Origin of the sequence: Arcobacter vandammei, assembly GCF_016106035.1 — a bacterium.
In the GTDB taxonomy this organism is placed as follows: Bacteria; Campylobacterota; Campylobacteria; order Campylobacterales; family Arcobacteraceae; genus Aliarcobacter; species Aliarcobacter vandammei.
Genome location: NZ_JADKPZ010000012.1, coordinates 1 through 57,671, shown reverse-complemented (window position 1 = coordinate 57,671; position 57,671 = coordinate 1). Strand labels below are relative to the sequence as shown.

The 57,671-nt window shown below is 28.0% G+C and carries 53 protein-coding genes (1 of these 53 running past the window's edge); 34 read left to right on the top strand and 19 right to left on the bottom strand.

All coding sequences use genetic code 11. The features are described 5' to 3' along the window. The 14 genes from hpf to IQC44_RS07830 all read left to right on the top strand — a co-directional run. Window positions 1-20 carry the end of a ribosome hibernation-promoting factor, HPF/YfiA family gene (hpf, locus tag IQC44_RS07895; protein WP_198305800.1) on the top strand. The gene continues 523 nt to the left of window position 1, outside the view, so the window shows 20 of its 543 coding nt (coding positions 524-543); the start codon falls outside the window, past its left edge; its stop codon occupies window positions 18-20. Window positions 21-97: 77 nt separating this feature from the next. Beyond that, on the top strand, window positions 98-1,561 hold the full coding sequence (der, locus tag IQC44_RS07890) for a ribosome biogenesis GTPase Der (protein ID WP_198305799.1): 1,464 nt from the start codon (window positions 98-100) through the stop codon (window positions 1,559-1,561). A gap of 9 nt (window positions 1,562-1,570) precedes the next feature. Further along, window positions 1,571-3,118 (top strand): SulP family inorganic anion transporter, encoded by a 1,548-nt coding sequence (locus IQC44_RS07885; protein ID WP_198305798.1) that lies wholly within the window; start codon window positions 1,571-1,573, stop codon window positions 3,116-3,118. A gap of 1 nt (window position 3,119) precedes the next feature. Continuing rightward, window positions 3,120-3,761: a uroporphyrinogen-III synthase gene (locus tag IQC44_RS07880; RefSeq protein ID WP_198305797.1), complete on the top strand. Its 642-nt coding sequence runs from the start codon at window positions 3,120-3,122 to the stop codon at window positions 3,759-3,761. Window positions 3,762-4,004: 243 nt separating this feature from the next. Next, a complete protein-coding gene (purD, locus tag IQC44_RS07875; RefSeq protein ID WP_198305796.1) occupies window positions 4,005-5,273 on the top strand; it encodes a phosphoribosylamine--glycine ligase in 1,269 nt (422 codons plus the stop codon). Between the two features lie 4 nt (window positions 5,274-5,277). After that, entirely contained in the window at window positions 5,278-5,721 is a 444-nt protein-coding gene (locus IQC44_RS07870; protein ID WP_198305795.1) for an RDD family protein, read from the top strand. Further along, on the top strand, window positions 5,714-7,858 hold the full coding sequence (locus IQC44_RS07865) for an LPS-assembly protein LptD (RefSeq protein ID WP_198305794.1): 2,145 nt from the start codon (window positions 5,714-5,716) through the stop codon (window positions 7,856-7,858). Before IQC44_RS07870 ends, IQC44_RS07865 begins: the two co-directional genes overlap by 8 nt. Then, a complete protein-coding gene (locus tag IQC44_RS07860; RefSeq protein ID WP_228286298.1) occupies window positions 7,833-8,498 on the top strand; it encodes a phosphoribosyltransferase family protein in 666 nt (221 codons plus the stop codon). Before IQC44_RS07865 ends, IQC44_RS07860 begins: the two co-directional genes overlap by 26 nt. Before the next feature lie 2 nt (window positions 8,499-8,500). Then, on the top strand, window positions 8,501-10,645 hold the full coding sequence (locus tag IQC44_RS07855; RefSeq protein WP_198305793.1) for a polyribonucleotide nucleotidyltransferase: 2,145 nt from the start codon (window positions 8,501-8,503) through the stop codon (window positions 10,643-10,645). A gap of 127 nt (window positions 10,646-10,772) precedes the next feature. Next, window positions 10,773-11,141, top strand: coding sequence for a response regulator (locus tag IQC44_RS07850; RefSeq protein ID WP_198305792.1), 369 nt, complete (start codon window positions 10,773-10,775; stop codon window positions 11,139-11,141). A gap of 14 nt (window positions 11,142-11,155) precedes the next feature. Continuing rightward, window positions 11,156-13,243 carry a chemotaxis protein CheA gene (locus tag IQC44_RS07845; protein WP_198305791.1) on the top strand — a complete coding sequence of 696 codons (2,088 nt, stop codon included), beginning with the start codon at window positions 11,156-11,158 and terminating at the stop codon, window positions 13,241-13,243. A 3-nt stretch (window positions 13,244-13,246) separates the two neighbouring features. Continuing rightward, window positions 13,247-14,092: a CheR family methyltransferase gene (locus IQC44_RS07840; protein ID WP_198305790.1), complete on the top strand. Its 846-nt coding sequence runs from the start codon at window positions 13,247-13,249 to the stop codon at window positions 14,090-14,092. Continuing rightward, window positions 14,089-14,766 carry a chemotaxis protein CheD gene (locus IQC44_RS07835; protein ID WP_198305789.1) on the top strand — a complete coding sequence of 226 codons (678 nt, stop codon included), beginning with the start codon at window positions 14,089-14,091 and terminating at the stop codon, window positions 14,764-14,766. The genes IQC44_RS07840 and IQC44_RS07835 overlap by 4 nt, the downstream gene beginning before the upstream one ends. Before the next feature lie 20 nt (window positions 14,767-14,786). Continuing rightward, window positions 14,787-15,857, top strand: a complete 1,071-nt coding sequence (locus IQC44_RS07830) for a protein-glutamate methylesterase/protein-glutamine glutaminase (RefSeq protein WP_198305788.1) — start codon at window positions 14,787-14,789, stop codon at window positions 15,855-15,857. Window positions 15,858-15,917: 60 nt separating this feature from the next. On the opposite strand, the gene pckA is transcribed toward IQC44_RS07830, so the two are convergent. Then, window positions 15,918-17,498 carry a phosphoenolpyruvate carboxykinase (ATP) gene (gene pckA, locus IQC44_RS07825; RefSeq protein ID WP_198305787.1) on the bottom strand — a complete coding sequence of 527 codons (1,581 nt, stop codon included), beginning with the start codon at window positions 17,496-17,498 and terminating at the stop codon, window positions 15,918-15,920. A gap of 330 nt (window positions 17,499-17,828) precedes the next feature. Between pckA and IQC44_RS07820 the strand changes: the two genes are divergently transcribed. The 7 genes from IQC44_RS07820 to IQC44_RS07790 all read left to right on the top strand — a co-directional run bounded on the left by IQC44_RS07820 (window position 17,829) and on the right by IQC44_RS07790 (window position 23,851). Then, a complete protein-coding gene (locus IQC44_RS07820; protein ID WP_198305786.1) occupies window positions 17,829-18,485 on the top strand; it encodes a S24 family peptidase in 657 nt (218 codons plus the stop codon). Between the two features lie 99 nt (window positions 18,486-18,584). Next, window positions 18,585-20,618 (top strand): TonB-dependent receptor, encoded by a 2,034-nt coding sequence (locus tag IQC44_RS07815; protein WP_198305785.1) that lies wholly within the window; start codon window positions 18,585-18,587, stop codon window positions 20,616-20,618. Then, entirely contained in the window at window positions 20,608-21,138 is a 531-nt protein-coding gene (locus IQC44_RS07810; RefSeq protein WP_198305784.1) for a hypothetical protein, read from the top strand. The genes IQC44_RS07815 and IQC44_RS07810 overlap by 11 nt, the downstream gene beginning before the upstream one ends. Continuing rightward, window positions 21,135-22,514: a sensor histidine kinase gene (locus tag IQC44_RS07805; protein ID WP_198305783.1), complete on the top strand. Its 1,380-nt coding sequence runs from the start codon at window positions 21,135-21,137 to the stop codon at window positions 22,512-22,514. The genes IQC44_RS07810 and IQC44_RS07805 overlap by 4 nt, the downstream gene beginning before the upstream one ends. Next, on the top strand, window positions 22,511-23,200 hold the full coding sequence (locus IQC44_RS07800) for a response regulator transcription factor (protein WP_198305782.1): 690 nt from the start codon (window positions 22,511-22,513) through the stop codon (window positions 23,198-23,200). Before IQC44_RS07805 ends, IQC44_RS07800 begins: the two co-directional genes overlap by 4 nt. Before the next feature lie 56 nt (window positions 23,201-23,256). Continuing rightward, window positions 23,257-23,496, top strand: a complete 240-nt coding sequence (locus IQC44_RS07795) for a hypothetical protein (protein ID WP_198305781.1) — start codon at window positions 23,257-23,259, stop codon at window positions 23,494-23,496. After that, window positions 23,486-23,851 (top strand): type II toxin-antitoxin system PemK/MazF family toxin, encoded by a 366-nt coding sequence (locus IQC44_RS07790; RefSeq protein ID WP_198305780.1) that lies wholly within the window; start codon window positions 23,486-23,488, stop codon window positions 23,849-23,851. Before IQC44_RS07795 ends, IQC44_RS07790 begins: the two co-directional genes overlap by 11 nt. 196 nt (window positions 23,852-24,047) lie before the next feature. Here the strand turns inward: IQC44_RS07790 and IQC44_RS07785 are convergent, their stop codons facing one another. After that, complete coding sequence (locus IQC44_RS07785) at window positions 24,048-24,212, bottom strand: hypothetical protein (protein WP_198305779.1); 165 nt, start codon at window positions 24,210-24,212, stop codon at window positions 24,048-24,050. Between the two features lie 203 nt (window positions 24,213-24,415). On the opposite strand from IQC44_RS07785, the gene IQC44_RS07780 reads away from it, so the two are divergent. Together IQC44_RS07780 and IQC44_RS07775 are read left to right on the top strand one after the other, a co-directional pair. Continuing rightward, on the top strand, window positions 24,416-30,694 hold the full coding sequence (locus IQC44_RS07780) for a YDG domain-containing protein (RefSeq protein ID WP_198305778.1): 6,279 nt from the start codon (window positions 24,416-24,418) through the stop codon (window positions 30,692-30,694). Then, window positions 30,681-32,336 carry a ShlB/FhaC/HecB family hemolysin secretion/activation protein gene (locus IQC44_RS07775; RefSeq protein WP_228286297.1) on the top strand — a complete coding sequence of 552 codons (1,656 nt, stop codon included), beginning with the start codon at window positions 30,681-30,683 and terminating at the stop codon, window positions 32,334-32,336. Before IQC44_RS07780 ends, IQC44_RS07775 begins: the two co-directional genes overlap by 14 nt. Here the strand turns inward: IQC44_RS07775 and IQC44_RS07770 are convergent. The 5 genes from IQC44_RS07770 to mobB are packed head-to-tail and all read right to left on the bottom strand — an operon-like array spanning window position 32,333 to window position 36,839. Continuing rightward, window positions 32,333-33,298: a peptidoglycan synthetase gene (locus tag IQC44_RS07770; RefSeq protein ID WP_198305776.1), complete on the bottom strand. Its 966-nt coding sequence runs from the start codon at window positions 33,296-33,298 to the stop codon at window positions 32,333-32,335. The two genes, IQC44_RS07775 and IQC44_RS07770, sit on opposite strands and share 4 nt — an antisense overlap. Next, window positions 33,298-35,280 (bottom strand): methionine--tRNA ligase, encoded by a 1,983-nt coding sequence (gene metG / locus IQC44_RS07765; protein WP_198305775.1) that lies wholly within the window; start codon window positions 35,278-35,280, stop codon window positions 33,298-33,300. Before metG ends, IQC44_RS07770 begins: the two co-directional genes overlap by 1 nt. Before the next feature lie 22 nt (window positions 35,281-35,302). Then, the gene (locus IQC44_RS07760; RefSeq protein ID WP_198305774.1) at window positions 35,303-35,506 is read right to left on the bottom strand and encodes a hypothetical protein; all 204 of its coding nucleotides are present in this window, start codon (window positions 35,504-35,506) and stop codon (window positions 35,303-35,305) included. Then, on the bottom strand, window positions 35,499-36,341 hold the full coding sequence (locus IQC44_RS07755) for a class 1 fructose-bisphosphatase (RefSeq protein WP_198305773.1): 843 nt from the start codon (window positions 36,339-36,341) through the stop codon (window positions 35,499-35,501). Before IQC44_RS07755 ends, IQC44_RS07760 begins: the two co-directional genes overlap by 8 nt. Beyond that, a complete protein-coding gene (gene mobB / locus IQC44_RS07750; RefSeq protein WP_198305772.1) occupies window positions 36,342-36,839 on the bottom strand; it encodes a molybdopterin-guanine dinucleotide biosynthesis protein B in 498 nt (165 codons plus the stop codon). 98 nt (window positions 36,840-36,937) lie between these two features. On the opposite strand from mobB, the gene IQC44_RS07745 reads away from it, so the two are divergent. Further along, window positions 36,938-37,420, top strand: a complete 483-nt coding sequence (locus tag IQC44_RS07745) for a hypothetical protein (protein ID WP_198305771.1) — start codon at window positions 36,938-36,940, stop codon at window positions 37,418-37,420. On the opposite strand, the gene IQC44_RS07740 is transcribed toward IQC44_RS07745, so the two are convergent. The 6 genes from IQC44_RS07740 to bamA are packed head-to-tail and all read right to left on the bottom strand — an operon-like array spanning window position 37,389 to window position 45,283. Continuing rightward, the gene (locus IQC44_RS07740) at window positions 37,389-39,056 is read right to left on the bottom strand and encodes a lytic transglycosylase domain-containing protein (RefSeq protein ID WP_198305770.1); all 1,668 of its coding nucleotides are present in this window, start codon (window positions 39,054-39,056) and stop codon (window positions 37,389-37,391) included. The genes IQC44_RS07745 and IQC44_RS07740 overlap by 32 nt on opposite strands. Before the next feature lie 6 nt (window positions 39,057-39,062). After that, window positions 39,063-39,335, bottom strand: coding sequence for a YggT family protein (locus tag IQC44_RS07735; RefSeq protein WP_198305769.1), 273 nt, complete (start codon window positions 39,333-39,335; stop codon window positions 39,063-39,065). Continuing rightward, window positions 39,332-40,633 (bottom strand): glutamate--tRNA ligase, encoded by a 1,302-nt coding sequence (gltX, locus tag IQC44_RS07730; protein WP_198305768.1) that lies wholly within the window; start codon window positions 40,631-40,633, stop codon window positions 39,332-39,334. Before gltX ends, IQC44_RS07735 begins: the two co-directional genes overlap by 4 nt. A 4-nt stretch (window positions 40,634-40,637) precedes the next feature. Further along, entirely contained in the window at window positions 40,638-41,876 is a 1,239-nt protein-coding gene (locus IQC44_RS07725; protein WP_228286296.1) for a M16 family metallopeptidase, read from the bottom strand. Window positions 41,877-41,933: 57 nt separating this feature from the next. Further along, window positions 41,934-43,007 carry a dehypoxanthine futalosine cyclase gene (locus IQC44_RS07720; RefSeq protein WP_198305766.1) on the bottom strand — a complete coding sequence of 358 codons (1,074 nt, stop codon included), beginning with the start codon at window positions 43,005-43,007 and terminating at the stop codon, window positions 41,934-41,936. Continuing rightward, complete coding sequence (gene bamA / locus IQC44_RS07715) at window positions 43,007-45,283, bottom strand: outer membrane protein assembly factor BamA (RefSeq protein WP_198305765.1); 2,277 nt, start codon at window positions 45,281-45,283, stop codon at window positions 43,007-43,009. The genes IQC44_RS07720 and bamA overlap by 1 nt, the downstream gene beginning before the upstream one ends. A gap of 106 nt (window positions 45,284-45,389) precedes the next feature. On the opposite strand from bamA, the gene IQC44_RS07710 reads away from it, so the two are divergent. Beyond that, window positions 45,390-46,220, top strand: a complete 831-nt coding sequence (locus IQC44_RS07710; RefSeq protein WP_198305764.1) for a prephenate dehydrogenase — start codon at window positions 45,390-45,392, stop codon at window positions 46,218-46,220. 13 nt (window positions 46,221-46,233) lie between these two features. Here IQC44_RS07710 and IQC44_RS07705 read toward each other — a convergent pair whose 3' ends face one another. From IQC44_RS07705 to IQC44_RS07695, 3 genes are read right to left on the bottom strand one after another with little or no spacing between them, the layout of a single operon-like run. Beyond that, complete coding sequence (locus IQC44_RS07705) at window positions 46,234-47,229, bottom strand: GGDEF domain-containing protein (RefSeq protein ID WP_198305763.1); 996 nt, start codon at window positions 47,227-47,229, stop codon at window positions 46,234-46,236. 7 nt (window positions 47,230-47,236) lie between these two features. Continuing rightward, entirely contained in the window at window positions 47,237-48,139 is a 903-nt protein-coding gene (locus tag IQC44_RS07700; protein ID WP_198305762.1) for a GGDEF domain-containing protein, read from the bottom strand. Between the two features lies 1 nt (window position 48,140). After that, on the bottom strand, window positions 48,141-48,740 hold the full coding sequence (locus IQC44_RS07695) for an MBL fold metallo-hydrolase (RefSeq protein ID WP_198305761.1): 600 nt from the start codon (window positions 48,738-48,740) through the stop codon (window positions 48,141-48,143). A gap of 54 nt (window positions 48,741-48,794) precedes the next feature. Here IQC44_RS07695 and IQC44_RS07690 point away from each other — a divergent pair, with 54 nt between their 5' ends. The 3 genes from IQC44_RS07690 to IQC44_RS07680 all read left to right on the top strand — a co-directional run bounded on the left by IQC44_RS07690 (window position 48,795) and on the right by IQC44_RS07680 (window position 50,530). Next, window positions 48,795-49,613, top strand: coding sequence for a ferritin-like domain-containing protein (locus IQC44_RS07690; protein WP_198305760.1), 819 nt, complete (start codon window positions 48,795-48,797; stop codon window positions 49,611-49,613). 70 nt (window positions 49,614-49,683) lie between these two features. Continuing rightward, the gene (locus IQC44_RS07685; RefSeq protein WP_198305759.1) at window positions 49,684-49,887 is read left to right on the top strand and encodes a hypothetical protein; all 204 of its coding nucleotides are present in this window, start codon (window positions 49,684-49,686) and stop codon (window positions 49,885-49,887) included. Between the two features lies 1 nt (window position 49,888). Next, the gene (locus IQC44_RS07680; RefSeq protein ID WP_198305758.1) at window positions 49,889-50,530 is read left to right on the top strand and encodes a hypothetical protein; all 642 of its coding nucleotides are present in this window, start codon (window positions 49,889-49,891) and stop codon (window positions 50,528-50,530) included. On the opposite strand, the gene IQC44_RS07675 is transcribed toward IQC44_RS07680, so the two are convergent. Continuing rightward, complete coding sequence (locus IQC44_RS07675) at window positions 50,531-51,121, bottom strand: hypothetical protein (protein WP_198305757.1); 591 nt, start codon at window positions 51,119-51,121, stop codon at window positions 50,531-50,533. It abuts the gene before it with no gap. A gap of 22 nt (window positions 51,122-51,143) precedes the next feature. Next, window positions 51,144-52,256: a molecular chaperone DnaJ gene (gene dnaJ / locus IQC44_RS07670; protein WP_198305756.1), complete on the bottom strand. Its 1,113-nt coding sequence runs from the start codon at window positions 52,254-52,256 to the stop codon at window positions 51,144-51,146. A 116-nt stretch (window positions 52,257-52,372) separates the two neighbouring features. Between dnaJ and recR the strand changes: the two genes are divergently transcribed. Genes recR through IQC44_RS07650 form a run of 4 tightly spaced genes read left to right on the top strand, consistent with a single transcriptional unit; the run spans window position 52,373 to window position 55,548 of the window. Continuing rightward, window positions 52,373-52,945 (top strand): recombination mediator RecR, encoded by a 573-nt coding sequence (gene recR, locus IQC44_RS07665; RefSeq protein WP_198305755.1) that lies wholly within the window; start codon window positions 52,373-52,375, stop codon window positions 52,943-52,945. Between the two features lie 6 nt (window positions 52,946-52,951). Further along, on the top strand, window positions 52,952-53,128 hold the full coding sequence (locus IQC44_RS07660; RefSeq protein ID WP_198305754.1) for a uracil-DNA glycosylase: 177 nt from the start codon (window positions 52,952-52,954) through the stop codon (window positions 53,126-53,128). A 1-nt stretch (window position 53,129) separates the two neighbouring features. Beyond that, entirely contained in the window at window positions 53,130-54,620 is a 1,491-nt protein-coding gene (locus IQC44_RS07655; protein WP_198305753.1) for a PAS domain-containing sensor histidine kinase, read from the top strand. 1 nt (window position 54,621) lies between these two features. Beyond that, window positions 54,622-55,548, top strand: coding sequence for a dUTP diphosphatase (locus IQC44_RS07650; RefSeq protein WP_198305752.1), 927 nt, complete (start codon window positions 54,622-54,624; stop codon window positions 55,546-55,548). 19 nt (window positions 55,549-55,567) lie between these two features. Here IQC44_RS07650 and IQC44_RS07645 read toward each other — a convergent pair whose 3' ends face one another. Continuing rightward, the gene (locus IQC44_RS07645; protein ID WP_198305836.1) at window positions 55,568-56,068 is read right to left on the bottom strand and encodes a gamma carbonic anhydrase family protein; all 501 of its coding nucleotides are present in this window, start codon (window positions 56,066-56,068) and stop codon (window positions 55,568-55,570) included. 228 nt (window positions 56,069-56,296) lie between these two features. Between IQC44_RS07645 and IQC44_RS07640 the strand changes: the two genes are divergently transcribed. Together IQC44_RS07640 and IQC44_RS07635 are read left to right on the top strand one after the other, a co-directional pair. Beyond that, window positions 56,297-57,076, top strand: coding sequence for a M23 family metallopeptidase (locus IQC44_RS07640; protein WP_198305751.1), 780 nt, complete (start codon window positions 56,297-56,299; stop codon window positions 57,074-57,076). A 14-nt stretch (window positions 57,077-57,090) separates the two neighbouring features. Then, window positions 57,091-57,615, top strand: a complete 525-nt coding sequence (locus IQC44_RS07635) for a hypothetical protein (RefSeq protein WP_198305750.1) — start codon at window positions 57,091-57,093, stop codon at window positions 57,613-57,615. The last annotated feature ends 56 nt before the right edge of the window (window positions 57,616-57,671 follow it).

Sequence of the window (57,671 nt, the reverse complement as noted above, 5' to 3'; positions counted from 1 at the left end):
GAAAGTTTGGACTTTACTAGAAATGATAAAAAGATGCAAAAAGGTATTAGCTTTTGCTAATACCTTTTTTAATTTACAAAATAGGATTAAATAATATATGCAAAATAGTTTAAAAAAAGTTGCACTAATAGGGCAACCAAATGTTGGAAAATCGTCACTTTTTAATAGAATTGCAAACAAAAGAATAGCGATTGTTTCAGATCTTGCAGGAACAACAAGAGATATAAAAAAACATGAAATTGAGATTTTAGATAGGTCGGCACTTTTACTTGATACTGGTGGAATAGATGAGACAAATGATGAAATTTTTTCAAGTGTAAAGAAAAAGGCTATAAAAACTGCAAAAGAGGCTGATATAATACTTTTTATGGTAGATGGAAAAAATATTCCAGATGATAAGGATAAAGAACTATTTTATGAGCTTCAAAGGTTAGGAAAAGAGTTAGCTTTAGTCGTAAACAAGATTGATAATGATAAAGAGCTAGAGAGACTTTGGGAATTTTTTGAGTTTGGAATAAGTGATGAAAACCTTTTTGGAATATCAGTTTCTCACAATCGTGGTACAAAAGCACTTTATGAGTGGATTTATAAACAACTTCCAGAAAACCCAGAAACTCTTGCAAAATTAGAAGAAGAGAAGAGAAAAAAAGAGCTAGAAGATGAGTTTTTTGATGAAGAGTTTGACGAAGATGAGGATTTCTCTCTTGAGGGCTTAGAAAAAATTGAAGATGAAAAGATAGTTGATGATACTTCTATAAATGTTGCAATTATTGGAAGAGTAAATGTAGGAAAATCTTCTATTTTAAACTCACTAGTTGGAATGGAAAGATCAGTTGTTTCTAGTATAGCTGGAACTACAATTGACCCAGTTGATGAGAAATTTTCATATAAAGATAAAGATATAACTTTTGTTGATACAGCAGGGCTTAGAAGAAGAGGAAGCATAGAAGGAATTGAAAAATATGCTTTAATGAGAACTAAAGAGATGCTTGAAAAGGCAAATGTTGCTTTAGTTGTTCTTGATGCCTCAAGAGAATTAACAGATTTAGATGAAAAAATTGCAGGGCTTGTTGATGAATATGGTTTAGGAACAATTATTGTTTTAAATAAATGGGATGAAAATATGGATAGTTTCCAAAAAATTGAAGAAGAAGTTAGAAGAAGATTTAGATTTTTATCTTATGCTCCAATTATTGCAGTTTCAGCAAAAACAGGAAGAAGTATTGATAGATTAAAAGATAAAATTGTAGAGATTTTTGAAAACTATACTCAAAGAATTCCAACTTCACAATTAAATAAAGTAATTGAAGAAGCAGTTATTAGACACTCATTACCTAGTCCAAATGGAGCATATTTAAGAATTTATTACTCTACACAATTTAGCTCAAGACCTCCAAGAGTTGCTCTTGTTATGAATAAACCACAACTTTTACACTACTCATACAAAAGATATTTAATAAACTTTTTAAGAGAAAAATTTAATTTTGAAGGAACACCAATTCATATAATTGCTCGTGGTAAAAATGATAAAATTGGTGATGAAGAGTATTTAGAAAGATAGAGGAATGCTTTGCAATTAACAACTATAAAAAATGATATTTTAGCTGGAATAACAGTTGCAATAGTTGCTTTACCTTTGGCATTAGCTTTTGGAGTTGTAAGTGGTGCAGGTGCTAGTGCTGGTCTTTATGGAGCAATTATTTTAGGCTTCTTTGCAGCACTTTTTGGTGGAGTTTCTATTCAAGTATCAGGACCAACTGGTCCTATGACAGTTGTTACAGCTTCTGCTATAGTTGCTTTTCCGCATGATTTAACATCTGTTATGGCAGTTGTTTTGTTTGCTGGACTTATACAAATTTTATTTGGTATTTTAGATTTAGGAAAATGGATAAAGTTTATTCCATACCCTATAATATCTGGATTTATGTGCGGAATAGGAGTTATTATTATAATTTTACAGATAAATCCTATGTTTGGTGTACAAAATAGTAGCTCTATTTTGTATATTTTATCAAATCTATCAAATACCTTTAATAATATAAATTATGAAGCTTTAGTTGTAACAATATTAACACTTTTAATTATGTTTTTAACACCTAGCAAAATTAGTAAAATCATACCTCCTGCATTAATTGCTCTATTTAGTATAACTATATTATCAGTATTTTTAAATCTAAATATTGCAACAATAGTTGAGATACCATCTTCTTTGCCAGAATTTACTATTCCTGCATTTGAAATTATACATTTAAGTACAATTTTAACTTTTGCTATAACTTTAGCACTTTTAGGTTCAGTTGATACTCAATTAACATCTGTTTATGTAGACTCTAAATTAAAAACAAATCATAATTCAAAAAAGGAGCTAATAGCTCAAGGTATTGGAAATAGTATGTGTTCATTTTTTGGAGCAATTCCAGGAGCAGGGGCAACTATGCGAACTGTTGTAAATATGAAAAATGGAGCAACAACTAGAATTTCAGGAGTAACTCATGCTATTGTTTTACTTTTAATAGTTTTAGTTTTTGCTCCTCTTGCTTCAAAAATTCCATTAGCTCTTCTTGCTGGAATTTTAATTAAAGTAGGTTTTGATATTTTAGACTACAAGTTTCTTAAAATAATAAGAAAAGTTTCAAAAGATGACCTTTTAATTATGTTAGTTGTATTTTTTATGACAGTTTTTGTGGATTTAATTATGGCTGTTGCTTCAGGAGTTGTAATATCTTCAATTATGGCAGTTTATCAAATATCAAAAAATTTGAAAATCAAGCATTATAAAACTTTAATAAAAAACAATAAAAATGAAGAGAATATTGATGTTTTTAGAGTAAAAGGTGCTCTGTTCTTTGCAACAGCAACACTTCTTGAAAGAGTTTTAAATAGAGCAAAATACAAAAAAATCATTATTGATTGTACTGAAGTAAGCTATGTTGATATGTCAGCTATATTTAAATTTGAAGATATTATAGAAAAATATAAAGATAAAAGTGTTGAGATTATAATAGTTATAAAATATATGCATAAGAAAAAACTATTAAAAATTGGAGAGAATTTCAACACAATTAAAATATATAGAACCCTAGAACATGCAAAAATACATATAAAAGAAGAGTTATAAAATGGCAAAAATTTATCTTTTAAATAATCAAAAATTTGATGATGTTGTAAATCTTGAAGTTTTCAAAGTTCAAAGTTTGAAATTTGATATAGATTTAACTAATTATGATGCTTTGATTTTTACTTCAAAAAGTGCAATTTTTGCTCTTGAAGAGAATAAAATAGATTGGAAAAATAAAGCATCTTATGTAATAGCAAAAGCAACTTCGCAAATAGCAGAGAAATATGGTGCAAATGTTGTTTTTACTGGAGAAAATGGACATGGAAATGAGTTTGCAAAAGAGCTAATTCCTTACTTAAAAGATAAAAAAGTTTTATATGTAAAAGCTAGTAAAACAGTTTCAAATTTACTATCTATTTTGAAAGATAATGGTATAAATATAGATGAATTGGTATCTTATGAAACTATTTGTAATAAAAATCTAAAAGAGATTGAATTAGAAGATGATTCAACTATAATTTTTACTTCTCCTTCTAGTGTAGAGTGCTTTTTTAAGAAATTTTCTTGGAATAGTAGCTTTAAGGCTATTGTAATTGGAAAAACAACTGCTTATTATCTTCCAAAGGAGATAAAAAACTATCAAATTAGCCAAACTACAAATGTATCTGAATGTATAAAACTTGCAAAGTTGTATTATAGTTAAACATAATTTTAAAGATAATTTAGATAAAATCTATCTCAATATTTAACCTAAGTAGTTCGTGATTTCCATTGACGAGAGGTCCGATAACTTATTTTTGTAGGCAAATTGTAGTAATATGGTGTGTAGCGATTCTTTTTGTTTTTGCTCCTTAAATATTTCTCTTGCTTACTGTCCTGACTTTTCAGGGCCAAATTTATGGTAACGGCTACTCGGGAACTTTTATAAAATTTCAAAGGAACAATCGTGAATATATTAATACTTGGAAGTGGTGGTAGAGAGTACTCTATTGGATTAGCATTAACAAAAGAAAAATCTCATAACTTATATTTTATGCCAGGAAATGGTGCTACTTCAGATTTAGGAACAAATATTAATATAACTGATTATGAAAAACTTGCACTCTTTGCAAAAGAAAATAACATTGATTTAACAATAGTTGGACCAGAAGCTCCACTTGTAGATGGTGTTGTTGATATATTTAGAAAACATAATTTAGTAATTTTTGGACCAACTGCAGCTGCTGCAAAACTTGAGGGTTCAAAAGCTTATATGAAAAATATTCTAAAAAAATACAATGTACCAACAGCAGCATTTATAGAAACTACTAGCAAAGAAGAGGCTTTAAACTTTATTGATAGTATGCAAAACACTCCAATAGTTGTAAAAGCAGATGGGCTTTGTGCTGGAAAAGGTGTAATTATTGCACAAAGTAAAGAAGAGGCAAAACAAGCTGCTTTAGATATGCTTAATGGTAGCTCTTTTGGTGATGCTGGAACAAATGTAGTAATTGAAGAGTTTTTAGATGGATATGAACTATCTGTTTTTGCTATTTGTGATGGAAAAAACTATAAAGTTTTACCAGCAGCTCAAGATCACAAAAGAGTAGGCGATGGTGATACAGGACCAAACACAGGTGGAATGGGTGCTTATGCTCCAACACCACTAGTTAATGATGAAATCTATAAAAAAATAGAAGATAGAGTAATCAAACCAACTTTAAAAGGGATGCAAGCTGAAGGTGCACCTTTTGAAGGAGTTTTATTTATTGGAGTTATGGTTGTAAAAGGTGAACCAATTATTTTAGAATATAATGTAAGATTTGGAGATCCTGAGTGTGAGATTTTAATGCCTCTTCTTGAATCACCTGTATCTGAACTATTTTACTATGGTGCTACAAAACAACTTGATAAATTAGATATAAAAATTAAAAATGAGTTTGCAGTTGGTGTTGTGATGGCAAGTGAAAACTATCCATATAGTTCAAGTAAAGCAGCTGAGATTATAATAGATAAAATTGTAGATGAAGATTTAAAAAACAACTCTCATATCTCTTTTGCTGGAGTTGAGTTAATAGATGGAAAACTATTTGCAACAGGTGGAAGAGTATTAGTTTGTGTAGGAACTGGTAATAGTATAAAAGAGGCAAGAAATAGAGCTTATGCCCTATGTGGTCAAGTTCATTTTGCAGGTAAAAAATGCAGAACTGATATTGCATATCAGGCATTAAAGTAGTTTTATGCAAGAACAAATTGATACATCAAAACTAGAATTAGCATCTATGAGAAGTAGGGCTTTTGCCTTTGTCATTGATGATGTTATTGTTAGTTTATTAATAATGTTTGCCTATTGGGATATGATAGTTGCTTCTAGTCATGATAGTGAAGCACTGGTTTATTTAATGCAAACTACACTATTTTTACCTTTTATGGTTCTGAAAATTTTTTATCACACTTTTTTTGTTTGGTATAGTGGGCAAACTATTGGGAAAAAAGTTGCAAAAATTAGAGTAATTGATTCAAATTATTGGGGGAGAGCAAGTTTTTTCCAAGCTCTATTTAGAGGAATTGGAAGAGTTGTTTCAGAGATGTTCTTTTATGTTGGTTTTTTAATCGGATTTTTTAATGATGGAAGAAAAACATTCCATGATTTTACAGGGAAAACGTTGGTGGTAAATGCGTAGAATTATAAGCTCTTTAATAATAACTTCTTCACTACTTTATTCAGTTGAAATAAAAAATGAAAAATATCAGTTACTTGCTCAAAATGTTGATACAAAAGATAATATTATAACAGCAACAGGAAATGTTGTAATTTATTCTCCTACATATTATTTAAGTGCAGATAAGGTAGTTTTTCATCAAGATAGTGAAAATTTTGAACTCTTTGATAATGTTTTAATAATAAAAGATAACAATATCCAAACACAAAGTAATTATGCTTATGTTGATTTAAAAAATGAAATTTTTAATCAATCTCCAACATTTTTAATGGAGGAAAAAAATAGTATTTGGACAAATGCAAAAGAGTCAAGAAAAAATAAAGAGATAGTAAAATTAGATGGTACAATAATCTCATCTTGTGATTGTATAGACCCAGATTGGAGTATTAGAACTTCAAGTGCTGATTATGATACAGAAAATATGTGGATAAATGCTTATAATCCAAGATTGTATTTTAAAAATATTCCTGTTTTTTATCTTCCTTATTGGGGATTTCCAACAGATACAACAAGAAGAACAGGACTTTTACTCCCTTTAATTGGATACTCAAAAAGTGAAGGTATCTATTACTCTCAACCGATATTTTTTGCACCTGCTGATAATTATGATATTGAAGTAATTCCACAAGTTAGAACTTTAAGAGGAGCTGGAGTTTACTCATATTTTAGATATGCTGATTCACCAAACTCTATGCTTAAGATTAAAACTGGATATTTTAAAGAAAAACCAAAATATCAAGAAAAAGAGGGCTTAGAAAACTCTGAACATTATGGTGTTAATTTGAATTATGAAAGAAGAGGAATATTAGCAAGTAAAAATAATCATGAAGATGGACTTTATGCCTCTTTAAGATATTTAAATGATGTTGAATATATTACTCTTGAAGATAATGATTATGAAACAACAACTGATAAAAAAGTTGAATCAAAATTAAACTATTTTTATAATACTCCAAACTATTATGGTGGAGCTTATGGGAAATATTATATAGATGCTGGTAGAAAATCAAATGCACAAACTATGCAAGAATTACCACAACTTCATGGGCATATTTATAATCAAGAGCTATTTTTAGATAGTTTAATCTACTCTTTAGATGCTAAATATTACAACTATACAAGAAGAGAAGGAATAACAGCTGATATATATGAGTTAAATCTTCCTATTTCATATAGTAAAAATATTTTAGATGATTATATGTATATAGGAGTTGAAAATAGCTCTACTTTAACTCAATACAATTATGATAACTCAAAATATAAATATGACAATGGAACACTTATTCAAAATAAAACTTCATTTTTTATAGGAAGTGATTTAATAAGACCATATACAGACTATATTCACACAGTAAATTTAAGAGCTAGTTATGATGTTCCTAAGAATATAAGAAAAGATGGCGATATTTATGGTATTACTGTTACAAAAAATGATGCTGCTAGATATGATGAACTGAAAGATTTTCCAACTATTAAAGATAATAAGACAGTTGATTTAAACTTAAATCAATCTATATATGATAAAGAGAGTTTAAAACAAATTGTAAATCATAAAATGAGTCAATCAATAATCTATGATAGCTTTGATGAAGCAAAAGCTCAAGATTATGAAAATTATCTTAAACTTAATCATGATTATGGTTCTATCTCTGGGAAAGTTATCTATAATATGCAAGATAAAACTATAGTAGAAAGTAGTGCTAGTACTTCATTTAAATATGAAGATTTTGTTTTAACTGCAAATTATAATAATACAAGAGCAACAGAAAATGATTTTAATGATAGAGTTGATTTAGAATCTTATGGATATAGTGCTTCATATAAGTTTGCAAAAGATTATTCATTAAAATATTATGAAAATTATAATATTAAAGAGAAAGTAAGAAGTAGACAAGGAATAGGATTAAATATTGATGATAGCTGTTGGAATTTAGATTTGATGGTTGAAAAAGAGATAACTCCAAGAAGTAGAAAAAATATTAATGGAGATTATGATAGCTATGAACAAACTATACTTTATGCTTTCTTAACTTTAAAACCAGTTGGTGGAATAAGACAAAAATATAGAATTGATGACAACTCAAATGATTTTAAATAGTATTTGTTTTAAAAATAGAACTGATGCAGCAAATAGATTGCTTGAAGTTTTGCCAATAGATACTATGAAGTTAGAAAATTGGATAGTAATATCTGCTTCAAATGGTGGATATAAAATTGCAAAAATAATAGCAAAGAAATTAGATGCAACTTTTGATATTATGTTTAATGAAAAGATTTATGCTCCAAATAATGAAGATTGTGAAATTGCAGTTGTTACAGAGCTTGAGGAAGTTTTAATACATGAAGAGTTAGTAAAATCTTTTGAGATAGATTTAAATTATATATATTCAAAATCAAAAATTATTTATGAAGATATTTTAAAACCAAGAATATCAGCTTTTAGAGCTGGAGAAAAACTCAATCATCTTGAAGGTAAAAATATCTTAATTGTTGATGAGGATATAAATGTAGGTTTAGTAATGATGGCTTGTATAAAAACTATTATAAATCAAAAAGTGAAGTCTATTTGTGTAGCAACTCCAATACTTTCAACTGCAAGTATTCCAGCTATTGACTCAATTACTGATGATTTATATTATATTAAAAGTTTGGAACATTTTGTTGAAGCTAATCATTATTATGAAGAGCTTGAAGAGATTACAATAGAAGATTTAGAAAGAATTAAAAAAGAAGGATAAATATGGCAATAGTATGCGAATTAGAGTTAAATAATCAAAAAGAGATTTTTGAGTTTGGAAAAGTTGCTAAACAAGCAAATGGTGCTGTTTTAGCAAAAATGGGAAATGCTGTTATTTTAGCAGCTGTTGCAAGTGAATTTGACAACCCTGTAAGTGAAGATTTTACACCTTTAACTGTTCAATATATTGAAAAAACTTATGCAGCTGCAAAACTTGCAGGTGGATTTATAAAAAGAGAAGGAAAACCTAGCGATTTTGAAACATTAACTTCAAGAGTAATTGATAGAAGTTTAAGACCACTTTTTCCAAAAGGTTTTGTATATCCAACAACAATAACTGTTATGGTTTTAAGTGCTGATAAAGATGTAGATTTACAAACTTTGGCTTTAAATGCAGCAAATGCAGCACTATATACATCAAACTTACCTATTAAAAAATCTGTTTGTGGTGTTAGAGTTGGAAAGATTAATGATAAATTAGTAATAAACCCTACAAGCGATGAGTTAAATAACTCTACACTAGATTTATATGTGGCTGGTTCTAAAGATGAACTACTTATGATTGAGATGAAAACTATATCTTCTTTAAATGACTCAAACCACTCTACAAACGAAATGGAAGAGCAAACTTTAGTTGAAGCAATTGCTTTTGCACAAGAGGCTTTAAAAAATGCAAATCTTGCTTATGAAAATAATTTTGAAAAAGCTTGTAAAACAATGGCAACTGTTGAATTAGTTGAGTTTACAATTCCAACTGAAGTTATCTCTTATGTAAGAGATAATTTTTCAAATGATATTAAAGATGCTATAAAAAAACTTGCAAAAAGTGAAAGAGCAGTTGAGTTAAAAGAGCTATCAAAAGCAATAGCAAAAAATGATTATTGCACTACAAATGAGCTTGAATATAGCACTATTTATGAAGCTGTAAATGTTGTAAAAAGAGAACTAGTTCGTTCTATGATTGTAAATGAAAAAGTAAGAGCAGATGGAAGAGGTTTAAAAGATGTAAGACCAATAGATATAGAGACAAATATTTTACCATCAGCTCACTCATCTTGCCTATTTACAAGAGGGGAAACTCAAGCTTTAGTTGTAGGGACAATTGCAGGAGCAAAAGATGGGCAGATGTATGAAGTTTTAACAGATAAATCAACATCTATGGAAAACTTTATGGTTCACTACAATTTCCCAGGATTTAGTGTAGGTGAAGCAAAACCAATTTTTGGAGTAGGAAGAAGAGAATTAGGTCATGGAAATCTAGCAAAAAAAGCTCTTGAAGCTACAATTAATAAAAACTTCAAAGATACTTTTAGAATAGTTTCAGAGATTTTAGAGTCAAATGGTTCTTCATCTATGGCAACTGTTTGTGGTGGTTCTTTGGCTCTTAAAGCTGCAAATATTCCAGTTTCTTCTTTGGTTGCTGGAGTTGCTATGGGAATGGTTGTTGAGGGTGATAAATACTCAATTTTAACAGATATTATGGGACTTGAAGACCATGATGGTGATATGGACTTTAAAGTTGCAGGAACTATAAATGGAATTACAGCACTTCAAATGGATATAAAACTTGGGGGAATTGAGTTAAATGTACTTCAAGAGGCATTAAATCAAGCAAAAGAGGGAAGAGTTCATATCTTAAATATTATGGAAGAAGCTTCTAAAGATATAGTTTCAAGTCCTGCTTTACCAAAAGTTGAAGAGTTTGAAATAGATAGCTCAAAAATGATGATAGTTATTGGAAAAGGTGGAGCTACAATTAAAGAGATTATTGAAAAATACTCTGTAAATATTGACTTAAATAGAGATAACGGAACTGTAAAAGTAAGTGGTGATGATAAAAATAAAATAACTGAAGCAAGTAATTTTATAAAAGAGTTAGTAAATAACTCTAATTCTCAAAAAGCCCCAGCAAAAATTGATTTTGAAAAACTTTATAGTTTAGATGAAGTTGTAGCTGGAAAAGTTGAAAGAGTAGTTGATTTTGGAGCATTTATTCTTCTTGCAAAAGGTGGAGAAGGGCTTTTACATATCTCTAAACTATCAAAGCAAAGAGTAGAAAAAGTAAGTGATGTTTTATGCGTTGGACAAGAAATAGAAGTAAAAGTTCTAAAAGTTCAAAAAGATAAAATAGAATTAGGTTTAAATTAATCCTTTTTTGGATTAATTTTTCTCACCAAATCTTCATAAAATAACTAACAAATCTAATCACAAATTAATATTTCTTACGATAATATAGTAAAAATAATTTTTTAAATGTAAACTTTAAGGGGTTTTTATGGCCAAACTTTTAATAGTAGATGACTCTACAATGCTAAGAGATATGTTGAACTATGCTTTGAATGAAGGTGGTTATACTGATGTTGTTGAAGCAATTGATGGAGTTGATGGTTTAGCAAAGGCAAAAACAGCTGAATTTGATTTAGTAATAACTGATGTAAATATGCCTAATATGGACGGATTAACTTTAATAAGCGAACTAAGAAAGTTATCAGCATATTCTAAAAAACCGATTTTGGTATTAACAACTGAGAGAAGTGATGAGATGAAAGCAAAAGGAAAAGCAGCAGGTGCTACTGGATGGATTGTTAAACCATTCGTTCCAGACCAGCTATTAAAAGCTGTAAATATAGTATTAAGCAGATAAGCAGGGGGTTTATAATGTCATTTGATATTTCTAAATATAGAGAGATGTTTTTAGAAGAGGCTTCTGAGCTTTTTGAATCGGCTGATAATGTTTTACTAGAAGCTGAAAATAATGGTACTTTAACTGATGAAGAGATGGGACAATTGTTCCGTGATGTTCATACTTTAAAAGGTAGTGGAGCTTCAGTAGAGTTGGCTTTTTTTGCAGAGTTTACTCATGATGTAGAAAATTTAATGGATAAATTAAGAAGCCATAAAATTGAATTTATTCCAGAAATGGCAGAGACTCTTTTAGATGGTCTTGATGTAATGAAAGAGATTTTAGATTTAGAAGTTGCAAACCAAATTAATAGAGAAAAATTTACAGATATGACTTCTGCTTTACTTGAAGAGATTAGAGCTTATTCAAAAGGTGAAAATGTAGTAAAACAAGCAGCTGCACCAAAAGAAGTTGTTGTTGAAAAAAAAGTTGAACAAATAAGCGAAATTTCAAAAGAACACGATGAAGAAAAAGAGAATTTTGGATTTTTTGATGAAGATATGAATGGTTTAAGAGATGAGGAAAACCCAGCTTTTGGTCTATTTATGGACGATGAAATAAATGAAGAACATAAATCTTATGGTTTTTTTGAAGATGATTTAGAAAGAATTTCTGAATTGGTTGAAAATGAACCAGAAGAGATAAAAGAAGAAAAAGAGCATTTTGGTTTCTTTGATGATGTTCCATCTATTACTCCTGATGCTGTTATGAAATCAAATGATATAGAAGAAGAAAAAGTTGTTAAAACTCCTACTATCGAAAATAAAGTAGAAGAGCCAACAAAAGTTGTTACTAGAAAGCCAAGAGCTGAACAAGAAGATGATAATAAAAAATCAATAGCAAATAATAATAACAATAGTATTAGAGTTAATCTTGATAAAATTGATTTATTAATGAATAATGTTGGAGATTTAGTTATTACAAATGCTATGCTTACACAATTTTCATCTTCTATTGAAGAGACAAAAACAAGATCTTCAGTTTTAGAAAGATTAGAACTTCTTGAAAGACATATTAGAGATATGCAAGATAGTATTATGAGTATCAGAATGGTTCCAATGGAATCAATTTACTCAAAATTCCCAAAAGTAGTACGTGATATTTCAAGAAAACTTAGTAAAAAAGTTGAATTTAAACATTATGGAGATAATGTTGAGATTGATAAGGCTATGATTGAAGGATTAACAGACCCTTTAATGCATATTATTAGAAATTCTCTTGATCATGGAATTGAGATGCCAACAGTTAGAGAAGCTTCAGGAAAACCTGAAACAGGTTCTATTTCAATTAGTGCAGAACAAGCAAATGGTCAAATGATTATCACAATTGAAGATGATGGAAAAGGTATTGATTGTGAAAAAGTTGCACAAAGAGCTTTAGAAAAAGGTCAAATAGATGAACATCAATATAGCAATATGACTGATAATGAAAAAGCTATGTTGATTTTTGGAGCAGGTGTTTCAACTGCTGATGAGATAACTGATATTTCAGGTCGAGGTGTTGGAATGGATGTTGTTAAAACAAATATCTATAAATTGGGTGGAGCTATTAAACTTGACACAAAAATAGGTGAGGGTACAAGAATAACTATTATGTTACCTTTAACTCTTGCTATTTTGGATGGTCTTGATATTAAAGTTGGAGATCAAAAATATATTTTACCACTTAGTTCAATTGTTGAATCACTTCAACCAACATCTGATATGATTAAAAAAATTGGTGATGGAACTAGAGATTTATTAATGCTAAGAGAAGAGTTTATTCCAATAGTAAGACTTCATCAACTATTTGGATTAAAAGATAGCTTTGAACATTTAGAAGATGGAATGCTAATCGTTGTGAAATCTGGAAATACAAAAGTTGCATTATCAATTGATGAATTTTTAAATCAACATCAAGTTGTTGTAAAACCTCTTGATAAAAACTTTAGAAGTGTTCAAGGAATTGGAGCTGCAACTGTAAGAGGAGATGGAAGTATCGGTCTTATTTTAGATGTTGTAGGCATTATAAATGCACAAATTAAAATAGAAAAAGATATGCATTCTATAAAAAGGGCCTCATAAGATATGTCTTATTCAGTAGATGATGTACATAATAGGGTAAAAAAAATTCTTTATTCTCTTACAGGAATTACACTTACAGAGAATAAAGAGATTATGATTTCAAATAGAATTGATAAATTAAAAAGAAATTGCAAATTCTATGGTGATATTATGGAACTGCTTGATATGGTTGAGCAGGGAAAATATGAGACAGATTTCATAAATACATTTACTACAAATAAAACACACTTTTTTAGAGAAGATTTTCATTTTGTAGATTTAAAAGATAGAGTATTGCCTAAGTTTGCTCAAAGTGGTGAGAAAATATCTATGTGGTGTTCAGCTTCTTCAACAGGAGAAGAACCATATTCAATGGCAATAACTGTTCTTGAAGCAGTAAATGAGTGCAATAGAAATATAAATGCTTCAATAATAGCTACAGATATTGATACAAATGTTTTACAATATGCAGCAAATGGTATTTATAGATATTCAAAATCATCAAAAGAGTTTCCAGTTTGGATAAAACCACAGAAGTATTTTAAAAGACGAGTTCAAAAGACTTTAGCTGGAGATGAAGTTTTAATTAAAGCAAATGATGAATTAAAAAGAATGATAACTTTTCATGAGTTAAATTTAAATGATTCAAGTTACAGCTTTGCAAATAATCAATTTGATGTTATTTTTTGTAGAAATGTTCTTATTTATTTTTCAGTTGAAGACCAAAATAAGATATTAAAAAAGCTTTTCCGTCATCTTAAAGTTGGTGGAACTTTATATATAGGTCATTCTGAAAATCCTCAAGATTTGATTAATTATGTTAAAAGAGTTGGACAAAATATCTTTATCAAAGAAAAAGAGATAGTATGATAGTAATAGGACATAAGGATGGTAGTATAGAAAAAGTCTCTTCTTCTAGGTTTACACAGCAAACAAAAGGTTACAATACACATACTGTTATAGGTGGTGAGTTTGCTGTTGGAAGAGATGATGATGATGTTGCCTTTAAAACACTTTTAGGCTCTTGTGTAGCTTTGATGTTTTATGATAAAGATAAGAAAATAAAAGCTATGAACCATTTTTTGTTACCAAAAACAGAGAATACAATTGATGATATGAAATATGGTCTTTATTCTGTTGAGGCTATGTTAAATGAGATGTATAAAATGGGTTGTAAAAAACAAAGTATGGTAGCTAAAATATCTGGTGGAGCTGATATTATGCAGTTGAATTTATCAAATACATCTATAGGTCAAAGAAATGTTGAGTTTGCAAAAGAGTTTTGTAGATCTGAAGGGTTTAAAGTTTTATCCGAGCATACAAGAGGAGAACATGGAAGATTAATACTTTTAGCAGATGATTTTGACACTTTTATTAAAGTTACTCAAAAATCTGATACTGATAGTAAAATTCTTTCTGATGAAAAACAATTACAAACAGAAATTACAAAAGCTCCTGTTATCAAAGAATATAGTGGTGCAGTTGAAATTTTTGGGTCTACAAATAAAGATGTTGAACCAGAAATGGAAATTGAGCTTTTTTAAAATATATTTAGGGTTATAAAATGTACACGGTTTTGATTATAGATGATTCTGCTTCTATGAGAAGAGTATTAAAAGATATGATTAGCTCTATTGATGAGTTTGAAGTTATTGGTGTTGCAAATGATGCCTATGAAGCAAGAGAAAAAATCAAAGAGTTTGAGCCTGATTTGGTAACTATTGATATAAATATGCCTAAAATGGATGGAGTTACATTTTTAAGAAATTTAATGCGACTTCATCCAATGCCTGCTGTTGTAATATCAGGAGAGAGTGTAAGAGGAAACGATATCTTTGATGATGGAGCTGTTGGTTTTATCCCAAAACCTGAAATGGGTGAAGCTATGAGTTCTTTTTCAGATAGAATAAAAGATACACTTCTTAGCCTTACTTTCTTACTAAAAAGATATACTCTTAAAAAACCAAAACCTTTAAAACAAGTACCTTTAACAATAAATGTTGATTATAAAGTACATCCAGATGAAGTTATTCCACTTAGAGCAGCAAAATTAGCTGGTCAAAAGTTAGTAGCTATTGGTTCATCAACTGGTGGAGTTGAGTCTTTATTGAAAGTTTTTAGAAAATTACCATCAGATTTACCTCCAATATTAATAACTCAACATATTCCTTATGGATTTTCAAGCTCATTTGCTCAAAGATTAAATGATAATTCAGATGTAGAAGTTTGTGAAGCTAAAGATGGAATGGTTTTAGAAAGAGGAAATGCATATTTAGCTCCTGGAAATATGCATTTAACAATAGAAAGAGTTGGAAATGAACTTAGAACTAAACTTTTAGATACAAAAAAAGTAAGCCAACATAAACCAAGTGTTGATGTATTATTTAGATCAGTAAATAACAGTGTTGGTGGTGGAGCTATGGCTGTTATGATGACAGGAATGGGTGATGATGGTATGATAGCTATGAAAGAACTTTTTGATAATGGTGCTTATACTGTTGCTCAAAATGAGGAGAGCTGTGTAGTTTTTGGAATGCCTATGAAAGCTATCCAAGCAGGAGCAGTTAAAGATATTGTACATTTAGATGATATTGCTTCATATATTATTGATTTTTCAAGAGGAAAAAGAAAGTAATATAAATAAAAAAGGCTAAGAATTTTAAATTCTTAGCCTTTTTTTTAGATTAGACAAAAATTAGTCTAATCTAGGACCAGCTGCTGTAAAGTCATACTCACTTTCTAAAGTTAAGTATTTTTTAAAGTTTTCTATATACATTTCAGCCAATTTTTTCTTAGCTTTATCGTACTCTAAAGGATCACTCCAAGTATATCTAGGAGTTAATACATGAGTATCTACACCTTTTAAAGTTTTTGGAATTTGTAGGTTAAATATTGTCATATTTTGGAATTCTGAATCATTTATTGAACCATCTAGGATAGCATTTATACAAGCTCTTGTATTTTTAATACTCATTCTTTTTCCAACACCATAAGGACCACCAGTCCATCCTGTGTTTACTAAAAATACATTTACATTATGTTCATCTATTTTTTTACCTAAAAGTTCTGCATAAACAGTTGGATTTAGTGGTAAAAATGCTTCTCCGAAACAAGATGAAAAAGTAGCCAATGGCTCATTTATTCCTCTTTCTGTTCCTGCAACTTTTGCTGTATATCCACTTAAGAAGTAGTACATAGCTTGTTGTTTATCAAGTTTCGCAACTGGAGGAAGAACTCCAAAAGCATCTGCACAAAGGAAAATAATATTTTTTGGATGTCCACCTCTCATTGTTGGAGCATGGTTTTCTATATGATCTATTGGATAAGAAACTCTTGTATTTTCTGTTTTTGATTTATCATTATAATCAACTACACCATTTTCATCAGCAACAACATTTTCTAATATTGCACCTTTTTTAATAGCACCAAAAATTTCTGGTTCGCTATCTGGATCAAGATTGATTACCTTTGCATAGCAACCACCTTCAAAGTTAAATACACCTTTATCATCCCAACCATGCTCATCATCACCAATTAAAGCTCTATTTGGGTCTGTTGAAAGTGTAGTTTTTCCAGTTCCAGAAAGTCCAAAGAATAGCGCTGTATCACCATCTTTTCCTATATTTGCTGAACAGTGCATTGGAAGTTTACCTTCAAGAGGAAGCCAGTAATTCATCATTGAGAACACACCTTTTTTCATCTCTCCTGCATACCAAGTACCACCAATAATTGCTTGATTCTCTTCAACATTAAAGATTACATAAACTTCAGAGTGTAAACCGTGGCTTACATATGCCATATCTACAGTTTTACAAGCATTAAAAATTGTAAATTCTGGTTTAAAGTTTTCTAATTCTTCTTTTGTAGGAAGAATAAACATATTTTGAATAAAGTGAGCTTGCCAAGCAACTTCAGTTATAAATCTAACTGCTCTTCTTGAATCCATAGATGAACCACAATAAACATCAGTAACAAAAATATCTTTGTTGCTTAGTTGTTTTTTTGAAGTTTTTAATAAGTCACTATAAACTTCAGAAGAAACTTTTCTATTTATCTCACCCCAAGCAATATATTTATTTGATGGGTCTTGATTAACGAAAAATTTATCTTTAGGACTTCTTCCTGTAAAGATACCAGTATCAATCATCAAAGCACCAGTTGAAGATATTTTAGCACCTTCATTTTTAACTGCAAAATCGATTAAAAAATCAATATCCGAATTTCTAAATACCGTACCAACGTTTTCTAAACCTAATGAGTCTTTAATATTAGACATAATTTAAATTCCTATCCTAATTTTTAATGCGAAATTTTATCCAAAAATATATAAAACTTTCTGAAATATTAGTAATTATTTAAAAAAAAACATATTTTCTTTAATTTTTCTATACATTATTTAAGATTATAGAACCTTATCTCCGATAATATATATGAAATCATCTATTTTTCTTAAGATGTTAATTAAATTATTTTTTGTCTCTATAATTTTTCTTGACATTTCAATCCTTTGATTAAATTTCCAAAATATTACAATATTTTTTTAAAACTATTGAAAAATATTGCAAATTGTAATATAATTTAATAAATTTATTTAAAAGGAGTAGAAATGTTTATAGTTGAAGATATTATTGATAAATTAAAAGGTATCTTAAATACTGATAATAGGGGCAAAAAAATCTTTGATAAGGATGTTGCAGAGTCTTTGGATTTAACTCAGGCAAATTTTGCAACTATGAAAAATAGAGGAAAAATTCCATACTCAAATATTTTAAACTTTTGTGCAAAAAGAAAAATCTCTATAAATTGGCTTTTATATAATCAAAGTCCAAACTCTTTGATAGATAGTACAGATAGATACTGGATAAAATACTATCCGAGTGTAAGTGTAAGTGCTGGTGGTGGTGCTTTTGAAAATGAAGATGAGTATGAAAGTCTTGAACTTCCAGAGTATTTTTTGGCAATTTTGGGTGGAAAGGATAATATAAAAAATATTGAAGCTATAAATGTTGTTGGAGATTCTATGGAACCAACTTTAAATTCAAATAATATTATCTTTGTTGATAAAACAAAAAATGATGTAAGTAAAGATGGAGTTTATGCCTTTACTACAAATCACGGACTTTTTGTAAAAAGAGTACAAAAAAGAGTGGATGGGCTTTTGGATATTATTTCGGACAACAAAGATTATCCAATTCAAGTTTTAAATAAAGATGAGTTAAATGTCTTAGGAAAAGTTGTAAGCTCTTTTGGAAGAATTTATTAAAATAAATTCTTTCAGTAAATTTTTAAATTTTATAAAAAACTTCACACTTCATCACACTTTTTAAATATAATTGCTAAATTTTTTAGAAAGAGAGAGAAGATGAGTTTCAAAAAAGCCTTTTTTATTTCTGTTTTACCACTATCTTTGTTCTCTTTTGAGCTTGAAAATGTCTTATATGATTTGAACCAATATAGTGATAAAACACACTTAAACATAGACTACAAACCAACAGCTATGACAGTTTTATACTCATCAGATTTAGAAAATTTAGGTATAAATACCTTAGCTGAAGCTTTGGATTTTGCTAGTGGTATTCAGACTTTTTCTAGTACAGCTACTTCTTCTTTAATTTCAGTTCGTGGACAAACACAACCTTTTCACTCTATTTATGAAAAAATAGGCTTTTTTTTAAATGGTATTAGTATTGGTGCAAACTATTTTGATAGTTTTCCAATATCGCTAATAGATAGAATAGAAATCTCAAAAGGTTCTACTTTGGGATTAAACAACCCTTATAGTTTTGTTGCTAGTATAAATATAGTTACAAAAAGCTCTATACCAAATCAAAATAGTATCTCTTTTCAATCGGGAAGTTTTGATAAAAGAGTAGCTTCAACTTCAATAAATCAAAAAGTAGGATCTTATGATATGGGTCTTGACTTTTACTACTTAAAAGACAACAAAAAAGTATATGCCCCAAGTGCGATTTTATCAACAGAGGATTTTGGTACAAGTTTTGATAGAAAACAAGAGTCTTTGGATGGGAAAGAGGATATTGCTTTTGGGATTAGTTTTAAAGATGACAATTTAGAGTTTTCAAACAGATATATAAAAAACAATAAACAAAATAACTATGGTTTTATTGGTTTACTTGATTTTAACGATGCTGGTTATACAAAATATGAGACAATTTCAAGTGAGCTAAAATATATAAAAAATATCTCTCAAAACAATCTTTTAGAGAGCAAGGTAGGATTTTTACAAAATAACTACAAACTCAATACATATCTTTATAAACTTCCAGAAAATATTTTAGGTATTGATGTTTACAATCCACATTTTAAAACGAACCACACTCAAAGAGATATATATTTATCACTTTTACTTAAAAACACAACTTTTAATAATCAGGAAATAGCTTATGGAGTACAAGTAACAAGAACAAGTATAGAAAAAAACAACTTTTATGCAAATGTTGATGATCTGTATGATGTAGGAGTTTCAATTCTTGGTACTTACTTTCCAAATACTCCAAACTTAACAAAATTTAGTGGGAAAGATGGTTTTTTAGCTGATATACAAAATAGAATAAATGTTTCATATTATATAAATGACACCTACACAGCGACTGATTATTTAAGTTTCTCTTTTTTAGCAAAACTTGATGATTTTGAAGGCTTTGACAATGCTTATAACTTTAAAGCAGGTGTAGTTTACTCAAAAGACAATCAAAATATATACAAATTTATCCTTTCAAAATCTTCTAAAACTCCATCTTTAATTGAAAACTCTATGGTTGGACACTTGGCAACTTATGGAAATAGCAGTTTAAAAAATGAAGATGTACAAAGTGCTGAATTGATGTATATTTATGCAAATAGTAGTGATAAATTGAAGCTAAATTTGTTTTATAATATATATAAAAATTCTATTGATTTAAAACAAAAAGGAAGCAATTTTGAGTTTACAAACAACAAAAGCGATTTAGACAACTATGGAGTTGAGTTAGAATATAGCAAAGTTTTTGAAAATCGTTCAAAACTCTTCTTTAATAGCTCTTACAATATTTTTGAGTACAAAAACAGCTACAATAATTTGGATTTAAATACTCCTGTTGTTCCAAAGCTTACATCAATTTTGGGATATGTTTATGCTATTAATTCAAAGTTTACTATTAGCCCACTTTTGCGATATTATGGAACTAGACAAAAAGTAGAACAAGGTGGAAAAATAGGTGATTTTACTCTTCTTGATATGACTTTGACATATAGATTTTCAAAAGATTCAAAACTTACTTTTGGAGCTAAAAATATTTTAGACAAAGATTATTACTATTTTGGACATAAAACAAAAGATGAAACAATGCTAAGAGAGGGGCGAACTTGGTTTGCTGGGTTTACTTATGATTTTTAGACTACTACTCTGTTTTTTTTCTACATCTTTATTTGCAAATGTAGTTTATAATCCAAAAATTCTTGATATTCAAGCAAAAGTATTTCCAAAAATTATAATTTCAGATAATGACTTCGAGAAAAAACTAATAGACAATAAAATAGTTTTAACTTTGTTTTATGAAGAGATAGATTTAAACACAGCACAAAGTTTGAAAGAAAAAATAGAGAAAAACTATGAAATTTTAAAAGATTTGCCTTTTGAAGTAAATTTGCAAAAATATAGTGATTTTAGAAGTGATAATTTATCAACAGCATATCTATTTTTACTTGGAAAAAAAGAGAATATTACTCAAATTTCTAATATTTTAGAAAAAAATAGCCGTCTAAGTTTTGCTTATGATGATAGTTATTTGGATTTTGGAGTAATTTTTGCTTTAAAAATTAGTGCAAAAATAGATATATTTTTAAATCTTCAAGCTTTAAAAAATAGCGAAATTGAGCTTCAAAATTCAATATTTAATGTGGTAAAAATAAGATGAAAAACTTAAGTATCTTAACTCAAATTGCACTTATAAATATAATAGTTTTTACTATTTTTATAGCTATTCTTATACAAAGAAATTATTCAATAGTATCAAATCAGCTAGTTGTACTTGAAGATGAAAAAATCGACTCAATAGTTAAAACTTTAGCTCCGATAATATCAATAAATCTTACTTTGGGTTTGCAAGAAAATATAAAAGAGTTTGTAAGAGAAAACCTAAAAGAGCATAAAGAGGTAATCGGTATAAAAATAATTGATATTGATAAAAAAATTGTTCATGAAGAGTATAAAGATAGTATAAAAGGTTCTAGAATTTACTATTTGACTTTAAGCGATACTATTTTAAAAGATAAAATAGGGGATTTGTACATTTACTACACTTTTTCATCTATCTACTCAAAACTTCTAAATGAGTTTTATGTTTTTTTGTTTTATATTGTTTTGCTCTTTATTTTCTCTCTTCTTATCTCATCTTTTTTGATAAGGTTTAATCTAAAATCTCTAATGCAACTAAAAGATAAAATGCTAAATTATAGCCTAAACCAAAAGAGTATTTTTGAAGAAGAGAACTATAAAAATGAAGTCTCTATCATAAATAACAGTGCTTTTAAAATGATAAAAAAGATAGAAGAGGAAGTTGAAAAAAGAATTATTTACGAAAAAGATATTATGCAAAAAAATCGTTTGGCTTCTATGGGAGAAATGCTTGATAACATAGCTCATCAATGGCGACAACCTTTGATGAAAATAAGTGCTATTTTACTAAATGTAGATAGAAATATTGAGCTTAATAAGTACGATGAAAAGTATCTGCAACAAAGACTTGAAGATATTTCAAACACAGTTTATTTTATGTCAAATACAATAGAAACTTTTAGAGAGTTTTTAAACCCAAACAAAGCAAAACAGAACTTTGAAATATCTTCTGCAATAGAAAAAAGCCTAAAAGTTTTAAACACTTCACTAAAAGATGTGAATATAAATTTAAATAAAAAAGAGATTTTTATAGATGCTTTTGAGAGTGAATTTATGCAGATTTTTATATCTATTTTATCAAATTCGATAGATATTTTTAAAGAGAGAAATATAGAGGAAAAAGTGATAAATATAGATATAGTTGAAGATGAAAATAGAATTTTTGTACAAATTGAAGATAATGCACTAGGAGTTGAGGATAAAAATATCGATAGGATTTTTGAGCCATACTTTACAACAAAATATAAAAGTGGTGGAACTGGAATGGGACTTTATATAGCAAAAATGATTATGTTAAATAGTTTTGGTGGAGATATAAAAGTAGAAAATAGCCAAAAAGGAGCAAAATTTACTTTAATTATCCCAAAAGCAGATATTAAGGGGTGGGAACTATGAGTAAAGAAAACCTAAAAAATTTTACACTTCTTTATGCAGAAGATGATAAGGCTATACAAAAAGAGATGTTGGAGTATTTTTCTAGCTATTTTAAAGAGGTTTTTGTTTGTGATGACGGAAAAGAGGCTTTGAAACTTTATGATGAGAAAAAACCAGATGTTTTGGTACTAGATATTTATATGCCATTTTTAAGTGGTATGGAATTAACAAAAATAATAAGAAAAAATGACCATAAAACAAAAATAGTTTTAATAACAGCTTTTTCAAAAGATTCTTTGCTTTTAGATGCGATAAATACAGATGTAAACTACTATATTACAAAACCAGCAAGCTTGCAAAAAATAAAAGATATGCTAGATAAAATCTCCCTTGATTTGGAAAGAAACTCTACAAAGATAGTAAAAATTGATGAAAATTTGCATTTTAATATGATAAATAAAAAGCTTTATATAGGAGAGTTTGAATTAAAACTAAGCAAAAAAGAGGCAGATTTACTAGAACTTTTTGTAAAAAATGTGCAAAAATCTATAAGTATTGAAGATATTATGGCTTGTTGTTGGAGTGATTTTAATAGTGAAATTTCTATTGATAGTGTTAAATCTTTGGTTAGTTCTTTGAGAAAAAAACTTCCAAAAGATAGCCTTGTAAGTGTTTATGGTATTGGGTATAGTTTGAGGGTGAAATAATATTTGACATATAAATTGTACATTGATATAATAAGGCAAAAAATAAGGAGATAAATATGGTATCAGAAAAAATCACAGTTACTATCCCTTTTGAATTGAAAAATAGACTTTTAAGTGTAAAAGATGAGTTAAAAACATCTATTTCAGCTATATATAAAGAGGCTTTAGAGAATTATTTGGAAAAAAAAGAGCTTGAAAAATGGGAAAAAGGTGCATTGTTGGCTTCAAAAGATAAAGAATATAAAGAGTTATCTAAAACATTAGCTAGTTCAAATGAGGATATTTATGAATATTAATCAAGGTGAAATATGGTTGATAGATTTTGAACCAAGTATTGGAAGTGAGATAAAAAAACTTCGTCCAGCAATAGTTGTAAATGATGATAGAGTTGGAAGATTTGGAATAAAAATTGTAGTTCCGATTACTGAATGGAAAGATTTTTATAGTAACTATCCTTGGATTATAAGAATTAATCCAAATAGTGAAAATGGATTATCTAAAGAGTCTTCGATAGAGTGTTTTCAAATAAAAAGTTTTTCGGTTGAAAGATTTGAGAAAAAAATTGGACAAGTAGATAAGGCTCTTTTATTTCAAATTCATAGCACTATTATGAAAACTTTAAATCCAGTTTATAAATTGTTAAATTCTTGATATTTTTAATTTCTTAAAGCTAAGGATTTTGTGCTAAAGCACTCTCTGTGAGAAATCCTTAGTTCCAAACTCCTACAATTTACCCAAAATCTCATCTATATCTAAACTCATTTTAGAAAAAGCGAACCATTTTTTACCCAAATCCTTAAAACTAGCTCCAATATGATAAATCTCTTTTTTATCTAAAATTAAAAATCTATCGTGAGAATTTAGGAAATTGGACTTTAGTCCAATCAATAGCTGGGACTTCAGTCCCAGTTCCAAACAGAGTAAAAACAGTATCATCTATATAGTTATCTATTAAAACAACTTCTTTTTTTGCTAATTTTAGTAAATCATTTACAAATATTTCATTTTGCAATTTTCTGGAATTGAGATTTTAATCTTAGCAAAAAAAGCTAAGGTTTTTGTGCTTTAGAACTCTCTGAGAGAAAACCTTAGTTCCTAAGAAAAAAAAGAAAAAACAAAAGAATTTCAAAATTTCTTTAAAAAAAGCAAAAAAACTTCACACTTCATCACACTCTTTGTTTATAATCTAGTGAAATATTAAAAGAAGGAGAAAAAATGTACCAAAATCATGAATATAAAAACAGATTTAGGATACTAAAAGGTGGGCTTATCTCCCTTGTTGTATCTTCAAACTTATATGCAGCACCAACAGGTGGAACGCTGACTAGTGGAAATGCAACTATAAATCAAAGTGGCAACACAACAAACATAAATCAATCTAGCGAAAAAGCCAGTATAAATTGGCAAGATTTTTCAATAAAATCAAATGAAACAGTAAATTTCAATCAACCAAACCAAAACTCAATTACACTTAATAGAGTTGTAGGAAATGAAAAGTCTATTATTGATGGTGCATTAAACGCAAATGGACAAGTTTGGTTAATAAACCAAAATGGTACAATTTTTAATAAAAATGCAAAAGTAAATGTAGGTGGTTTACTCGTAACAACTAAAAACCTAAGCGATGATGATTTCCAAAAAGGAAACTACTCTTTCAAAGGAGATTCAAGTGCAAGTATTGAAAATTTAGCTGAAATATATAGCGAAAAATATGCCTCTTTTATAGCAAACTCTGTAATAAACAACGGTACTATCAAAGTACATACTGGAAATATAAATCTTACTGGTGCAAATGATTTTACTATTTCACTAGATGAAAACTCAAATATCTCCCTAAAAGTAACTAAAGGTGTTCTCGATGCACTTGTAGAAAACAATAATCTTTTAATTGCAAATGGTGGAAATATCTATCTTACAACAAATGCAAAAAATGAATTGCTTAAAGGTGTAGTAAATAATACAGGAATAATAGAAGCTGCTTCACTAGATGATTTAACTCAAAGTGAAGTGATAATCTTCGCTCATGGTGGAACTGCAAATATAGATGGAACTATAAATGCAAAAGGAAGTTTTGTAGAAACAAGTGGAGAAAAGCTATCTGTAAAAGATAGTTTTAAAATAGAAGCTAAAACTTGGCTTTTAGACCCAGAGAATGTAACAATAGAGTCAAATGGTGGAAATTCTTTAACAGGTGCAAGTGTAAGTGCAAGTGCAATTGAAAATGCTTTAATACTTGGTAATATAAATGTATTTATCGAAGCAGATAATAATATAAATGTAAATGAAGCTATCTCATACGATATAAATACATTACAACTAAAAGCTGGAAATGATATAAATATAAACAAAGAGATAAATGTAACTGGAAATGGTGGTTTATCTTTGGTTTATGCACAAACAAATGTAACTGGAAACTATTATGTAAATAATGGTGCAAAAGTAAATCTAGCAAATGGTACAAGTTTTAAAACAAAAAAAGGTACAGATACAGAGATTAACTGGACTATTGTAAATAGTGCTAGTGCTTTACAAAATATGAATAACAACAAATCACTAAGTTATGTATTAGGAAGCAATATAGACTTAAACGGTGTTGTCTGGACACCAATTGGAACAGGAGCAAATGGTATTCCTAGTAATTACTTTATGGGAAAGTTTGATGGGCTTGGACATACTATATCAAATTTTGCAGTTTCTAGTCTTGGAGAGAATAAAGGGCTTTTCGGTGCAACTTGGGGAGCAATTATAAGAAATGTTAATTTAAGAGATGTGCTAGTACAAGTGAGTGGTAATAATGTAGGAGCATTGGTTGGAAGCAATGGACTTAATTCATTAATCGAAAATGTATCTGTAACTGGTAATGTTTATGGAACTGAAAAAGTAGGTGGATTGGTTGGTTCTAATGGAAGTAGTAATATAAAAAATAGTTATTTTTCTGGACAAGTAGAGGGAGATAAAGAAGTAGGTGGCTTGGTTGGTTATATTGGAAGTGGAGTAATAGAAAACTCATATACAAAAGGGACTATAAAGGGATTTCAAGGATATTCTGGTGGTATTGCTGGAGTAAATGCAGGAACAATAAAAAACTCATATACAAGCACTATTATTAATAGTGGAGCTTGGTATAATGATGGACTTGCTGGAATTGAATATTATGGTTCGACAACTGAAAATTCATACTATGATAAGAATGTATATTTTCCTGGTTATGATACTTATAGTAGAGGAAAAACACAAGCTGAGATTTTAGAAGCATTTAAAGGAGTTGATGGTTGGGCTACAAGTGGTGCTGATTTTGAAGGCTATGCTACGGATACTATTTTACTTCCACAACTGAAAACTTTTTATAAACCTACAAGCACACTTTTTGCTGGTGGATATGGTACAGAAGCAAATCCATATACTATTACAAACTGGACACAGTTGCAAAATATAAACAATGCAAATATCCTAACAAAAGGCTATTATCTATCTTTAGTAAATAATCTAAATAATGGAAGTGTAGGATATACAAACAACTGGAATGCGATAGGAAATAATATTTCAAATCAATTTAATGGGCATTTTGACGGATTTGGAAATACTATCTCAAATCTTGTTATAAATAAAACATCTAGTGAGCAAGCACTTTTTGGATGGATAGGAGTTGATTCAACTATAAAAAATCTTGGTTTAGTTGGTGTAAGTATAAGTGGAAATTATCAAGTTGGTGGATTGTTTGGAGAAAACTATGGAACAATTGAAAACTCTTATGTTACTGGAGATGTATATGGACAGTATGCTGGAGTATTTGGTGGAAGAAACAATGGAACGATAAAAAACTCTTATGCTGCTGGAGATGTAAAAGGAGATTTTTATATAGGAGGTTTGGTTGGATTAAATGAACAAGGGGCAACAATCGAAAACTCTTATGCTAGTACAATTTTAGTTGGACAAGCTTCTTATAAAGGAGGTTTGGTTGGATATTCTTATGGGGGAATTACAAACTCTTTTTATGATAATGAAAAATTCACTGGAGCTGGTGTAGGTGGTGGAACTACAACTGGAGTTACAGGACTTACAACAGAGCAAATGAGTCATGGAACTGTATATAAAACAGCTGGTTGGGATATAGTTGCAGATAGTAGTTTGACTACTGGAAAACCCGTTTTAAAATGGGATACTGCGACAAATAAATATGTTTGGGCAATAGCACCAAAAACTATCACTGGTAATTTGTCAAATGAAGCAGTTACTTATAATGGTTTACTTCAAAACCTAAGTTCTATCTATACTTCACAAGCTATTTTTGGTACAGATGGTATGAGTTTTAAATTTGTAGATGATAAAGGCGATGTTTTAGGGTATCAAAATGCAGGAACATACGAAAATATTGGAGTTGTTTTAACTGGAACAGACGAGTTTACAGTTGCAGGAGTTGGTACAAAAGGAACTTTGACTATAAATAAAGCACAGCTTGATATTGTCGCAAATTCTGATAGCAAGGTTTACAATGGACAAACTCAAAGTGTTAGTGGATATACATTTGGAACAAATAAACTTTTAGGAAGTGATACAGCTAGTGTTTTTGCTTTAAGTGGAGAAACAACAACTAGTTCTAGTAAAAATGTAGGTACTTATAATACAAATATTACACAAAGTGGAGTTGCAGATAACTATACTTTAAATATCACTCAAGGTAAATTGGAAATTACAAAAGCAAACTTGACAATCATCAGTGGATTAACTGCTGATAATAAAGTTTATGACGGAAATACAACAGCAAGTGTAAAGATAGGAAATCTTCAATATTCAGGATTAATCCCAGGCGATAGTGTATCTTTAATTGGCACACCAACAGGTACATTTGCAAATAAAGATGTAGGAACTCATCAAGTAAATATCTCTGGATTTACTTTAAGTGGTGATAATTCAGCAAACTACAATGTTATAGCACCAAGTAGCTTAAGAGCAAGTATCACTCAAAAAGAATTAAATATCTATAGTGATTATATTTTAGGAAATACCAAAACTTATGACGGAAGTACAAATGCAACACTTTCAGTTTCTGCAACAATGGGTGGATTTGTGCCTGGTGAAAGTATTAATTTTTCTTATTTAGCAAATTTTGAAGATAAAAATGTAGGAGAAAATAAAACTATAAATGTAAAATATTATTTATCAGATAATGGAAGCGTTAAAGCTTCAAATTATAAGATAAAAGCAGGACAAGAAACAGCTACCACAACAGCAAATATTTTGAAAAAAGATTTGACAATAGATAGTGTAACAGCAGAAAATAAAACTTATAATGCAAGTAGAGATGCTACATTGTCAAATGTTGGAAAGCTAGTTGGATTGGTTGACGATGAAGAGTTGGAGTTGGCTTATACTAGTGCAGAGTTTGATAATAAAAATGTAGGAGCTGAAAAAACTGTAACTATAAGTGGATATACAATTGCAGATAAAGATACAAATCTAGCTTCAAACTATAACTTAAAACAAACTTCTAAAACTACAACAGCAAATATCTCTAGAGCAGATTTGACAATCACTGGATTAACTGCAAATGATAAAGTTTATAACGGAAATACAATAGCAACTTTAAATATAGAAACTGTTGGATATGAAGGTAAATTTGAAAATGATGTTGTATCTTTAAGTGGCACACCAACAGCTCAATTTACTAATCAAAATGTAGGAACTCATAATATAACTCTTTCTGGAGTTTATTTAACTGGTAATGATGCAGGAAATTACAATGTTATAGCACCAAGTAGCTTAACAGCAAGTATCACTCAAAGAGAGTTAGAAATCTCAAATGGTTCAATTGCAGGAGTAAACAAAACTTATGATGGAGGTACAAATGCAACAGTTACAAATGCTGGAACATTAACTGGTTTGGTTGGAACTGAAACTTTAGCTTTGAACTATTCAGCAGGATTTGAAGATAAAAATGCAGGAACTGGAAAAACTGTAAATGTAGAGTATAGTTTGGGAACTGGAACAGGTTTGGCTTCAAATTATAAAATAAAAGAAACAGATAAAACAGCTACTACAACAGCAAGTATTTCTAAAAAAGATGTAAGCAATGTATCTTATACAGCTAATAATAAAGTTTATGATGGAACTACAATAGCAAGTGTAAGTGGAAGTTCTGGTAATTTTATTGCAAACGATAATATAGGATTTACTCAAAGTGCAAATTTTGATGATAAAAATGTAGCAGATAATATAAATGTAACTATTTCAAATATCGCTTTAAGTGGTGCAGATGCAGGAAACTATAATTTAATAGGTAGTTTTAATGGAACTTTATCAGCAAATATCACTAAAGCAAACGCAACTGTAACAGCAAACTCTGATATAAAAACTTATAATGGATTAGCTCAAAGTGTAAGTGGATTTACAGCAAGTGGATTAGTAAATAATGAGACAAATTCAGTATTAACGGGAATAATTGGAGCTAGTGTAAGTGGAACAAATGCAGGAACTTATACAACAACATTAAGTGGAACAGATTCAAACTATAATCTAAAATTTGTAGATGGAAAATTAACTATAAATAAAGCAGATTTAGTAGTTAGCTCTTCAAATGGCTCAAAAACTTATGATGGTTTGGTTTATAATAGTAATGTAAATTATAGTGGATTTGTAAATAGTGAAACAAATTCTGTTTTAGGTGGAACATTAAGTGGTGGAATATCAGTTAAAGATGCAGGAACATATACTACAAATTTAAGTGGTTTAAGTGCAGATAATTATAATATCTCATATACAGATGGAACATATACTATAAATAAAGCAAACGCAACTGTAACAGCAAACTCTGATATAAAAACTTATAATGGATTAGCTCAAAGTGTAAGTGGATTTACAGCAAGTGGATTAGTAAATAATGAGACAAATTCAGTATTAACGGGAATAATTGGAGCTAGTGTAAGTGGAACAAATGCAGGAACTTATACAACAACATTAAGTGGAACAGATAAAAACTATAATCTAACATTTGTAGATGGTAAATTAACTATAGATAAAGCAGACCTAACTGCAACACTAAATGATGACTCAAAAACTTATTATGGAGTAGCTTATAGTGGTGGTAAAGGAGTTTCTTATAGTGGATTTGTAAATAATGAAGATGAGAGTGTATTAAGTGGAAGTTTGTCTTATAGTGGAGATAGTCAAGGAGCGACAGCTGTTGGAACATATACAATAGATGGAAGTGGATTATCTGCTCAAAACTATGATATTACTTATTTAGCTGGAGATTTAAATATAAAACCTGCTCCAGCTGTTGATTCAAATTCTGAAATTAGAAAAATAGTAGATAGTATAGAACCAAAAATTTTAAATAACCCAATTGCAAATATTATAGGCGATATACAAACATTGTCTTTTGGAAATATGAATAATACAAGAATTATAAATGGTGGAGTAAATACTCCAATAAATGTAGCAACAAACCTAGCAGACCTTTCAACAACACAAGGAGATAATGATGAGAATAAATAGAATAATAGGATTATCGCTTCTAAGTAGTATTTTACTACTAGGAGCAACTCCAAATAGTAATACAATAGATAGACAAATACAAACACCAAGAGATATTCCAACATTTAAAAAAGATGATATAAATATTGAAGGTGTAAAAAGTGATAGCGTAAAAACTAATGATAGTACGCAAAAAGTATTTGTAAAAAACTTTACTTTTGTAGGTAATAGTAAAATATCAAATGATGAACTTTCTGATGTAGTTAAAAATTATGTAAATAAAGAATTAACTTTTAATCAAATTCAAGAAGTTTTAGCAATAGTAACTAAAACTTATAGAGATAAAAGATACTTCGTTGCAAGAGCATATTTAGGTAAACAAGATTTGCTTAAAAATGATAATGCTTTACAAATCTCTATAGTTGAAGGAAATTATGAAGATATAAAACTAAATAATAGCTCTTTAGTAAATGATAACTCTTTAGAAGCTATTTTAAATAATTCAAAATCAAATGAAACTATAAATGTAAAAGATATAGAAAGAGCCTTATTACTTATAAATGATAGAGCAGGAGTACAAATCTCTAGCTCTGTAATAGAACCTGGAAATAGCCTAGGAACAAGTAATATAACAGTTTATACTCTTGCAACTCCTAGAGTAGATGGATATGTTGTTGCAGATAATTATGGAAGTAGATATACAGGTTACTATAGACTTCAAACTTTGGTAAATATAAATAGCTTAATTGGTGTTGGTGATAAACTATCCCTTTCAGGATTAATTTCAAATGGTGCTGATTTGAAAAATGGTAAATTAGCCTATGAAGTTCCTCTAAACTCTTATGGCTTAAAAGCTGATTTTGCTTATAGTAGAACAAACTATGATTTGGTAAAAGAGTATAAACCATTGGATGCTAAAGGTAACTCAAATATCTATGAAGTAGGATTGTCTTATCCACTTATTAGATCTACAAATGAAAACCTTTACCTAAAAGGTAAATACTTTCATAAAGATTTAAATGATTATATGGATTCTAGTTTTAATCTAGATGAAAAAAGAAATATAAACTCTTTTGTTGCAAGTTTGGATTATGATAAAAATTACTCTTTCTTTAATCTTCCAGCTAGAGTATTTGCAAACTTAAATTTCACAACAGGACATCTAAATTCAACACTAAATAAAGTAAATGATGGAAACTATAATAAAATAGATGCTTATATAGCAAATGATATTTACTTTAGTGAAATATTTTCTTTGAAATCAAACCTAACAGCTCAAAAAGTTTTAGGAAATAAAAACCTAAATGGAAATGAAGATATATATCTTGGTGGAGCATATGGTGTTAAAGTATATCCAGATAGTGAACAAAGTGCAGAAAATGGATATATGCTAAACCTAGAACTTCTTTCAAACCTTCCAAAAATAAACTCTTATTCTCATAGAGTTGGACTGTTTTATGATATGGGAAATGTATATGAAGAGAAACAAGATGTAACATTTAAAAGAAAAACTCTTCAAGATGTTGGTTTTGGATACTATGCAAACTATAAAGATTTTTTCGCAAGAGTTCAAATGGCTTGGGCTATAAATCATGAAGTTTCAGATAAAAATGAACCACATCAAAATAGTAAATTACTATTTCAAGCTGGTTGGGTGTTTTAAAAAAGTGTAGGGGAATTTTGAGATTTTTGAAGATATTCAAAAATCTCTTTATAAGAAAATCCTATTAAATATGCACAGTTGAAAGTTTGATTTTTTAAAATATCTTTTATCTCATCTAAGTTTTTTATACTATTTTTTGAAATAAATATAGTTTTTGCATACTTAAACTCACTATTTAAATACTCTTTTTCTATTTCAACTAAATTTATATTGTTTTGACAAATTATAAATCTATCACTTTTCCCAAAATCAATTGGTTCAAAATTCTTATCTATAAAAATAGCTTTGAAGTTTGAGTAGTTTTTTAGCTTTGAAATATCAATATCTTTGTTAAAAAAGTTAAAAATATTTAAAAAGCTATCAATATATATATTTGCTAATTTAATTCTTGAAAAATAGTGATTTTTATATGAAAAACTTATCTCAAATAAAGAGTGTTTTATTAGGTTTGTAATCTCTTTTTTTGAAATATCTTTTTCAAACTTTTCATTTTTTGGGTAGATACTAGTTAAAATCTCTTGATTTTTGGAAATTAAAATATTATTTTCTTTTATCTCATCTATAAATCTAAACATTTTTTCTATATTTTTTGGTACAAGAAAAATAGGTTTTTTATGATTTTGATAATAAAGCTTTAACATATCAAAACTATCATCTTTGCAAAAAAATGCTTCAAGTTTTAGATTTGAAAGTTTATATCTAAGAAGTTTAATAATACTTAGATTTAAATCTTTTACTTTTATAAATGCTACTTCACTATCAAGTATTGGAAAATCTTCTTCAAAAATAACTGCATAAGCACCATTTTGTATAGATTCTTTTAAATCAACTAAATTTTTTGCTATAAATAAATCAGAAGTTTTAACTTTGTTTACATCAGTTTTTATATCATTTATAAAAGAGATAGATGGAGAGTTTAAGAGCTCTCCATCTATAATATCAACTATTGAAGAGATTTTCACTAGCTTATTTTTGTACCTATTTTTTTAGGCTTTTCTGGACGAATAAGACTTAAACCATCTTCATCTTTGGCTGCTAAAAGCATTCCTTCACTTAAAAGCCCCATTAGTTTTGCTGGTTTTAAGTTTGCAACAACACATGCTTGAGTTCCTACAAGCTCAGAAGCACTATAAAACTCTTTAATTCCTGCAAGGATTTGTCGTGGACGATTTTCTCCTAAATCTACTTGAAGTTTTAGAAGTTTACTTGATTTTGGCACTTCAACAGCTTCAATAATAGTTCCTACTTTTATAGTAGTTTCAAAGAATTTATCAATAGTTATTAAGTTTACACCATTTAAATCAAGAGGCTCTAACTCCTCTTTTGCTTCATATTTGCTCTCATCTTTTTGTAAAACTGTAACATCTGAAACTTCAGGTTGAGCTAAAAGCACCTCTTCAATTCGTGGGAATAGGGCATCTATTTTAGAGATTTTTATATCAGCTAAAAGTTCTTGATTTTTTATTAGTTTATTGTAGTTTTGTGTTGTAATTTCAAGCCCTAAACAAGATGCTATATCTTTAATCTTATGTGGCATTACACTATCAAGAAGAAGTGCTGTTTTTGCCATAATATTTGTAATAAGAGCAACTAAAGCCATAGCTTCATCGTTTTTGCCATCTTTTATCAAATTCCAAGGTTCATAGTCATTTATAGCTTTGTTTCCAATAGTTAAAATCTTCCAAATCTCTTCAAGGTATCTATTTATCTGCATATTATAGATATAAGTTTCAAGTGTTGAGATGATACTGTGTACTTCATCTAACTCTTTTTTATGGAATTTTTCCACATCTTTTGAACTTACATTAAAGTCAAAATATTTTCCACTCATTCCCATAATTCTATTTAATAAATTTCCTAAATCATTCCCTAAATCAGAGTTTATTCTATCTATCAAAGCTTTTTGTGAAAAATCTCCATCTTGTCCAAAAGGAACTTCTCTTAAAAGAAAATATCTAAAAGCATCAAGTCCATAGGCATCTGCTACCTCTTTTGGATTTACTACATTTCCTTTTGACTTACTCATTTTTTCACCATCTCTAGTCCACCATCCATGAGCAGCAATATGTTTTGGTAAAGGTAAATCTAAGCTCATCAAAAATGCTGGCCAATAAATTGCATGAAATCTTAAAATATCTTTTCCAACTAAATGAATATTTGCTGGCCAAAAATTCATATTTTTTTCATCACTTCCATATCCTAAAGCTGTTGTATAGTTTAAAAGAGCATCAAGCCAAACATACATAACATGTTTTGGCTCATTCATCTCTTGTGGAAGTTTCACACCCCAATCAAAAGATGTTCTTGAAATTGACAAATCTTTTAAACCATTTTTTACAAAGTTTACAATCTCATTTTTTTTGGCTCTAGGAAGTATACAATCAGGGTTTTCTTCATACCATTTTAGAAGCTTATCTTCATACTTTGAAAGTTTAAAAAAGTAGCTCTCTTCTTTTACTAAAATTGTAGCTCTTGCACATTCAGGGCAAAATTGTTCATCTACAAGTTGAGATTCAGGGTAAAAAGTCTCGCAAGGAACACAGTAAAAGCCTTCATATTCACCCTTGTAAATATCGCCTTTTTTGTACATATCTAAAAATGCTTTTTGAACACCAGTTTTGTGTTCCTCATCTGTTGTTCTTATAAACTTATTGTAAGATATATCAAAATTATCCCATAAAGCTCTAAATTTAGAAGATATTTCATCTGCATACTCTTTTGGAGTTTTATTTCTAGCTTCTGCACTTTGAGCTATTTTTTGACCATGTTCATCTGTTCCTGTTAATAGATATGTGTTATGACCAATAAGTCTTGAGTATCTTGCTAACATATCAGCAATGATTGTTGTATAGGCATGACCTATATGAGCTACATCATTTACATAGTAAATTGGAGTTGTGATATATACATTTTTACAGCTTTCTTGTTTACAATTTTCTTGCATTTTCTACCTCTATTTATATTTCTTAAAATTCAAATCCACCGCCAGAGCCTTTGTTCATCGACTCATAAACAGCAATAACATATTTCTTTCGCAAAGCACACTCAAAAAATTCACTACAAGGTTTACATGAGTTGAAATTTTTTGAATTTTGACAAGAGTTTAGCTCTTTTAAGACAATTTCAAGCTTCTCTTCCCACTCATCTAAAGCTTTATTTTCTTTAGACATTTTTACTATAAACTTCCAAAACTCTATTTATCTCTACATTTGAGCCAAAGAAACAAGGGCTAGTATCGTGAATATGAGTAGTTTCCACTTCTAAAACTCTTTTTTGTCCATCAATTGCAACCCCACCAGCTTTTTCAAAAGCTAAAGCAAATGGAAATACTTCAAAAAGTTGTCTTAATTTTCCTTTTGGTCTATCACTTGTTGCTGGATATGAAAAAAGTCCACCACCTTTTAGTAAAATTTGGTGTAAATCTGGAACCATCCCACCACTATATCTTAATCTATATCCGTCATTAAATATATCATCAATTAGTTGTTTATGATAGCTTGTCCAACAGTTTTGTGTTGAACCTGGAGCATTTAATTTACCTTTTTCATTTAAGTTTATATTTTGAATAAATTTAAATTCACCATTTAAAAGTCTATACATTTTAACATCATTTGTTGTAACTACCATTTCAACTCTTGGACCAAAAACAACATAAACTGAAGCTACGATATTTTTTGCATTGAACTCATTTTTATAAATTCCATAAATTGAACCTACACTTAAGTTTACATCAACCAAAGAAGAACCATCTAATGGGTCGTAAGCTATTAAATACTCACCATTTTCATTTATATTTTTAATACTATCTTGCTCTTCACTTACTATTGCTTTAATGCTAGGAATCTTTGAAAAAATTTCTTCTATTATCTCATCACTTTCAATATCAAGTTTTAATTGAGTATCTCCAGTTGAGTTTTCAGATTCACTTTTCCCTGTATCGCCTGTTTCAATTAAATATTTTATTTTTTTAGAAGCTTCTTCTATGGCTTTTATTATCTCTTGCATTTATACCCTTTTTGCATTATTATCTATCCAGTTTATAAGTTCTTCTGGATTGTTTAAGTCTAAAATATCCAAAGATTTTGGAATATCTTTTTTATTTATAGAATCATCAACTGCAAGTGCATTTGAAACACTAAAATAGCTCTCATCAAGTTTGTTTCTAAAGATAGAAATTCTAGGAAGTTCCAAAGTTTTAAGACCCTCAACAAGCAGATAATCAAAGTCATCAAAGATTGATATTAACTCATCTATACTTGAAGTACCTTTTTTGAAAATTGTTGTCTTATTTGGACTAACAACTGCAACATTGGCCCCCGTTTGAGAGAATTTAAATGAATCTTTTCCCTCTCTATCAAACATTGCTTTATCTTTTGGATCGTGCTTTACAATACACACCTTAAAATCGCTATCTTGTAAAATACTTGCGACTCTTACTATTGCCGTTGTTTTTCCACTATTTGATGGGCCAGAAAATGCCACTACTAATCTTTTTTTATTCATAGGCAAGATTTTATCTAAAGAATAGTTAAACTCTATTTATAGAAATATCTTTCAAAGTCTTATTAATGTATAATCTTTGCTTCAAAAAAGGGGTTTTTATGAAAAAAAGTTTATTTTTATTTGCTGTTTCACTTTTATTTATATCTTGTACACCAAAAAATAGTGCTTTTAGATATTTTGATAAAGGCTTAGAAGAGACAAAAGCAGTTAAATATACAAAAAAAACTGATATAGTAAAAGATCAAGAAGTTGATGTTATTTTTATGGCAACTCACTTAAATATGTTTGATGAAAATATAAATAAAACAAAAAAAGAGAAATTCTTAGCTTTTGTATATTTTACGAAAGAAAATTCACAAGATATGGAAAAAAACTCTTATAGAATATTTTTAAATTCAAAAGAACCAATATCTTTTGAAAAAATTGAAAATAGCGACGAAAGATATAAAGATTATATGCTTAAAAATCACTGGGGAACTTACTATTTAGTAGAATTTGAGAATTTAGATGATACTAAAAATCTATCTTTGGTTTTACAAAACCAAGCATCTAATAAGGCGATACTAAGCTTTGTAAAATAGTTGATAGTGAGATTTTATTCTCACTATTTAAATAGTTATTATAAATATAATAGTTTGTTAAAACTTTTTTACCATACTCTCTTGTCTCTGTGAAACTTATCATCTCCATACTTAAAAATGGTTCAAATCTATTTTTCTCTTTAAAAAGACCTTTTTTAAGTTGAGTTCTTGTATATCCTGCTCCACCATTATATGCATATGCTACAAAAAGAGGGTTGTTATCAAACTGTTGATTTAAACTATCAAGATGAAAACTAGCATATTGAATATTTTTTCTAGGATTAAATTGATTATAGATATTGTATGGTTCATTTAATTTTTTTGCTATCTCTTTTGATAAAAAAGGCATAATTTGCATCATTCCTTGAGCTGAAGCAAAAGATACAGAAGATGGAATAAATCTGCTTTCTTGTCGTGCAATTGAGTATATTAAAACCTGTTTACTTATATCATATTGATTTAAAATCTCTCTATAAGGAGTTATGAAATATTGATTTTTATATTTATAAAATCTTTCTAAAATAAAAGCTAGGTGAGGCTCTGTATCTTTATTTGTAAACATATTGTAGTATTTATTTAGTTTCACTTCATCTAAAGATTTTTTTGTGTCATTTGAAATTTCATCCCATTTAAAAATATCATAAACATCATAATCACTATATGTATTGCTTTGTTCAATAGTATAAATAATATTATTTATAGGAATATTTAATAGCTCTTTTGCATAAATTGTGTAGATATTTGTATCAAAACTTTCACTTAACTCGTATAAATAATTTTTATCTCTATTTAATAAATATAACCACAAAAGAGCTCTATCTTTTTCACTTCTTAAATAAGAGTTGTTTAAAGAAGTTTCAAAAAACTCTTTTGCACTTTCAAGTTCATTATTATTTACAGAGTTTATTCCAAGCAAAAATTCGATATAAGATGTTAAGTTTTTATTTGTTTTTAGTGCAAAAAGAGATTTTTGTATATTATTTAATCTTTTGTCAAAAATAGTATATCGTAAAAATTTTTCAAAATCTTTATGATTTGATATTTTATTTAGTTGTTCAAAATTTAAAGTTTTATTAAAATATTTATATCTAAAGTTATCACTAACTTCAAAAAATATTTTTAGAAAATAATTAATATCTCCATTTATTAAAACTTGCATAGGATTTGAATTTGATATAGCTTGTAAATCTTTTTTTAAAGTAGGGTAGGGTTCAAGTTTGCTTATGAAAAAATTTAGGTCATTTTTACTTAAATCAGAAGCTTTTTTTAAAGAAGCAAGTCCTAAAGCAATACATTTTGAGGAGCTATTTTTTAGCTCATTTACAGTTGCGTTATAACAGAATTTATCTTCAGGGCTTAGTTTTGTATTAAATTTTGAGTTAAAAGCTTTATCCAAAATTGAGCTTCTACCATTTCTCATATCATAAGCTTTTTTCGCATTTTCATAAGATAGATTTTCATCTTCTAGGTATTGAAGTATGAAAAAATCTTTAGCACTTGATTTAGGTCTATTTTCTAACCAATCTAGTGTAACTTTAAAATTCTCCTGCATAAAATCTGTTTTTGGATTTTCCAAAGCAAGAAGATTTAAAGATAAACTAGATAATAAAGAGAGTTTTAATATCGTTTTTGTCATAACAACTTACATTAAAATTTTTTGCAAAAATGTCTCTAAGAAGATAAGTGCAAAAATCAAAATAAGTGGAGCTAAATCCATTCCACCAAAAGTTGTTGGAATTATTTTTCTTATTTTTGCATAAACAGGTTCTGTTAATCTGTAGAGCATTTGAACAATTGGATTATATGGATCTGGTCTAACCCAGCTTAAAAGTGCTGAAATTATAACAACCCATTTATAAAGAAAAATAATACTAAATAAGACAGTCAGAATTGAACTAAAAAGTGCATCTATCATCTTACAATCTCTCCTATATAATTTTTAATAAATGGATAAATGTCAGCTAAATTTGGTCCATTTTCAACACCTGTTAAGATATATCTAAGAGGTTTGAAAAGATTTTTTCCTTTTAATGATGTTTTTTCAACTACATAATTTTTTAAATCTTCATAGTTTTCAAAATACGGTGCATTTTTTAGAGTTTCTTTTATTTGTTGACACTCTTGCTCAAAGCCTTCTAAAGTAGTTTTTATGCTAAAAATATCATCTAGTTTTGCTTTTATCTCTTTTATTGTACTTGCTTCTTCTAGGTATAATTTTGCTAATTTTCCTATACTTTCATCTGCAAAACCTAAAATTTTAGATAATCTCATCAAATCAAGAAGTTCTATATGTTTTCTATTTATAAATCTTAGTTTATCAATATCAAATTTTGCTCCACTTTTTGAAATATTCTCTATTTTAAACCACTCTATAGCTTCTTCAAGAGTAAATATTTCTGTTGGAGTTTTATTTCCAATAAGTACAAGATAATTTACTATCGAACTAGGTAAGAATCCTTGTTCAATTAACCATTTTACACTACTTGCATCATCTCTTTTACTCATTTTTTTACCAGTTTGTGCATTTAAAATAATTGGAAGATGAACATATTTTATCTCTTTTGTGTAACCTAAACTCTCTCTTATATGGATTTGTTTAGGAGTATTTGAAACATGGTCTTCTCCTCTTATAACCATAGATATATCCATTAACATATCATCAACACTACAAGCATAGTTATAAGTTGGAGTTTTATCTTGTCTTAAAATTATAAAACTATCTACATCAAAAGGTGCATAATCAAAATCACCTTTTAAGACATCGGTAAACTTTATATTGTGTGAAGGTTTTTTAAGTCTTACAGTAAAAGGTGCATTTGTATTTAAAACAGCATCATCACTTAAAGTCTCACAAAAACCATCATATCTAAAAGGTATTCCTTTTTTTATACACTCTTCTTTTAACTCTTCAAGCTTACTATCACTACAAAAACAAGCAAAGGCTTTTTTTTCAGTCATTAGCTGAAGAGCTAATTTTTGATGATATTTTAAATTTTCACTTTGATAAAAAACACTTGTGTAATCTATAGAAAATAGAGCTAAAATTTCTAAAATCTCTTTATCTTTACCTTCAATATTTCTAGCTTTATCCGTATCTTCAATTCTTATAATTAAACCTTCATTTAGTTGTTTTGATACAATATAGTTAAAAATAGCAACTCTTAGGTTTCCTATGTGCATATCACCTGTTGGACTTGGTGCAAATCTTAGCATAAACTTATTTCCTTACAATAAAAAATGTTAAATTATTTAACTCTGTATGAGTTTTTATATAGTTGTTTAAATCTTCCAAACTTAGACTTTGGATTTTTTCTAGCTCAGTTTTTGGGTAATCTTGACTTAATCCTCTAAAATCTAGCATAAATGCTCTATTTAATCTTTGAGCTAAAGTTTCTGTTCTAAGTGGTTCGCTTCCACTTAAAAAGTTTTTAGCAGCATTTAGTTCATCTTGTGTTACACCGTTTTTTACAAACTCTTCAACTAAAGAACTTACTATTTGTTTAGCTTCATTTGCACTTTCATTTTTTGTTTGCAAATATCCACTAAAGCTTGAATACAATCTATTTATATTTATATTTGAGTAAGCACCGTATGCTAAACCTCTTTTAACTCTTATTTCTTCCATTAATCTTGAACCAAAACCACTTCCACCTAAAATAAATGAGGCAACTTTTGCTTTATAGTTATCTTCATCTTTTGTTGAGGCATTAAAATTTGAACCAAAATAGATATATGCTTGTTCGGTTGGTTTAATAAGCTCTTTTTCTTGTTTTTCTGATACAAACTCTATTTTAGAAGTTTCTTGTTTTTCCCCAGCTTTTAAAGCTTTTAATATAGGATTTATTGCAGTTTCAAGTTCTTGTAAAGAGATGTCTCCACCAGCAACAATTACTAAGTTGTTTAAAATTAAAGACTCTTTTAAAAATTTCTCTATATCTTTCAATGTAATTTTTGAAATTGTTTCAATAGTTCCGCTTGATGGATTTGCTAAAGGAGTTCCACTATAAAGTAGGGCATTTAAACCTTTACTAGCAACATCATCAAAGTCGTTTTCTTTTCTTTTTATGCTTCCAATACTCAAAGTTTTTATTTTTTCTAGTGAATTTTTTGATAGATTTGGAGATTTTAGAAGTTCATCTAAAAATTCAAATGCTAAATTTGATTTCTCTTTTAAACTTGAAAGCTCAATAGTAAGAGTTTCAAAGCCAATTGCACTATGAATAGTTATAGCATTATCATCTAATTTTTCAGCAAATTTTGTAGCTCCTAGCTCTTTTGTACCTTCATTTAAAATTTTTGAAGACAGACTTGCTAATCCTAAGTTCTCTTTATCTTTTATATATCCAGAATTTTTAAAAATTAGTTGTAGATTTAAAATAGGAAGAGTTTTTTGCTCTTCAAAAATCACTGGAATATCAACATTATTAATATTTATATGCTTTATTGTTGCACTCATTAAACTTCCTTGTAATATTAAAAGAATATATAAAATATATCTAATTTTCATTTTTTGTTAAAATCTTTCTATTATATTGTAAGCTGTATCTCTTTTTGCAGGAAATTCACCTATATCTTTGATTAATCTTATCATCTCATCTTGATTCATTCTATTTACAGCTCCTGCAGCCTTTACAACATTCTCTTCCATCATTGTACTTCCTAAATCATTTGCACCAAATTTTAGAGCCATTTGTCCAATATATGAACCTTGAGTAACCCAAGAGCTTTGAAGATTTACAAAATTATCTAAATACAATCTTGCAACTGCAAGAAGTTTTAAATATCTATTTGAAGATTGAGGTTTTATTTCAGGATGCTCTTCTAAAAGTTTTGTATTTTCTCCTTGAAAACTCCACATAATAAAAGCTCTAAATCCACCTGTCTCATCTTGAAGTTTTCGTAAATGTTCCCAATGTTCAATAATTTCTTCATCTGTTTCAACTGTTCCAAACATCATGGTAGCAGTTGTTTTCATACCTATATTATGTGCTGTTCTATGAACTTCTAACCACTCTTGTGTGTCCATCTTTTTTGGAGCAATAATATCTCTTACTCTATCACTTAAAATCTCAGCTCCAGCTCCTGGAACAGAGCTTAAACCTTTTGCTTGAAGTCTTTTTAAAACTTCAAGTTTTGATATTTTTGAAACTTTTGCTATAAATGCTATCTCTATTGATGAAAAGCCATGAATTGTGATTTGCGGATACTTTGTATGAATATGATTTACTAAATCTTCATAATAGTCTATTTTTAAGTTTGGATGAACTCCACCTTGAAAAAGAATTTGTGTTCCACCAATAGCAAGAAGTTCATCAATTTTTTTATCAATTTCATCAAACTTCAATACATAAGAGTCTTCATCTTTTTTATGTCTATAAAAGGCACAAAATTTACAATCAACCCAACAAACATTTGTATAGTTAATATTTCTATCAACTATAAAAGTTGTCAGTTTTTCTGGATGAAATTCAAGCTTTTTTGCACTTGCTAATTGACTTAATTCTAATAAAGAAGCATTTTTTATTAAATATAGAGCATCTTCATTGCTTAATCTTTTTTTTAAATCAAGTTCAATTTTTTTTGTCATTAGAAACTAGCCCCAAACGAGAACTCAAAGCTAGATGTATCATCTCCTGGTTTTTTACCAATTGGTTTAGCAAAGATAAGTTGTAGTGGACCCATAGGTGAAACCCACTCTAAAAGTGCTCCTGTTCCTGATCTTTTCGTATCACTAAATGAATCTTGACCTATCATACCATAGTCATAGAAAACTCCCCATCTCATTTTTGCACTTGGAACTAAAGGAAAACTAATCTCAAATTGATTTGACCACATTTTTTTATATGGATCTGTTTTTTCTCCACTTTCGTTATTTGGGAAGGCATAAGATTTATATCCTCTTAAAGTTCTAGGACCTCCAAGATATAAAGAGTCTCCTTGATTTATTTGACCATTATCTATTAAAACTCTTGCTTGAGATTTAAGTCTAACTATCCAATCAAGGTCTGTTAAATCTTCTAAAGAGTAAAAATATCTAACACTAGCAGATGGTTTTATATATTTAGAATCTCCACCAACTCCAGCATATTCAGCAGAAATATTTGCTCTCCAACCTTCTCTTGGAAAGTAAAAATCATCTGTATTATCAAAATTTATATAAGGAGTAATTGAACTATTTACATAGTCTTGATCCTCAAATGGAAGTTTTCCATTTGGAAGTTTTCCAGTGTTTTTAATACTTTGTCTATCCACTTCATCTTGATAATCATAAGTCTCTTTTATAAAATCAAGGCTATATTTAGCACCAACATAAGTATCCCTTAAAACTTCTTTTCCAGCTCCAATAGAGAAACCAGTTGATTTTACATCAGAATAATATTTACTTCTTCTAATCTCATTTTTAGTTGAGTGAACTTCAACTTCTCCATTATAATCACTATCATTTATTGCAGGATTTTTAAGGCTTAATTCAAATCTACTAGATCTTTTTGATAAATCAGCACTTAATCCAAGAGCAAGTCCTGAACCAAAAATATTTGCATCACTAATAGAACCATTTACCATAAATTTATCGTAAGACCCATAACCACCACCAAGCATTAAACTTCCTGTTGGAGCTTCTGTTACTTTTACAATAATGTCCATTTTATCATCACTAATTCTTTTCTCTTCGATTTGTACATCTTCAAAGAATCTTGATCTTTTAAGTTTATTTGTAGAGTCCTTAAAATCACTCATATTATATAAATCACCTGGAGCTAAATAAACATCTCTTCTAATAACTCTATCAAGAGTTCTAGTGTTTCCAGATATTTTTACATCATTTATATATACTTTTTTACCAGGAACAACACTATATACAACATCAACTTTATGTTCAGCTTCATTTTTCTTTAAATCAAATTTAACATCAGCAAAAGCATAACCTTGATTTGCAACTTGAGTTTTTATATACTCTTGATCTTGTCTTAATTTTTTAATATTAAATGTTTTATCAACTTTTAGTTTTAATTCAGGAAGAATCTCTTCTGGATTTACTATTGATGCATCTAAAAATAACTTAATATCACTAGTTGTATATTTTTCTCCCTCTTTTACAAAGAAGTCTAATTTTGCTTGATTTGATGCAAAATCAATATCCAAAAATGGCTCTTTTACATCAGCATCCAAATAACCTTTTTCAAAATATAAATCATTTATTCTTCTAGCATCATATTTTAGTTGGTCTAGTTTTAATTCACCTGTATTTTGTCCAAACCACCAAGAAGCAAACTCTTTTTCTTTATTTGCAGTTACATCATCGAAATCACCTTGACTTAAGTTTTCTGCACCATGATATTGAGCTTTATTTATAATAATCTCATCACCTTTATTTACATAAAAAGTAACTTTTTTTGCATTTTCACCTAAAGTTTCAACTTCTGTTTCAACAACAGAGTTGATAAATCCTTCACTTTCAAGCATAGAAAGAAGCTTGTTCTCAGTCTCTTTTACTCTTTTTTCAGTGTACATTGAACCTTTTTTAAACTTAATAATATTTTTTATATTATCAATATCTTCACTTCTTGTTTTGTATCCTTTAATATCAACACTAGCAACAGAAGGATTTTCTTTGAAAGTAAATAGAAGATTTCCATCGTTATTTACAACTTCAACATCTTCAAAATAACCATATTTATAAAACTTTACAATGGCTTCATTTAGTTTGTTTTCATCTAAATTGTCTCCAACTCTCATATCTATAGTTTCTGCTAAAACTTGTGGAGATAGTTTATTTACATCTTTATATTCAATAGATTTTATTGTAGTTGCACTAAGCAGAGTAGCACAAGTCAATGATAAAAGTATTACTTTATTTTTCACAGGTGTCCTTAATTTGGATAATAAAGCAATAATATATCTAAAAATAGTTTATATAAATCTAAAGTAAGATATAATTTTGCCCAATTTATTTATAAAAGGTAAGATTTTGAATATAGGAATTATTGGTTTAGGGCTTATGGGAGGCTCATTGGCAAAAGCTGTAAAAAGATATGGAATTGCCCAAAAAGTTTATGGTTTTACAAATAGTGAGAAAAATAAAAAAGAGATAGAAGAGTTAAATTTAGTTGATGAAATAGTAGATTTAGAGACTTTAAAAAAAGTAAGTGATGTAATTATTTTATCAATTCCTGTTGATGCAATTATTGCAATGTTTCCAAATTTCTTAGATATAGATGAGAAAACAACTATTATTGATATGGGTTCAACAAAAGAGTATATAGTAAAAAATATACCAGAAAAAATAAGAAAAAACTTTGTTGCAGCACACCCAATGACAGGAACAGAAAAATCTGGACCAAAAGCTGCAATTGACAATCTTTATGAAGGTAAAACAGTTGTTTTATGTGATTTAGAAGCAAATGGAAATCAACATGTAAATAAAGCTTTTAGAATTTTTCAAGAAATAGGGATGAGAATAGTGGTTATGGATAGCCATGAACACGATATAAATGCTTGTTATATTTCGCATTTACCACACCTTTTATCATTTTCTCTAGCAAATACTGTTATGAGTCATCAAAACCCAAAAGAGATTATAGCACTTGCTGCTGGTGGATTTAAAGATATGAGTAGAATTGCAAAATCAAGCCCAAGAATGTGGGGAGATATTTTTAAACAAAATAGAATTAATTTACTTGAATCTATTAAATCTTTTGAAGAGCAAATTAATGTTGCTAAGAAAATGATAGAAGATGAGAATTATGAAGAGTTAGAAAAGTGGATGAAAAAAGCAAATACTCTTCACGAAATTTTATAAAATCTTAGAGCTTTTAAAAAAGCTCTATTGATTCATCAAAAATCTCTACACCATCTGAAGCGGTTAAATCACTATATTTTAAAAATTGTGATCTTCCTTTATTTTTAGCTTCATAAAGTGCAATATCTGAATGTTTTATAGAATCATTTATGGTTTTTTGAGAACTTAAAATAAATTTATCCATTCCAATACAAATTGTTTTTTTCAAAATCTGTTTATGTTCATCATTTACAACTATATTTGTATCTGCAAAATCATCAATTATTTTTAGTGCTAGAGCCTCTATTTCTTCTTCATTTGAGTTGCTTAAAATTGAAACTAAAAATTCATCAGTTCCAAGTCTTCCTACTAAATCAAAGCTATCTATATTTGAGTGAATAACTCTTGCTAATTCAACTAAAACCTTATCTGCAATATCATAATCAAATTCATCAATAACAGCCTTAAATCTATCAATTCCTATCATTAAAAAATATATCTCTTCTTGTTTATTGTTTAATAATCGCAAGTGATTTGTAAGGTTTTGGATTAGATAAGTTCTATTATAAACATTTGTAACAGAGTCTAAAGAAGATGAATCTATAAAATTCTTTTTCAAAATTAAGCTTTGAATAATTGGTGAAATTTGAAAAAATGCAGCTTGAATAGTATCATAATTATCTTCTATCATTTTAAAATGTAATTTAGAATTTGCACAAAAAGATAGTGTTGCATTTAAGCTTATATGAGTATTTATAATAAAAAAATGAGATAATTCATCATCCATAAAAAACTCATTTCCTTTTGAAAGTATAGTAGATTTACTATTTTTATTTATGTCAAATAAGCTAAATTCAAGGTTTGTAATTTTAAACTCATCTCTTAACCAATTAAAAATATCTTCAGCTAATTGTTTAATATTTGTTGAATAAGATAGTTGTTCTTGCAGTACAAATATACTTTCCAAAGAGTGATAAGCATACTCATTTGTTGCAGAAGATTTTATTAGTTCCATCATATTATATTTCATATATATCCTAAAAAAGGTCTATTTTATTTGTCTCTTCATCATTAAATAAAAAAACTTTACCTCGCCCTCTATTTCTAGCTTCATAAAGTGCAATATCTGATTTTTTTATTATTTCATCTATTGTAGTTGCATTATCTGGGAAAATAGATATTCCACCACAAATAGTTTTCATAAGTATTTGTTTTGTATTTTCATCTACAACAACGGCTTCTTTACTAAAATTATTTATTAGCTTTTCAGCAATCATAACAGCATTTGTATCTGAAAGAATATTTAATAAAATAACTAAAAATTCATCGTTTGATATTTTTATTACAATATCAGATTCTCTTACACTATTTTTAAGTGTATTTGCTAAAGCTTTTAAAACTTTATCTCCTGTTTCATAATCGAATTCATCAACAACAGCCTTAAACTGGTCTATCCCGATTTTAATAAAAGCAACTTTTTTTTGCTCTCTATTTGAAAGACTTAATAAATTTGTAACATAATTATTTAAATAAGCTCTGTTATATGTGCCAGTTACAGGGTCTATTAAAGACATATTACTTATAGTTTTTTCTATATATTTGTTATATAAAGATTGAGAAAATACATGTAAAGACATCTTTATTTTGTCTAATTGCTCTATGATTTTTTCTTTTTTATCTTCATTGTTTGCTAAGAAAATAAATATAACTTTTGTATTAATATTTTGTGGAAATTCTAAAGAGAATTCAATATAATCTTTATCTAAGTCAAATAAAGAGAATATATTTTCTTTATCTTCTTGCTTTGAAATCTCAATTTTTAGTGCATCTATTTCGTGGTGAATTTTTAAATATTCATATATATTTAAGGCACTTTTATCTAAATCTGATAGCTTTAGCTTATCATTTTCATTCATTATTAATTCACAAGAGTAGCTCATTTTATGCCTTTATATGTTTTTCCCATTGAGCTATAGTTTCAAGCTCATTTTGAAGAGTTGTTTTTGAACCATGACCTGGATAAATATGGTGGTTAGCTTTCCATTTTAGTATTTTTTGAAGACTTTTTTTCATATCTTTTGCATTTGACATCGGAAAATCAAATCTTCCTATAGTTCCTTGAAATATAAAATCACCGCTAAACAAAATTTCACCTATTTGTATAACACTACATCCTGGTGTATGACCTGGAAAATGGTGGAATTTTATTTTAACACCAGCAATTTCTAACTCTTCATCTGGATTTACTAAAACATCTGCAAATGAATGTGGCATTCCAAGATTATAAGGATTTAAAGTAAGCATAAATTCATCATCTTTTGGAGTATAAAGTTTGATATTGTAAAGCTTTTTTACCTCTTGATTTGACCAAATATGGTCAAAATGACCGTGAGTATTTAAAACAGCAACAGGATTTGTAACATTTTGTTTAATCCAAGCAGTAGCCCCAACACCAGGGTCTATTATAAAATCTTTGTTATCAATAGTTACTATATAACAATTTGTACCATAGTCTCCCATAGGATGAAACTTTATATCCATTTTAAACCTTACTTTGCTAAAATTTACTTGATTATATCAAAAAAAGGTTAATTTATGGATTATTTTTCTAATTTGGAGGCTATTTTACTTGAGAACTCTCCAAAAAATAAATTTGAGATGTTTAATAAACTTTATAAAAATTTTTTAAACAATAATATAAGCTTTGACAATAATTACATAGCCCCAATTTTAATAAGTCCATCTTATAGTACTTTTTTAAATATTGTAAAACCAACGGCTTTGCCAGAAATTAAAAATTTTAAATCAATTGAGGGAAAAAAATATTTAGTTCATACTATTTTGCATATTGAATATAGTGCGATTGATTTAGCACTAGATGCTGCTTTAAGATACCAAAATATGCCACTTAAGTACTATCAAGATTGGCTAGAAGTTGCTAGTGATGAAATAAGACATTTCTTAATGCTAGAAGAGTTAATAAAGGAGCTAGGAGGCTTTTATGGAGAATTTGATGTGCATAAAAATCTTTTTGAAGCCATGCAACAAACTCCAGATTTTATAAGTCGTATGGCATGTGTTCCTAGATATTTAGAAGCAAATGGACTTGACCAAAACCCAAAAATAATGCAAAAGTTAAATTCAAATAGAGATAGTTTTAATACAAAATTTATTAAAGCTTTAGGTGTTATTTTAGAAGAAGAGGTTGAACATGTTAGAAAAGGAGATTTTTGGTTTAAAACAGAGTGTGATAGATTAGGGTTAAATTATGAAGAAACCTATTTTGAAGCTATTGAGAGAGTTTTTCCAGGAAGCACAAAAAGAAAGATGGATTTAAATTTTATGGCTAGAAAAGAGGCTGGTTTTTCTTGTGATGAGTTAAAGTTTTTATCAAAAAAAGAGGATTGTTTTTAGTTGATATAAATTAAGTTATAAGAAATATTAATTTGATAAAATAGGAATTATTTTAATCAAAGAGAGAAAAATGGAACTTTCTAATATAACTCAAATGGTGATTTTTTTAGTTTTTATTTTAGCTTTAATGGCATGTTCACTATCTCCTGCTATATATATTAGTGAAAAATTGGCTCTTAAATATACTTTTATACAAAAACATTCAACAAAAATTTCTATTTTATTTGCTATGTTTTTTTCTACTTTAGCAACTATTTTTATTTTTAGGTTTTAAAATGATAAATACAAATTTTGATATTTTAACTAGCTCTTTTGAGTCAAAACAAAATGAGATAAAAGTAAAAAATGATGCTTTTATAAATACAATAAATAGTATTAAGAATAGTACAAATTTATCTTTAACTTATGAAACTATAAAGAGTTTAACTCTTGAAGAGATTGAAAATAGCTATGAAAATGAAGATGATAAGGCATTAGCTAAGAATTTAAAACTAGCAACAATGTTTTCAAAAGATGAGATTTTAAGTAAAACACTTTTTAGTTCAGTTTCAAATATGTCTTCATCTCTTGGATATGACTATTTAAGTAGCAAATATAGTGATAAAAGTAATTTCTTTAAATCTCAATCAGATAAGAATTCTCTAGGTGATTTACTTTTTAAATCTATCTCTTATAATATAAATGGAAATAAAAATGAGATAACAAAAGATGATTTAGATGAAATTTTACTTGAAGTTAACTCTTTTAATTTCTTAAGTGCCTTATCTTCAAACTATAAAAAAGGCTCAGATAAATATAAAAATGATGAAAATAGATACTCCTTTTTATACAATAATTATGCCCAAGAGTATGATGATATTATGAAAAAATATAAGGATTTAGAGAGTTATCAAAAATCTATAATCAAACAATTTTGATTATAGATTTGTAGTAAATAATAGGTTTATTCTACCATCTTTTTCATATGTTGTAAGATTTGAACTTACTTTTTCAGCAGATAAAACACCTTGTAGAGTTTTTAATGTATGCCAAAATTTTTCATTAAAAGGAATATCTAGCTTTTTAATTCTTTTATTTCTAATTAAATCAGCAATTGTGTACATTGCAATATAGTAAAAAATTTTATTTTTTGCTCTATTTATTCTATAAAGCTTCATAGAATCAAGATTATTTAGATATATATTTCTCTCTATATCATTCATATGCTCACGATTTTCTATCTCATTGTGTTTAGATTTTAAATGTTTTTTGTACTCTTCAAGTTTTGAATTTATATCATCATCTAAATTTGGTTTTATTGATAAAAGAGCTTTGTATAGTTTATCTATATTTGTTTCATCAATTTTTACTGAGTAAGAGTGATTTTTATTTACATCATAATCACTATTTACAGCATCAAAAATCTCATAAGCATAAGGTAAATAGATATATTTATCATTTTTTCCTTGTTTAAAAGATACCCCGTGTTGGCTAATAACTGGTCTAAAACCTATATATTCAAAATTCATATTTTTCCCTTGTTTTTAAATTTTATGAAAACCATTTCTTAACTTTATCAAACATTCCCTCAAACTTTGTTTCATGAGGAGTGCTTTCTATTCCAAAACTATCTTCAAGTTTTAAAAGTAGCTCTTTTTGTTCATCTGTTAAAGTTTTTGGATATTCAATTTTTACTTGAATAATCAAATCACCTTTACCGTATCCTTGAGCCGATTTTACACCTTCATTTTTAAATGTAAATTGTTGTTTATCTTTTGTTCCTTTTGGAATTTCAAGCTCTAATTCACCTCTTAAACTAGGAACTTTTATTTTTGCTCCTAAAGCTACTTGAGTAAAGAAAATAGGGGCTTCAAAGTAAATATCATCATCATGTCTTACAAAATGGCTATCTTCTTTTACTCTTATTTGAAGATATAAATCACCTCTTTGACCGTTTGGAGCGATATTTCCTTTATTTGAAACTCTAATTCTCATTCCATCATTTATACCCTCTGGAATATCAACTTTGAAGCTATCTTTTTTCTCCTCGAAGCCTTGACCACTACAAGATTTACACTCTGATGCTTTTGATTTTCCACTTCCAGCACAAGTAGGACAAGTTTGTGCAAATGTCATAAATCCTTGTCTTGAGTGAACTTGACCAAGACCTGCACAAGTTTTACAATTTTCTAACTTTCCATCTTTTGCACCTGTACCACTACAAGGACTACAAGCTGTTTTGTATTTATAGTTTATCTCTTTTTTACAACCAAAAACTGCTTCATTAAACTCTAAAGTTACATCAACTGCTGTATCAAGATTGTAGTTATATGTTTTTCTCTCTTTTTTACTATGATTCCTTGAAAAACCGAACATCTCTTCAAAAATTGACCCTAAATCATCAAAGCCACCATATCCACCTCTAGCTCCACCATGTCCTTCTAAACCAGCTTTTCCATATCTATCATATAAAGCTCTTTTTTCATCATCACTTAAAACTTGATAAGCCTCATTTATTGCTTTAAATTTCTCTTCAGCTTCACTATCTCCTGGATTTTTATCAGGATGATACTGCATAGCTAGTTTTCTATAAGCTTTTTTTATAACTGTTTTATCAGCAGATTTTTCTACTTCTAATAATTCATAATAATCAATTTCAAGCAAAATTAACTCTCCAATAATATAAAATAATTTAATTTAAATTTTAAAATCTGTATTTTATCTAAAAAGATAATAATTCTAAATTAATTGATTAATTTTTATTTGGATATAATCCCAAAATGAACAGAGGATTAGAAAAATTTTATGAATTAGTAGAAGCTTTTGAATCTTTGCCAACCATTGGTAAAAAATCAGCTTTAAGACTAGCTTATCATATTGTAATGAATGATAATTATTGCGGAATAAAACTATCTCACAGTATAGAAAATGCCCTAAAAAATATTACAAAATGTAAAAGATGTGGCTCTATGAGTGAGCATGAAGTTTGTGATTTTTGCTTAGATGAAAATAGAGATAATGAAAAATTATGTATAGTTCAAAGTGCAAAAGATATTTTTGTAATAGAAGATTCTAAGACATTTGATGGAAGATATTTTGTAATTGATGAACTTGAACTTGACAAAATAAATTTATTAGAAAAGTTTATAATAAATAATAGTGTTAAAAGTGTACTATTTGCTATAACACCATCTATTGCAAATGAAGCTTTTATCCTATTTATAGAGAGTAAACTAAAAGATTACGATTTGCAGTTTACAAAAATAGCACAAGGTGTGCCAACTGGTGTTAGTTTAGAAAATGTAGATTTATTATCACTATCAAGAGCTATACAAAGTAAGGTAGAGATTTAATTTTTTATGGAAAAAAAGATTGTTTGTCAAAAGTGCATATACTATTTTGTAACTTGGGAAGCAGGTCGTGGACATGGTTGTAAAGCTTACGGTTTTAAATCAGCACAATTACCATCCGTTGTTGTAAAGAGAAGTAGTAAAGAGGATTGCAAGTTTTATACACCAAAAGTTTATGAGGAGTAGCATGGAAGATTTTTTAGAACAAATACAAAAAAATAAAATCTCAATAATTAGACTTTGGGTATCATCTTCTAGTGTTTTGGAGTTAATAGAAAAATACTCTTTGGATGAAAATCTACTTATAAAAAGATATGCTTTTGCCTTATTAGAATACTATATTTTAGTAGTAAAAAGTGATAATAAAAGTGAAAATAACTATGCAATAATCGATTTTATCAAATATTTAAAAAAACATAATATTAAGATAAATGAGTTTTTTTTACTGTTTTTAGCTTTTAAAGATGCTTTAATTGATTTTGCAAATAATGAGAAGATAAAATCATCGTTTTTAGAAAAAAGAGTAGATTTTTACTTTAAAACTATACTTTCAGAACTTCTTGAAATATACTCAAAATCAATAGAGCAAGTAGAGAGTGCATTAAATAAATCTATAGATATAGTAGATAGATATGTTTTGATGACTAGATGCGATATAGAGGGGAAAATAACTTCTATTTCAACAGCATTTTGTAAGCTTTTAGGATATGAATCTTTTGAATTAATAGGAAAAAATTTTGATATTTTAAACTATCCAAATGCTCAAGAAGAGAAGCTAGAAGAGATGAAATATACTTTGAAATCTGGAAAAATTTGGAGTGGAACTTTAAAAAGTATTAAAAAAGATGGCGATATTTTTTGGCTTAAAACTACTATTATTCCAACTTTTGATTCAAATTCAAATATTATTGGTTATGACTCTATAAATGAAGATATAAGCTCAAATATAGAACTTGAAAATAAGCAAAAAATCTTAATAGAGCAATCAAAATCAGCAGCCATGGGAGAGATGATTAGTATTATTGCACATCAATGGAGGCAACCTCTTCAAGCAATCTCTATTTTAAACCAAAAACTTCCAATGATGAAGATGTTAAAAGGTGAAATTAGTGATGAAAATTTGGAAGATGTAACAAATGGAATAAATTTACAGTTAGATTATATGTCAAAAACAATAGATGATTTTAGAGATTATTTCAAGCCAAATAAGAGAAAAGAGGAGACAAAAATTGAGAATATTTTAAATAAATCAATAGATTTTTTATCATATTTGCTAAAATTAAACTCTATAAAAATAAATATAAAAAATAGTTCAAATTCTAAAATAGAAGTCTTTTTAAATGAGATGGTTCAAGTTTTCATAAATTTAATTAAAAACTCTTGTGATATTATGGTTGAAAAAAATATAGAAAAAAGAGAGATTTTTATAAACTGTTTTGAAAAAGATGGAAAACTTTTTGTAGAGTTTGAAGATAATGGTGGAGGAATAAGTAGCAAAATCATAGCAAAGATTTTTGACCCATATTTTTCTACAAAAAACAATAAAAATGGTACAGGATTAGGTTTGTATATGAGTAAAACGATAATAGAACAACATAGTTTTGGAAAAATATATGTGCAAAATAGTGAAATTGGAGCAAAATTCACTATAGAATTACCACTAAAAATAGGAGAATAAATTGATTTATAAAGATTTTAAAGAAAGCATTAAGAGTTTAGGATTTACAAGTGTTGAGGATTTTGTAAAATATTCTGGAGTTAGTTCTGATGATATTTTATCGTGGGAAGAAAAAAATGAAGTTCCTTATACAATATCTTTGTTACTGCATATTTTAAAAGGTGAAAAAGATATTTTACCTACAAATTGGGCTTTACATAATATTGTTGAGGAGTGCTTACCTTTGGCAACACTTTTAGAAGAAGCTTCATCTTTTCCTCATAAGTTAGAGGAGATGTTTTTATTACAAAAAAAGCTAAATGATTCAACAAATGGTAAAAATTGGGAGCTAGGTTTAAATAAATTTGGCAAAGAGATAAACTGGTTAAGATGTATACATATGGAAGTTTCTGAACTTATAGAATCAACTCCTTGGAAACATTGGAAAAATATAAATTCTGAACCTGATATGAATAATATTCATGTTGAATTAGTGGATATTTGGCATTTTTTAATGAGTTATATTTTACAAGAGACAAATGTTCCAAAAGCAGTATCTTTGGTAAATACTCATTGTATTTATGAAGCATCTTCTGATGTAGATGTAAAAGCTATGGTAAGAGAAGCTGAAAAACTTTCATATATTGCTTTGGCTATTGATACGGGAAATATGCCATCATTTAGTGGAGTTGAAAGATTTATTGAGCAATTTTTTAGATGTTGTAAAATCTCTGGATTATCTTTTAATTGGCTTCAAAAACTTTATATTGGTAAAAACTGTTTAAATCAGTTTAGACAAGATAATGGCTATAAAGAAGGAACTTATATAAAAGTTTGGAATGGAAATGAAGATAATGTTGTAATGGTATCATTGTTAGAAAAGATTGAAAATGTAAGTTTTGAAGAGTTGTATGATAGTTTAAAACAAGAGTATTCTAAATGTAAATAATAGGTTTTTAGCCTATTATTTATCTATAATTATTTTTATAATCTACATAATGTTGTGCATGAGCTATGAATTTTTCTTCATCTTCTTGTGTTAGCTCTTTTATAACTTTAGCAGGGCTTCCCATAATTAAGCTTCTTGGAGGAAAGATTTTTCCTGAAGTAACCAAAGAGTTTGCTCCAACTATACTTCCTTGACCAATAACAGCATTATCTAAAATAGTTGCACTCATTCCTATTAGGCAATTATCCTCTATTTTACAGCCATGAAGCATTACTTTATGCCCAATTGTTACATTATCTCCAATAATAGTTTTTGTGTTTGTATCTGTGTGAATACATGATAAATCTTGAATATTTGTATTTTTTCCTATTCTTACTTCATTTACATCTGAACGAATAACACAACCAAACCAAACTGAACTATTTTCTCCAATTTGTATATTTCCTATTAAATCAGCACTTGGAGCTATCCAAGCTGATGGCTCTATTTGTGGGTAAAATTCTTTAAATTTTAAAATCATAATATTTGTGAACTCCATACTAAAATAAGCACTTATTTTATAGTAAAAAAATAGCAATAAAATGGCAAAGTTGTTTTTTAGTTAAATTATATTCTAAAATATAATTTTCTTTATTTTCTAATTATAGTTATAAGTAAAAATAAAATAAAAACATATTTCTTATTTAAATTACTATTAATGCTTTTTAAGCAATAATATAATTTATTATATTTAAAAAAAGAGAGATATTTGTTTATTTTTGAACTAAATTCAACTGAAAGAAAAATTTTATTTATACTTTTAGCTATTTTTTCTATTTTAATTATTTATATTTTCTATCTAAATTTTCAAATATTTGATTTAAAATCAAATATAAAAAGTCAAGAAAATATCTATTCAATTCAAATAAATAATAGAATTGATGAAATAATGGGATTAACACAACAAATAAATGATTTACATAGGATTATGAATGTAGGTTTAACAATAAATTCTCAAGATAAAATTAAATCAAAATTACTCACTGAAGATAAAATTGTAGATAGTTTATTAACTTTTGTTCCCAATGGTTTTCCTATCAAGGATATTCAAGTAACATCAAATTACGGTTATAGAATACATCCTGTTACTTTAGTAGAAACTTTACATACAGGAGTAGACTTAAAGTCTAAAATTGGGAATGATGTATATTCAACTGCTAGTGGAATTGTAATTAAAGCTATAAATAATGATAACAATGGATATGGTAAATATATAGTAATCCAAAATGCTTTTGGATTTTCAACACTATTTGCACATTTAGATGATATTTTAGTAAGAGAAGGTGATTTTGTTTCAAAAAATAGTTTAATAGGATACTCTGGAAATACAGGAAGATCGACAGGACCTCACTTGCATTATGAAGTTAAATTTATGGATAAACATATAAATCCAATTGATTTTATATATTGGAATAAAAAAACTTTTAATTCGATTTTTTATACAAATAGCCATATAAAATGGTCTAATTTAATATCTACATTAAAATAAAAAAGGATAACTATATGTTCAACAATGATGAAAAGAGATATCAAAATTTACTAGAACAAATTCACCAATTAAATAGACAAAACTTTTTAACAGATAGCAATAAGATAGAAGACTTAAATACTAAATTATCAAATCTTGAAAAAAGTATGCAAAATTTATCAAATAAAAATAGTGAAAAACAAATTTTAATATTATATGGTATTACTGGTTTTAATTTATTTTTAAGTATTTTGTCTTTTATATTTATGCTTATGATACCTAGTGACAAATCTGTAAATATTGATAGAAAAACAGATATTATAAAAGATGATTCAATTTTAGAACTAAAAAAAGAAGATATTGTGATAAATGAGAATTTCGAAAATATAAAACCTATTATAAAAAAAGATACTTCTTATTATTGTGAAAAAGAAGATAAATTATATAAAATTCCATATACAGTAGAAATAAAAGGTAAATTGTATAAAGATAGATTTACATTTATTTTGAAAGATGGATTAGAAGAAAAAGATTGTTTTATAAAAAAAGAAAATTTATAAATTAAATATTTTATTATTTTTTAATAGCAAATTTATTTATTATATAATATAATTTT

Bases quoted from the DNA above. Each gene is read 5' to 3' on its own strand.
- IQC44_RS07725 (WP_228286296.1), bottom strand. From the start codon at position 41,876: ATGAGTGCAACAATAAAGCATATAAATATTAATAATGTTGATATTCCA.
- IQC44_RS07735 (WP_198305769.1), bottom strand. From the start codon at position 39,335: ATGATAGATGCACTTTTTAGTTCAATTCTGACTGTCTTATTTAGTATT.
- IQC44_RS07705 (WP_198305763.1), bottom strand. From the start codon at position 47,229: ATGAAATATAATATGATGGAACTAATAAAATCTTCTGCAACAAATGAG.
- der (WP_198305799.1), top strand. From the start codon at position 98: ATGCAAAATAGTTTAAAAAAAGTTGCACTAATAGGGCAACCAAATGTT.
- pckA (WP_198305787.1), bottom strand. From the start codon at position 17,498: ATGTCTAATATTAAAGACTCATTAGGTTTAGAAAACGTTGGTACGGTA.
- recR (WP_198305755.1), top strand. From the start codon at position 52,373: ATGAACAGAGGATTAGAAAAATTTTATGAATTAGTAGAAGCTTTTGAA.
- IQC44_RS07775 (WP_228286297.1), top strand. From the start codon at position 30,681: ATGAGAATAAATAGAATAATAGGATTATCGCTTCTAAGTAGTATTTTA.
- IQC44_RS07865 (WP_198305794.1), top strand. From the start codon at position 5,714: ATGCGTAGAATTATAAGCTCTTTAATAATAACTTCTTCACTACTTTAT.
- metG (WP_198305775.1), bottom strand. From the start codon at position 35,280: ATGCAAGAAAATTGTAAACAAGAAAGCTGTAAAAATGTATATATCACA.
- IQC44_RS07740 (WP_198305770.1), bottom strand. From the start codon at position 39,056: ATGACAAAAACGATATTAAAACTCTCTTTATTATCTAGTTTATCTTTA.
- IQC44_RS07635 (WP_198305750.1), top strand. From the start codon at position 57,091: ATGTTCAACAATGATGAAAAGAGATATCAAAATTTACTAGAACAAATT.
- IQC44_RS07755 (WP_198305773.1), bottom strand. From the start codon at position 36,341: ATGCAAGAGATAATAAAAGCCATAGAAGAAGCTTCTAAAAAAATAAAA.
- IQC44_RS07685 (WP_198305759.1), top strand. From the start codon at position 49,684: ATGGAACTTTCTAATATAACTCAAATGGTGATTTTTTTAGTTTTTATT.
- IQC44_RS07700 (WP_198305762.1), bottom strand. From the start codon at position 48,139: ATGAGCTACTCTTGTGAATTAATAATGAATGAAAATGATAAGCTAAAG.
- IQC44_RS07835 (WP_198305789.1), top strand. From the start codon at position 14,089: ATGATAGTAATAGGACATAAGGATGGTAGTATAGAAAAAGTCTCTTCT.
- IQC44_RS07845 (WP_198305791.1), top strand. From the start codon at position 11,156: ATGTCATTTGATATTTCTAAATATAGAGAGATGTTTTTAGAAGAGGCT.
- IQC44_RS07800 (WP_198305782.1), top strand. From the start codon at position 22,511: ATGAGTAAAGAAAACCTAAAAAATTTTACACTTCTTTATGCAGAAGAT.
- IQC44_RS07810 (WP_198305784.1), top strand. From the start codon at position 20,608: ATGATTTTTAGACTACTACTCTGTTTTTTTTCTACATCTTTATTTGCA.
- IQC44_RS07850 (WP_198305792.1), top strand. From the start codon at position 10,773: ATGGCCAAACTTTTAATAGTAGATGACTCTACAATGCTAAGAGATATG.
- IQC44_RS07720 (WP_198305766.1), bottom strand. From the start codon at position 43,007: ATGACAAAAAAAATTGAACTTGATTTAAAAAAAAGATTAAGCAATGAA.
- IQC44_RS07815 (WP_198305785.1), top strand. From the start codon at position 18,585: ATGAGTTTCAAAAAAGCCTTTTTTATTTCTGTTTTACCACTATCTTTG.
- IQC44_RS07855 (WP_198305793.1), top strand. From the start codon at position 8,501: ATGGCAATAGTATGCGAATTAGAGTTAAATAATCAAAAAGAGATTTTT.
- IQC44_RS07645 (WP_198305836.1), bottom strand. From the start codon at position 56,068: ATGATTTTAAAATTTAAAGAATTTTACCCACAAATAGAGCCATCAGCT.
- IQC44_RS07655 (WP_198305753.1), top strand. From the start codon at position 53,130: ATGGAAGATTTTTTAGAACAAATACAAAAAAATAAAATCTCAATAATT.
- gltX (WP_198305768.1), bottom strand. From the start codon at position 40,633: ATGCTAAGATTTGCACCAAGTCCAACAGGTGATATGCACATAGGAAAC.
- IQC44_RS07830 (WP_198305788.1), top strand. From the start codon at position 14,787: ATGTACACGGTTTTGATTATAGATGATTCTGCTTCTATGAGAAGAGTA.
- IQC44_RS07680 (WP_198305758.1), top strand. From the start codon at position 49,889: ATGATAAATACAAATTTTGATATTTTAACTAGCTCTTTTGAGTCAAAA.
- mobB (WP_198305772.1), bottom strand. From the start codon at position 36,839: ATGAATAAAAAAAGATTAGTAGTGGCATTTTCTGGCCCATCAAATAGT.
- IQC44_RS07860 (WP_228286298.1), top strand. From the start codon at position 7,833: ATGACAACTCAAATGATTTTAAATAGTATTTGTTTTAAAAATAGAACT.
- IQC44_RS07805 (WP_198305783.1), top strand. From the start codon at position 21,135: ATGAAAAACTTAAGTATCTTAACTCAAATTGCACTTATAAATATAATA.
- IQC44_RS07880 (WP_198305797.1), top strand. From the start codon at position 3,120: ATGGCAAAAATTTATCTTTTAAATAATCAAAAATTTGATGATGTTGTA.
- IQC44_RS07675 (WP_198305757.1), bottom strand. From the start codon at position 51,121: ATGAATTTTGAATATATAGGTTTTAGACCAGTTATTAGCCAACACGGG.
- IQC44_RS07745 (WP_198305771.1), top strand. From the start codon at position 36,938: ATGAAAAAAAGTTTATTTTTATTTGCTGTTTCACTTTTATTTATATCT.
- IQC44_RS07690 (WP_198305760.1), top strand. From the start codon at position 48,795: ATGGATTATTTTTCTAATTTGGAGGCTATTTTACTTGAGAACTCTCCA.
- IQC44_RS07795 (WP_198305781.1), top strand. From the start codon at position 23,257: ATGGTATCAGAAAAAATCACAGTTACTATCCCTTTTGAATTGAAAAAT.
- IQC44_RS07780 (WP_198305778.1), top strand. From the start codon at position 24,416: ATGTACCAAAATCATGAATATAAAAACAGATTTAGGATACTAAAAGGT.
- IQC44_RS07695 (WP_198305761.1), bottom strand. From the start codon at position 48,740: ATGGATATAAAGTTTCATCCTATGGGAGACTATGGTACAAATTGTTAT.
- IQC44_RS07790 (WP_198305780.1), top strand. From the start codon at position 23,486: ATGAATATTAATCAAGGTGAAATATGGTTGATAGATTTTGAACCAAGT.
- IQC44_RS07820 (WP_198305786.1), top strand. From the start codon at position 17,829: ATGTTTATAGTTGAAGATATTATTGATAAATTAAAAGGTATCTTAAAT.
- IQC44_RS07840 (WP_198305790.1), top strand. From the start codon at position 13,247: ATGTCTTATTCAGTAGATGATGTACATAATAGGGTAAAAAAAATTCTT.
- IQC44_RS07760 (WP_198305774.1), bottom strand. From the start codon at position 35,506: ATGTCTAAAGAAAATAAAGCTTTAGATGAGTGGGAAGAGAAGCTTGAA.
- IQC44_RS07660 (WP_198305754.1), top strand. From the start codon at position 52,952: ATGGAAAAAAAGATTGTTTGTCAAAAGTGCATATACTATTTTGTAACT.
- IQC44_RS07870 (WP_198305795.1), top strand. From the start codon at position 5,278: ATGCAAGAACAAATTGATACATCAAAACTAGAATTAGCATCTATGAGA.